At 65.1% G+C, this 52,960-nt stretch carries 51 protein-coding genes and 2 pseudogenes; 28 read left to right on the top strand and 25 right to left on the bottom strand.

Annotated features, from left to right (window positions below):
• From dctP to E4487_RS20400, 6 genes are all read right to left on the bottom strand, one after another.
• On the bottom strand, positions 1-591 hold a 591-nt coding region (gene dctP, locus E4487_RS20425; RefSeq protein ID WP_175254242.1), incomplete at its 3' end, for a TRAP transporter substrate-binding protein DctP.
• A gap of 126 nt (positions 592-717) precedes the next feature.
• The gene (locus E4487_RS20420; protein WP_175254241.1) at positions 718-1,545 is read right to left on the bottom strand and encodes a CoA ester lyase; all 828 of its coding nucleotides are present in this window, start codon (positions 1,543-1,545) and stop codon (positions 718-720) included.
• 100 nt (positions 1,546-1,645) lie between these two features.
• Entirely contained in the window at positions 1,646-2,848 is a 1,203-nt protein-coding gene (locus E4487_RS20415) for a CaiB/BaiF CoA-transferase family protein (RefSeq protein ID WP_175254240.1), read from the bottom strand.
• A 66-nt stretch (positions 2,849-2,914) separates the two neighbouring features.
• Positions 2,915-4,267, bottom strand: a complete 1,353-nt coding sequence (locus tag E4487_RS20410) for an MmgE/PrpD family protein (RefSeq protein ID WP_175254239.1) — start codon at positions 4,265-4,267, stop codon at positions 2,915-2,917.
• Positions 4,268-4,277: 10 nt separating this feature from the next.
• On the bottom strand, positions 4,278-5,441 hold the full coding sequence (locus E4487_RS20405) for an acyl-CoA dehydrogenase family protein (protein WP_037056365.1): 1,164 nt from the start codon (positions 5,439-5,441) through the stop codon (positions 4,278-4,280).
• A 74-nt stretch (positions 5,442-5,515) separates the two neighbouring features.
• Positions 5,516-6,343, bottom strand: coding sequence for a MaoC family dehydratase N-terminal domain-containing protein (locus E4487_RS20400; RefSeq protein WP_150605902.1), 828 nt, complete (start codon positions 6,341-6,343; stop codon positions 5,516-5,518).
• Positions 6,344-6,529: 186 nt separating this feature from the next.
• On the opposite strand from E4487_RS20400, the gene E4487_RS20395 reads away from it, so the two are divergent.
• Positions 6,530-7,417: a LysR substrate-binding domain-containing protein gene (locus E4487_RS20395; RefSeq protein ID WP_037056369.1), complete on the top strand. Its 888-nt coding sequence runs from the start codon at positions 6,530-6,532 to the stop codon at positions 7,415-7,417.
• 244 nt (positions 7,418-7,661) lie between these two features.
• Complete coding sequence (locus E4487_RS20390; RefSeq protein ID WP_175254238.1) at positions 7,662-8,216, top strand: nucleoside deaminase; 555 nt, start codon at positions 7,662-7,664, stop codon at positions 8,214-8,216.
• 7 nt (positions 8,217-8,223) lie between these two features.
• On the opposite strand, the gene E4487_RS20385 is transcribed toward E4487_RS20390, so the two are convergent.
• On the bottom strand, positions 8,224-9,777 hold the full coding sequence (locus E4487_RS20385; RefSeq protein WP_037056373.1) for a sigma-54-dependent phenylalanine hydroxylase transcriptional regulator PhhR: 1,554 nt from the start codon (positions 9,775-9,777) through the stop codon (positions 8,224-8,226).
• A 259-nt stretch (positions 9,778-10,036) separates the two neighbouring features.
• Here E4487_RS20385 and phhA point away from each other — a divergent pair, with 259 nt between their 5' ends.
• The 6 genes from phhA to ggpS all read left to right on the top strand — a co-directional run bounded on the left by phhA (position 10,037) and on the right by ggpS (position 17,703).
• Positions 10,037-10,822, top strand: coding sequence for a phenylalanine 4-monooxygenase (gene phhA, locus E4487_RS20380; RefSeq protein WP_037056375.1), 786 nt, complete (start codon positions 10,037-10,039; stop codon positions 10,820-10,822).
• Between the two features lie 121 nt (positions 10,823-10,943).
• Positions 10,944-11,297, top strand: a complete 354-nt coding sequence (locus E4487_RS20375) for a 4a-hydroxytetrahydrobiopterin dehydratase (protein ID WP_037056381.1) — start codon at positions 10,944-10,946, stop codon at positions 11,295-11,297.
• A complete protein-coding gene (locus E4487_RS20370; protein ID WP_175254237.1) occupies positions 11,294-12,493 on the top strand; it encodes an amino acid aminotransferase in 1,200 nt (399 codons plus the stop codon). Before E4487_RS20375 ends, E4487_RS20370 begins: the two co-directional genes overlap by 4 nt.
• A gap of 85 nt (positions 12,494-12,578) precedes the next feature.
• A complete protein-coding gene (locus tag E4487_RS20365) occupies positions 12,579-13,922 on the top strand; it encodes a DUF2254 domain-containing protein (protein WP_175254236.1) in 1,344 nt (447 codons plus the stop codon).
• A 145-nt stretch (positions 13,923-14,067) separates the two neighbouring features.
• Positions 14,068-15,330 (top strand): MFS transporter, encoded by a 1,263-nt coding sequence (locus tag E4487_RS20360; protein WP_175254235.1) that lies wholly within the window; start codon positions 14,068-14,070, stop codon positions 15,328-15,330.
• Positions 15,331-15,444: 114 nt separating this feature from the next.
• On the top strand, positions 15,445-17,703 hold the full coding sequence (gene ggpS, locus E4487_RS20355) for a glucosylglycerol-phosphate synthase (protein WP_047588528.1): 2,259 nt from the start codon (positions 15,445-15,447) through the stop codon (positions 17,701-17,703).
• Between the two features lie 195 nt (positions 17,704-17,898).
• Here the strand turns inward: ggpS and E4487_RS20350 are convergent, their stop codons facing one another.
• The 7 genes and pseudogenes from E4487_RS20350 to zwf all read right to left on the bottom strand — a co-directional run bounded on the left by E4487_RS20350 (position 17,899) and on the right by zwf (position 24,030).
• Positions 17,899-18,318 carry a VOC family protein gene (locus tag E4487_RS20350; protein WP_037056387.1) on the bottom strand — a complete coding sequence of 140 codons (420 nt, stop codon included), beginning with the start codon at positions 18,316-18,318 and terminating at the stop codon, positions 17,899-17,901.
• 11 nt (positions 18,319-18,329) lie between these two features.
• A complete protein-coding gene (locus E4487_RS20345) occupies positions 18,330-18,755 on the bottom strand; it encodes a YciI family protein (RefSeq protein ID WP_037056390.1) in 426 nt (141 codons plus the stop codon).
• 323 nt (positions 18,756-19,078) lie between these two features.
• Positions 19,079-19,783, bottom strand: coding sequence for a methyl-accepting chemotaxis protein (locus E4487_RS24985; protein ID WP_373921552.1), 705 nt, complete (start codon positions 19,781-19,783; stop codon positions 19,079-19,081).
• A 198-nt stretch (positions 19,784-19,981) separates the two neighbouring features.
• Positions 19,982-21,001: pseudogene (locus E4487_RS24980) on the bottom strand (methyl-accepting chemotaxis protein); the annotation flags it as partial.
• Positions 21,002-21,187: 186 nt separating this feature from the next.
• On the bottom strand, positions 21,188-21,859 hold the full coding sequence (locus E4487_RS20335; RefSeq protein ID WP_037056395.1) for a bifunctional 4-hydroxy-2-oxoglutarate aldolase/2-dehydro-3-deoxy-phosphogluconate aldolase: 672 nt from the start codon (positions 21,857-21,859) through the stop codon (positions 21,188-21,190).
• Position 21,860: 1 nt separating this feature from the next.
• Positions 21,861-22,574 (bottom strand): 6-phosphogluconolactonase, encoded by a 714-nt coding sequence (pgl, locus tag E4487_RS20330; protein WP_175254233.1) that lies wholly within the window; start codon positions 22,572-22,574, stop codon positions 21,861-21,863.
• Positions 22,561-24,030 (bottom strand): glucose-6-phosphate dehydrogenase, encoded by a 1,470-nt coding sequence (gene zwf, locus E4487_RS20325; protein ID WP_134677211.1) that lies wholly within the window; start codon positions 24,028-24,030, stop codon positions 22,561-22,563. The genes pgl and zwf overlap by 14 nt, the downstream gene beginning before the upstream one ends.
• A gap of 212 nt (positions 24,031-24,242) precedes the next feature.
• Between zwf and E4487_RS20320 the strand changes: the two genes are divergently transcribed.
• From E4487_RS20320 to sugE, 3 genes are all read left to right on the top strand, one after another.
• Positions 24,243-25,103, top strand: a complete 861-nt coding sequence (locus tag E4487_RS20320) for a MurR/RpiR family transcriptional regulator (RefSeq protein ID WP_172979226.1) — start codon at positions 24,243-24,245, stop codon at positions 25,101-25,103.
• A 177-nt stretch (positions 25,104-25,280) separates the two neighbouring features.
• Complete coding sequence (locus E4487_RS20315) at positions 25,281-26,228, top strand: bile acid:sodium symporter family protein (RefSeq protein WP_037056404.1); 948 nt, start codon at positions 25,281-25,283, stop codon at positions 26,226-26,228.
• 143 nt (positions 26,229-26,371) lie between these two features.
• On the top strand, positions 26,372-26,686 hold the full coding sequence (gene sugE, locus E4487_RS20310; RefSeq protein ID WP_037056406.1) for a quaternary ammonium compound efflux SMR transporter SugE: 315 nt from the start codon (positions 26,372-26,374) through the stop codon (positions 26,684-26,686).
• A gap of 78 nt (positions 26,687-26,764) precedes the next feature.
• Here the strand turns inward: sugE and E4487_RS20305 are convergent, their stop codons facing one another.
• Entirely contained in the window at positions 26,765-28,639 is a 1,875-nt protein-coding gene (locus tag E4487_RS20305; protein ID WP_150605921.1) for an MFS transporter, read from the bottom strand.
• Between the two features lie 441 nt (positions 28,640-29,080).
• Here E4487_RS20305 and E4487_RS20300 point away from each other — a divergent pair, with 441 nt between their 5' ends.
• Positions 29,081-29,785 carry a 4'-phosphopantetheinyl transferase gene (locus E4487_RS20300; RefSeq protein WP_175254232.1) on the top strand — a complete coding sequence of 235 codons (705 nt, stop codon included), beginning with the start codon at positions 29,081-29,083 and terminating at the stop codon, positions 29,783-29,785.
• Between the two features lie 5 nt (positions 29,786-29,790).
• Here E4487_RS20300 and E4487_RS20295 read toward each other — a convergent pair whose 3' ends face one another.
• A complete protein-coding gene (locus E4487_RS20295; RefSeq protein ID WP_134677206.1) occupies positions 29,791-31,398 on the bottom strand; it encodes an ATP-binding protein in 1,608 nt (535 codons plus the stop codon).
• Positions 31,399-31,408: 10 nt separating this feature from the next.
• A complete protein-coding gene (locus tag E4487_RS20290) occupies positions 31,409-32,164 on the bottom strand; it encodes a response regulator (RefSeq protein WP_175254231.1) in 756 nt (251 codons plus the stop codon).
• 767 nt (positions 32,165-32,931) lie between these two features.
• On the opposite strand from E4487_RS20290, the gene E4487_RS20285 reads away from it, so the two are divergent.
• Together E4487_RS20285 and E4487_RS20280 are read left to right on the top strand one after the other, a co-directional pair.
• Positions 32,932-35,841, top strand: a complete 2,910-nt coding sequence (locus tag E4487_RS20285) for a ribonucleoside-diphosphate reductase subunit alpha (RefSeq protein WP_175254230.1) — start codon at positions 32,932-32,934, stop codon at positions 35,839-35,841.
• Between the two features lie 459 nt (positions 35,842-36,300).
• Complete coding sequence (locus E4487_RS20280) at positions 36,301-37,551, top strand: ribonucleotide-diphosphate reductase subunit beta (RefSeq protein ID WP_037056419.1); 1,251 nt, start codon at positions 36,301-36,303, stop codon at positions 37,549-37,551.
• A gap of 250 nt (positions 37,552-37,801) precedes the next feature.
• Here E4487_RS20280 and E4487_RS20275 read toward each other — a convergent pair whose 3' ends face one another.
• Positions 37,802-38,314, bottom strand: a complete 513-nt coding sequence (locus tag E4487_RS20275; protein ID WP_175254229.1) for a hypothetical protein — start codon at positions 38,312-38,314, stop codon at positions 37,802-37,804.
• A gap of 361 nt (positions 38,315-38,675) precedes the next feature.
• Between E4487_RS20275 and E4487_RS20270 the strand changes: the two genes are divergently transcribed.
• Together E4487_RS20270 and E4487_RS20265 are read left to right on the top strand one after the other, a co-directional pair.
• Positions 38,676-39,242 (top strand): isochorismatase family protein, encoded by a 567-nt coding sequence (locus E4487_RS20270; protein ID WP_134677203.1) that lies wholly within the window; start codon positions 38,676-38,678, stop codon positions 39,240-39,242.
• Positions 39,243-39,395: 153 nt separating this feature from the next.
• A complete protein-coding gene (locus E4487_RS20265; RefSeq protein ID WP_175254228.1) occupies positions 39,396-39,923 on the top strand; it encodes a transposase in 528 nt (175 codons plus the stop codon).
• A 35-nt stretch (positions 39,924-39,958) separates the two neighbouring features.
• Here E4487_RS20265 and E4487_RS20260 read toward each other — a convergent pair whose 3' ends face one another.
• Together E4487_RS20260 and E4487_RS20255 are read right to left on the bottom strand one after the other, a co-directional pair.
• Positions 39,959-40,150, bottom strand: coding sequence for a DUF1289 domain-containing protein (locus E4487_RS20260; RefSeq protein WP_175254227.1), 192 nt, complete (start codon positions 40,148-40,150; stop codon positions 39,959-39,961).
• Positions 40,134-40,469, bottom strand: a complete 336-nt coding sequence (locus E4487_RS20255) for a hypothetical protein (protein WP_150605928.1) — start codon at positions 40,467-40,469, stop codon at positions 40,134-40,136. Before E4487_RS20255 ends, E4487_RS20260 begins: the two co-directional genes overlap by 17 nt.
• 267 nt (positions 40,470-40,736) lie before the next feature.
• On the opposite strand from E4487_RS20255, the gene E4487_RS20250 reads away from it, so the two are divergent.
• On the top strand, positions 40,737-41,132 hold the full coding sequence (locus tag E4487_RS20250; RefSeq protein WP_175254226.1) for an Ig domain-containing protein: 396 nt from the start codon (positions 40,737-40,739) through the stop codon (positions 41,130-41,132).
• A gap of 257 nt (positions 41,133-41,389) precedes the next feature.
• Here the strand turns inward: E4487_RS20250 and E4487_RS20245 are convergent, their stop codons facing one another.
• On the bottom strand, positions 41,390-41,716 hold the full coding sequence (locus E4487_RS20245) for an XRE family transcriptional regulator (RefSeq protein ID WP_175254225.1): 327 nt from the start codon (positions 41,714-41,716) through the stop codon (positions 41,390-41,392).
• Complete coding sequence (locus tag E4487_RS20240; RefSeq protein WP_175254224.1) at positions 41,709-42,074, bottom strand: type II toxin-antitoxin system RelE/ParE family toxin; 366 nt, start codon at positions 42,072-42,074, stop codon at positions 41,709-41,711. Before E4487_RS20240 ends, E4487_RS20245 begins: the two co-directional genes overlap by 8 nt.
• A gap of 348 nt (positions 42,075-42,422) precedes the next feature.
• Between E4487_RS20240 and E4487_RS20235 the strand changes: the two genes are divergently transcribed.
• Together E4487_RS20235 and E4487_RS20230 are read left to right on the top strand one after the other, a co-directional pair.
• The gene (locus E4487_RS20235; protein ID WP_175254223.1) at positions 42,423-42,971 is read left to right on the top strand and encodes a hypothetical protein; all 549 of its coding nucleotides are present in this window, start codon (positions 42,423-42,425) and stop codon (positions 42,969-42,971) included.
• A gap of 106 nt (positions 42,972-43,077) precedes the next feature.
• Positions 43,078-43,773, top strand: coding sequence for a GNAT family N-acetyltransferase (locus E4487_RS20230; RefSeq protein ID WP_175254222.1), 696 nt, complete (start codon positions 43,078-43,080; stop codon positions 43,771-43,773).
• Between the two features lie 61 nt (positions 43,774-43,834).
• Here the strand turns inward: E4487_RS20230 and E4487_RS20225 are convergent, their stop codons facing one another.
• Positions 43,835-44,206, bottom strand: coding sequence for a VOC family protein (locus tag E4487_RS20225; protein WP_175254221.1), 372 nt, complete (start codon positions 44,204-44,206; stop codon positions 43,835-43,837).
• A 69-nt stretch (positions 44,207-44,275) separates the two neighbouring features.
• Here E4487_RS20225 and E4487_RS20220 point away from each other — a divergent pair, with 69 nt between their 5' ends.
• The gene (locus tag E4487_RS20220) at positions 44,276-44,983 is read left to right on the top strand and encodes a YafY family protein (RefSeq protein ID WP_175254220.1); all 708 of its coding nucleotides are present in this window, start codon (positions 44,276-44,278) and stop codon (positions 44,981-44,983) included.
• 194 nt (positions 44,984-45,177) lie between these two features.
• On the top strand, positions 45,178-46,035 hold the full coding sequence (locus tag E4487_RS20215) for a DMT family transporter (protein ID WP_037057333.1): 858 nt from the start codon (positions 45,178-45,180) through the stop codon (positions 46,033-46,035).
• 10 nt (positions 46,036-46,045) lie between these two features.
• Here the strand turns inward: E4487_RS20215 and E4487_RS20210 are convergent, their stop codons facing one another.
• A complete protein-coding gene (locus E4487_RS20210) occupies positions 46,046-46,945 on the bottom strand; it encodes a LysR substrate-binding domain-containing protein (protein WP_037057331.1) in 900 nt (299 codons plus the stop codon).
• Between the two features lie 119 nt (positions 46,946-47,064).
• On the opposite strand from E4487_RS20210, the gene E4487_RS20205 reads away from it, so the two are divergent.
• The 3 genes from E4487_RS20205 to E4487_RS20195 all read left to right on the top strand — a co-directional run bounded on the left by E4487_RS20205 (position 47,065) and on the right by E4487_RS20195 (position 48,582).
• Positions 47,065-47,766, top strand: coding sequence for an FMN-dependent NADH-azoreductase (locus E4487_RS20205; RefSeq protein WP_150605941.1), 702 nt, complete (start codon positions 47,065-47,067; stop codon positions 47,764-47,766).
• A gap of 158 nt (positions 47,767-47,924) precedes the next feature.
• A complete protein-coding gene (locus E4487_RS20200) occupies positions 47,925-48,173 on the top strand; it encodes a hypothetical protein (RefSeq protein WP_037057327.1) in 249 nt (82 codons plus the stop codon).
• A 58-nt stretch (positions 48,174-48,231) separates the two neighbouring features.
• Positions 48,232-48,582 (top strand): hypothetical protein, encoded by a 351-nt coding sequence (locus E4487_RS20195; protein ID WP_150605943.1) that lies wholly within the window; start codon positions 48,232-48,234, stop codon positions 48,580-48,582.
• A gap of 9 nt (positions 48,583-48,591) precedes the next feature.
• On the opposite strand, the gene E4487_RS20190 is transcribed toward E4487_RS20195, so the two are convergent.
• Positions 48,592-49,335, bottom strand: coding sequence for a class I SAM-dependent methyltransferase (locus E4487_RS20190; protein ID WP_175254219.1), 744 nt, complete (start codon positions 49,333-49,335; stop codon positions 48,592-48,594).
• Between the two features lie 222 nt (positions 49,336-49,557).
• Between E4487_RS20190 and E4487_RS24975 the strand changes: the two are divergent.
• From E4487_RS24975 to E4487_RS20175, 4 genes and pseudogenes are all read left to right on the top strand, one after another.
• A pseudogene (locus E4487_RS24975) lies at positions 49,558-50,364 on the top strand (PAS domain-containing protein); the annotation flags it as partial.
• A gap of 96 nt (positions 50,365-50,460) precedes the next feature.
• Positions 50,461-50,898, top strand: a complete 438-nt coding sequence (locus E4487_RS24970) for a methyl-accepting chemotaxis protein (protein ID WP_373921551.1) — start codon at positions 50,461-50,463, stop codon at positions 50,896-50,898.
• A 225-nt stretch (positions 50,899-51,123) separates the two neighbouring features.
• Positions 51,124-52,215, top strand: a complete 1,092-nt coding sequence (locus E4487_RS20180; RefSeq protein WP_175254218.1) for an SMP-30/gluconolactonase/LRE family protein — start codon at positions 51,124-51,126, stop codon at positions 52,213-52,215.
• Between the two features lie 211 nt (positions 52,216-52,426).
• On the top strand, positions 52,427-52,960 hold a 534-nt coding region (locus tag E4487_RS20175), incomplete at its 3' end, for a phage infection protein (protein WP_175254217.1).

Here is a 52,960-nt window from a genome sequence, read left to right as displayed (position 1 = left end):
GTAGACCTCGGCGAAGCTCATCTTGCGCGGGTTGGCGCGCACGGCCTTGAACTGCTCTTCCAGTACGGCGGAAGCCTGCACGCGGAACTTCAGGCCACGGGCGTCGGCCGGGTCACGCAGCGGCTTGTTGGCGGACATCACCTTCAGGCCGTTGTGCCAGTAGGCCAGGCCGGTGATGTTCTTGCTCTCCATGGAGGTCAGCAGTGCACGCCCCTGCGGGCTGGCCTGGAAGCGGTCCACCGCCGCCATGTCATCGAACAGGAACGGCAGGTCGAACAGCTGCACCGGCTTGGCGTACTGCTCGAACTTGGCCAGCGACGGCGCCAGCATCTGCACGTCGCCGAGCAGCAGCGCCTCCATTTCCTTGCCATCGCCGAACAGCGAGGAGTTGGGGTAGACCTCTACCTTCACCCGCCCAGGCAGACGCTCCTCGGCCAGTTTCTTGAACAGCAGCGCACCCTGTCCCTTGGGCGTGTTGTCCGCCACCACGTGGGCGAACTTGATGATGATGGGCTCCTCGGCAGCCTGGACCAGGCCGGCACAGGAAAGGATCGCGGCACAGGCGAGTGCCTTGGCGGTGAATCTGAACATGACGTTACCTCGTTGTTGTTGTTTGCTTGGTACGTGGAAAGAGCCGGCTGCCTCGGGGCAACCGTGCGGTTACATCACTGGAAAACCTCAGGCTCCTCTCAGGGGCAGAGCAACACGGCAGGCCTGTCAGTCGCAGGCCTCCCCTGCCCGTTGCAGCAGGCGCCGGGCGCGGCCGAGCACGGGGGCGTCGACCATCTGCCCGTCGACCACGAACACCCCTGCACCACTGCTGGCAGCGGCCATCACCCGCCGCGCCCAGGCCAGTTCCTCGTCAGCCGGGCACAGCGCGCGGTGCACGATCTCGACCTGGGTGGGGTGGATGCACAGCAGTCCGTCGAAGCCCATGTCGCGTGCATCACGCGCCGTGCGGGCGAGCCCTTCACGGTCTTCGATGGCCGGGAAGACGCTGTCCAGCGGCGCGCCCAGACCGGCCACGCGCGACTGCAGGAGCAAGGCGTAGCGGGCCTGGTCGAGGATGCGTTCGGCGGCGGCAGAACCGCTGCTCAGGCCCAGGTCCAGGCCCAGGTCGAGCGCGCCGAAGGACAGGCGCTCGACACCGTCGGCATGGGCGATGTCCGCCAGCGCCAGCAGCCCCGCCGCGCTCTCGATGATCGGCCAGACCGGCTTGGCGCAGGCCGCGACACGTGAGACATGGGCGGCAGACTCCACCTTGGGCAGCAGCACGCCGACCACCCCGGCATGCCGGGCGCACAGAGCGATGTCGGCCGCATGCCCGGCATGCTCGGGGGCATTGATGCGCACCAGCAGGCGCGCCTCGGGGTTGGCGCTGAGGAAGGCATCGAGATTGGCCCTGGCCTCGACCTTCAGGCTCTCCTGCACGGCGTCTTCCAGGTCGACGATCACGGCATCGGCGCCGACGGCGAGTGCCTTGGGGATACGCTCGGGACGGCTGGCCGGCACGAACAGGGCGCTGCGGATGATTGGCGTGTTCATGCTCGCACCTCTGTGCGGTTGGCAGGCGTGTGCTGGACGCAACGTGCGTCGGCCACCCTGCGCAATGAATGGCGGCACTCGGCCGGGAGGCGCTTGTCGGTCATACGGCCCCCTGCTGGTGCAGGCGCTGGATATCGCCGGTGGCATAGCCCAGCTCGGCGAGCAGCGCGTCGGTGTGCTGGCCCAGCGCGGGGATGGCGTCCATGCGTGGCTCGAAGGCGCTGTTGCGCCCCGGCGGCAGCAGGGCCGGCAGGCTGCCGCTGGGGCTGTCGACCTGACGCCAGCGCTGCCGCGCCTGCAGTTGCGGATGGGCCCAGACGCCGGCCATGTCGTTGACCTGGGCGTTGGCGATCTGCGCCTGCTCCAGGCGCTCGATCACCTGCGCCGCAGTCATGCGTGCAAAGGCCTCGAGGATGATCGCGCGCAGTTCGCTGCGGTTGGCCGAGCGCCGCGAGTTGGCGCTGAAGCGCTCGTCGCCGGCCAGCGCGGGCTGCTCCAGCACCTTGTCGCAGAACGCCGCCCATTCGCGCTCGTTCTGCAGGCCGAGCATCACCGTGCCGCCATCGCCGGCCGGGAACGGGCCATAGGGGTAGATGGTCGAGTGCGCTGCGCCCGCGCGTGGCGGCGGCGTGGCCCCCTCGTAGGCGTAGTACAGCGGGTAGCCCATCCACTCCACCAGGCTCTCCAGCATCGACACGTCGACGCGGCTGCCGACGCCGGTGCGGCCACGCAGCATCAGCGCCGAGAGCACGCCGGTGTAGGCATACATGCCGGCCGCGATGTCGGCGATGGAGCAACCGGCCTTGGCCATCTCCTCCTCGCCCGGCCCGCCGGTGACGGAGAGAAAGCCGCCCTCGCTCTGGATCAGCAGGTCGTAGGCCTTTTTCTGCTCATAGGGGCCGCCCTCGCCGTAACCGGAGATGTCGCAGACGATCAGCCTGGGGAAGCGTTCGTGCAGGGCCTCGAACGACAGGCCCATGCGCGCGGCGGCGCCGGGCGCGAGGTTCTGTACCAGCACGTCGGCCTTGGCCAGCAGGCTGTCGAGCACCTGGGTGGCATCGTCCTGCTTGAGGTCGAGGGTCAGGCTTTCCTTGGAGCGGTTGGTCCAGACGAAGTGCGAGGCCAGGCCGCTGACGCGTTCGTCGTAGCCACGGGCGAAATCGCCACTGCCTGGACGCTCCACCTTGATCACCCGCGCGCCGAGGTCGGCGAGCTGGCGGGTGCAGAACGGCGCGGCGATGGCATGTTCCAGGCTGACCACGGTGATGCCATCCAGTGGCCGGGGTTGTTGTGCGTTGTTCATGTGCGGTTCCCTGATCCGTAGGGTGGATCGCGCTTCGCCGATCCACCGGAAATTCGAAGTGAGCCGTCAGGCCAGGTTGCTCAGGTCAGCGCTGTCGCGCAGGCCCCAGACCCGCTCGATCAGCACGCCGGCCTCATCGCCACTGCGCTTGCCGGCGAAGGCCAGCAGGCGGCGGAACTTGTCTTCCAGCTCGGCGCGGCTGAGGGTGTTGCCGGGGTCGCCCTTGGGCTCGTCGATGGCGCTGAACAGCGTGCGGCCATCGCGGGTGAGCACTTCGACGCGGCCCAGCCAGCGCTGCGGATAGGCGATGTCCACCTCGGGGTCCAGGCGCATCTGCACCTTGTCGCGAAACGCCGCCACGGCCGGGTCCTGCAGCGCCAGCTCGGCGAACTCGGTGAGCTGCGCCTTGCCATGCACGGCGATCAGGCCCAGCACGGTGCCCATGGAGAACTTGGCCTGGTGCACGCTCTGCGGCACCTTCACGCGGCCGAGCACGTCGATCGCGCCCTGGTGCACGCGGGCCGTCACCCGCTGGATGTCCTCGTGACGCAGGCGTTCGCGCTGCATCAGCGCCAGCAGGGCATCGGCAGCCGGATGGGTATGCCGGCAGGAGGCGTGGAACTTGAACGAGGTCTCCACCAGCGCCCAACGCCGCCCGAGGCGATCGGACAGCTTGCGCGGGTCGGCATCGCGGGACATTCCCGCTGCCATGCCCTGCTCGCCTTCGAGGATGTTCTGCGCGCCGGTCAAGCCCTGCTCGGTGAGGTAGGCGGCGAGCAGGCCATCGGCCGCTGCCTTGGCCGTGTGCAGCTGCTTGGAATCGGCAGCGTCGCGCAGGAACTCCCAGAGACCGGCGGCCTGGGTGCCGGCGTTGCCCAGCAGGTGGATGAACTGCTGCTGGTCGAAATCCAGCAGCTTGCCCACGGCCACGGCGGCCGCCAGGGTGCCGACGGTGGCCGTGGTGTGGAAGATGCGGTAGTGCGAACGGCCGAGGAACTCGCCAATGCGGATGCCCGCCTCGTAGCCGGCCACCGAGGCCAGCAGCAATTCGCGGCCGGACCTGCCGAGGTCCTGCGCCGCCGCCAGCGCAGCCGGGAAGACCACGGTGGCCGGATGCAGTACCGAGCTGTTGTGCAGGTCGTCCTGCTCCACCAGGTGCGAGGACGCGGCGTTGACCAGGGCGGCGAAGTACGCCGAGGTGCCCCGGCCGTTGACCAGGATGCGCGCCAGGCCGTCGGCCGGGCCCATCTTCTGCGCGTAGGCCTCGAACAGCGGAATCGGTCGTGCGCCTTCGCTGGCCAGGGCCGAGCCCAGCCAGTCGAGCAGCAGGTCCTCGGTGCGCTCCAGCACATGTTCGGGCAGGTCGTCGTAACGCAGCTCGGCGAGGAAGGCGGCGAGCTTCTGGGTGTCCGTGCTCATGGTCGGCTCCTCAGAAACTGCGTGGCAGCTCGAGCAGGTGCTCGGCCACATAGGACATGATCAGGTTGGTGGAGATCGGCGCCACCTGGTACAGGCGGGTCTCGCGGAACTTGCGCTCGACGTCGTATTCGTTGGCGAAGCCGAAACCGCCGTGGGTCTGCAGGCAGGCGTTGGCCGCCGCCCAGGACGCTTCCGCCGCCAGGTACTTGGCCATGTTGGCGCTGGCCCCGGCGTTCTCGCCACGGTCGTACTGCTCGCAGGCGCGCCAGCGCATCAGGTCGGCCGCCTCCACTTCGATGTGTGCCTTGGCGATGGGGAACTGCACGCCCTGGTTCTGGCCGATGGGGCGACCGAACACCACGCGGTCACGGGCATACTGGCTGGCCTTCTCGATGAACCAGCGGCCATCGCCGATGCACTCGGCGGCGATCAGCGTACGCTCGGCATTGAGGCCGTCGAGGATGTAGCGAAAACCCTTGCCCTCCTCGCCGATCAGACTGCTGGCGGGAATCTCCAGGTTGTCGAAGAACAGCTCGTTGGTCTCGTGGTTGACCATGTTGGCGATCGGCTGCACGGTCAGGCCGTTGCCGATGGCTTCGCGCAGGTCGACGAGGAAGATCGACATGCCTTCGGACTTGCGCTGCACCTCGGCCAGCGGCGTGGTGCGCGCCAGCAGGATCATCAGGTCGGAGTGCTGGATGCGCGAGATCCACACCTTCTGCCCGTTGATCACGTACGTGTCGCCCTTGCGCACGGCGGTGGTCTTGATCTTGGTGGTGTCGGTGCCGGTGGTCGGCTCGGTCACGCCCATCGACTGCAGGCGCAGCTCGCCACTGGCCAGCTTCGGCAGGTAGTAGCGCTTCTGCTCGTCACTGCCGTTACGCAGCAGGGTGAACATGTTGTACATCTGCCCGTGGATGGTCCCGGAGTTGCCGCCGCAGCGGTTGACCTCCTCGAGGATCACCGACGCCTCGGCCAGGCCCAGGCCCGAGCCGCCGTACTCTTCCGGGATCATCGCCGACAGCCAGCCGGCCTCGGTCATGGCGCTGACGAAGGCTTCCGGGAAGCCCTTCTCCTCGTCGATCTTGCGCCAGTATTCGGCGGGAAACTCCGCACACAGGGCGCGCACGCCTTCGCGGATGGCATTGAGTTCTTCGTTGTTGCTGGCGTTCATCACAGTTCCTCAGTGAGCCGTAGCCCGGATGCAATCCGGGGCGATTTCCCGGATTGCATCCGGGCTACGAACAATCAGTCGAATTGCACCTCGGCGCGCTGCGCCAGGCCGGCCTCGTTGCCCGCCCACAGTTCGGCATGGCCGACCTCGCTGATACGCCCGCCGACTTCGAAGGGCTGCGGCGCGATCAGCGGACGCAGGCCGCGGTAGGCGATGCGGCGCAGACGCGCCTGCGGGTTGGCGTGGCAGAAGGCGCGCAGGCTCAGCGTGGCGATCAGCGGGCCGTGCACGACCAGGCCGCTGTAGCCTTCGGTTTCGGTGACATAGGGCCAGTCGTAGTGGATGCGATGGCCGTTGAAGGTCACCGCGCTGTAGCGAAACAGCAGCGTGCTGCTCGGCGTCACCGCCTCGCGCCAGTCCCCGGCGACCAGCGGCTCGCCGCTGCTGGCCTTGGGTGGGCTGGGCTCGCGGTAGACGATGTCCTGTTCTTCGCGGATGGCCAGCTGGCCGTCCTGCAGGTAGTCGTGCTGCACGGTGACGAACAGCAGTGCGCCAGTGCGGCCGTGCTTCTCCTCGATGTGCGTGATGGTCGACACACGACTGGCCTCGCCGCCGACACGCAGCGCCTGGAAGAACTCGATGCGGCCACCGGCCCACATGCGGTTGCGGTCGTCGGCCGGCGGCAGGAAGCCACCGCGCGCCGGATGGCCATCCGTACCCAGGCCGTTCTCGGCCACGGGCTCCTGGAAGAACGCCCAGTGCCAGAGAGGAGGAAGTGCCTCGCCGTGGGCAGGCGTGGCGTCGCCCAGGGTGGCGGCGATGCGCTTGACCAGATTACGGCTGATCTGGTCGTGGACTTCTTCGCTACGACCAATCCAGGCAGAGAAAGCAGAGTCGCTCATGGTGCAGGGTTCCGGCTCGTTCTTGTGTGGAGCAGAGCATGCAACCCGGCCTGCGTTCAGAGAATCTCCATTTATTTAATCCAGCGTTCGGATATGCTTAACGCCTTCACCACGCAGGGGCGACTTCTAGCCGCGATCCCCGGCCGATCGCTCCCAGTGGACCTTTGCGCCGTCACCGAGGCCACCATGCATTTCGACCTAGCCGACCTGCGCCTGTTCATCCATATCGCCGAGTCGCCCAGCCTGACCCAGGGCGCGCGCCGGGCCTTTCTCTCGCCGGCGGCGGCCAGCGCACGGATCAAGGCCCTGGAGGGCCAGCTCGGCAGCCGCCTGCTGTACCGCGACAGCCGTGGCGTCGAGCTGACCCCGGCAGGCCAGCGCCTGCTGCAGCACGCGCGGCTGATCATGCGTCAGGTGGACTACCTGAAAAGCGAGTTCACCGAATATGGCACCGACGCCGCCGGGCACATCCGCATCTTCGCCAACACCACGGCGGTCACCGAATTCCTCCCCGAGGTGCTGGCCGGCTTCCTCGCCGAGCGCCCGGGGGTCACGGTCGATCTGCAGGAGCGCCTGAGCCGCGACATCGTGCGCGGCGTGCTGGATGGCGCCGCCGACCTCGGCATCATCGCCGGCCCGGTGCAGGCAACGGGCTTGCAGGTGCTGCACTTCAGCACCGACCGCCTGGTGCTGGCGGTGCCCCTGGGCCATGCCCTGGCGCAACGGCAGTCGGTCAGTTTCAGCGACACCCTCGCCTATCAGCACATCGGCCTGCACGAGGGCAGCACCCTGCTGAGCTTTCTGCGCGAACAGGTGGAGAAGCTCGGCGGCACGCTCGCCCTGCGCATCCAGGTGTCGAGCTTCGAGGCCATCTGCCGGATGATCGAGGGCGGCGTGGGCATCGGCATCATTCCCGAGTCCGCCGCACGCCGGCACAGCCGCACCATGCAACTGGCCGTCCTGCAGCTGGACGAGGACTGGGCGGTGCGCGAGCGCAGCATGCTGGTGCGCGAGCTGGATGCGCTGCCGGGCAGCGTCCGTGCATTGATCGACAGGCTGACCCAGGGCGTCTGACGCCGGGCGGCGTCAGCAGGAACGGCAGGCAAAAAAAGGGCGACCATCAGGTCGCCCGCCCATTCAAGGCATTCCTGAAAAGGAATGCGGAAACGCTTGCACCCAAATCACGCAGGATGATCGGTACGGGCCCAGTGTCGCCCTCACCCACCCGCCTGCCTATTGCACCATGGTCGTATGCAGGCGAACTCGTGGGCGCGAGCCATACTGTTGGCAATCCGTAGTGGTGGATGAGGACACCTTCATGAGCCCCGAGCATCTCGCCCTCCTGCAACAGGCGCCGGCCAGCAACAACACCGAGGACATCTGGGGCCGGATGTGTTGCGAGCAGGCCCTGCTGGCGCTGGAGGAGGGTTGCTACGCCGTTGGCGCGGTGCTGGTCAACGAGCGCCAGGAGCTGCTGTGCAGCGGCCGCAACCAGGTGTTCGCCAACGGCTTCGACAGCGCCGCCCATGCCGAGATGAAGGTCATCGACCAACTCGAACGCCTGCACCCCGAGGTCGATCGCGACGGCCTGACGCTCTACGTCAGCCTGGAACCCTGCCTGATGTGCTACGGCCGCATCCTGCTTGCCGGCATACCGCGCGTGCGCTACCTGGCGCGTGACCAGGACGGTGGCTTCGCCGTGAGCCACGGCCAGCTGCCGCCTGTCTGGGAAAGCCTGGCCTCACGCCTGTCGGTGGCCCAGGCCGAGGTCGCGCCCTACTGGACCGAGCTGTCCGAACTGGCGATTCATCGCCTGCAGAACCGCCAGGCGCTGCGCCAGCGGGTGGCCCGGGCCTGGCGCGGCCAGCCATGAGCTCTGCCTAGTCCTTGCCCAGGCCATGCTGACGCAGCTTGTTGGCGATGGTGGTGTGGGACACCCCGAGACGCTTGCCCAGTTGCCGACTGCTCGGGTGATCGCGGAACAGACGCTCCAGCACCGCCTTCTCGAAGCGACCGAGAATGTCCTCGAGGCTGCCGTCCACCGAGAACTCGCCCAGCGGCTGCGGCGCGCCATAGTCCGGCAGGCGAATGTGCTCGGCCTTCACCGTGCCACCGTCGCACAGCGATACCGCCTGGAACAGCACGTTCTCCAGCTGCCGCACGTTGCCCGGCCAGTGGTAGTGGGCCATGCGCTCGAGGGCCGGCGGCGCCAGCCTGGGCAGCGCACAACCGATCTGCCGGCTGGCCGAGTCGAGGAAGTGCTCCACCAGCGGCGCCAGGCCGTCGAGGCATTCGCGCAGCGGCGGGATGTGCAGGCTGAGCACGTTGAGGCGGTGGTAGAGGTCCTGGCGAAACTCGCCACGCGCGCACAGCTCGGAGAGATCGACCTGGGTGGCGCAGATCACCCGCACATCCAGGTACACCTCCTCGTCGCTGCCGACCCGGCGGAAACAGCCATCCTGGAGAAAGCGCAGCAACTTGGCCTGCAAGCGCGGGCTCATCTCGCCGACACCATCGAGAAACAGCGTACCGCCGGCCGTCAGTTCCAGCAGACCGAGCTTGCCTTCCGGCCGCGCCCCCTCGAAGGCGCCGGGGCCATAACCGAACAGCTCGGTCTCGGCCATGGATTCGGGCAGGCCGGCGCAGTTGAGGGCCATGAATGGCGACTGGCCGCGCGGGCTGGCCAGGTGGCAGGCGCGCGCCAGCAGTTCCTTGCCGGTGCCGGTCTCGCCCTCGATCAGCAGCGGCGCATCCAGTGGCGCCATGCGCCGCGCCTCCTTGACCACCGCCGCCATCACCTTCGAGCTCTGGAAGATCGAGTCGAACCCGCGCAGCTCCTGCTTGCGCACGTGGTAGATGCGCTCACCGACGCGATCGGCGCGGTGCAGGGTCAGCACGGCGCCGGCCAGCGCCTCGCTGTCGTCATGCTCGTTCTGCAGCGGCGCGATGTCGGCGAGAAACACGTCCCCCCTGATCTTCACGCGCAGGCCGTTGATCCGCGTCTTGTTGGCGCGCACCAGCTCGGGCAGGTCGAAGTCCTCGGCGTAACGCGACAGCGCCATGCCGGGTACCTCGTCCACCCGCACGCCGAGCAACTGCGCGGCACTGCGGTTGGCGGCGACGATGCTGCCGCCCATGTCGATCGACAGCACCGGAAAATCCAGAGCGCCGAGCAGTGCGTTGAGTTCCAGATGACGCCGCTCGCTGGGCATCAGGCCGACGCGCTTGACGCCGAACACGCCGGGAATCGCCTCGAACTTGGGGCGCAGCGACTGGAATTGCAGGTTGATCAGGTTCGGGCAGTGCAGGTAGATGGCGTTGCCCTGCTCGCCGCCGACTTCACCACGGGCGACGTTGATGCCGTAGTCGACCAGCAGGTTGAGGATGTCACGCAGGATGCCGACACGGTTCTGGCAATGGACCTTGATACGCATGGCGCAGGCTCTTGTGGGTCTTGTTATGGGCCGTCACACTTGGAAATTCGCCGCGACGGCATATTTTTCGTCAAGAATATGTGACAGTTTCGCGTGACAGCAAGCTGAAAGCCGGCCACCCCACCAAAGTCGTAATCAAAACTTTACGATTTAACCCCCTGTCCGCACATATCCCGCCTGGACTGCCCCCTGTTCGGCGGAGCGATCGCAGGCATGCTCTGGTCAAGACAAGAACAACAGCCCCCTGAAGGAGGCAGCGATGAAGAGCACGCAGTACCTGGCCCGAGAACCGGACGACAGTGGCTTTATCCACTACCCCGAGGCCGAGCATCAGGTGTGGAACACCCTGATCACCCGCCAACTGAAGGTGATCGAGAACCGTGCCTGCCAGGAATACCTGGACGGCATCGAACAGCTCGGCCTGCCGCTGGAGCGCATCCCGCAGCTGGGCGAGATCAACCGGGTGCTCGAAGCCAGCACCGGCTGGCGCGTGGCACGGGTGCCGGCGCTGATTCCGTTCCAGACCTTCTTCGAGCTGCTGGCCAGCAAGCAGTTTCCCGTCGCCACCTTCATCCGCACGCCCGAAGAACTGGACTACCTGCAGGAGCCGGACATCTTCCACGAGATCTTCGGCCACTGCCCGCTGCTGACCAACCCCTGGTTCGCCGAATTCACCCACACCTACGGCAAGCTCGGCCTGCAGGCCACGAAAGAGCAGCGCGTCTACCTGGCGCGCCTGTACTGGCTGACCATCGAGTTCGGCCTGCTCGACACCCCGGCAGGCCGACGCATCTACGGCGGCGGCATCCTGTCCTCGCCGAAGGAAACCCTCTACGCCCTGTCCGACGTACCCGAGCACCAGGCCTTCGATCCGCTGGAAGCGATGCGCACGCCGTATCGCATCGATATCCTGCAACCGGTGTACTTCGTCCTGCCGGAGCTCAAGCGCCTGTTCGAGCTGGCCCAGCAGGACATCATGGCGCTGGTGCAACAGGCCATGAGCCTGGGCCTGCATGCCCCGAAGTTTCCGCCGAAAGCCGCGTAGGGTGGACATGCCGCCAGGCTTGTCCACCATCGCTATAGCGAGTGGCCCGGATGAAATCCGGGATGGCCCTCAGACATCGCCCCGGATTTCATCCGGGCTACGAACAATCAGGAGAACCCCAATGAGTCTTGCCCAAGCCCAGTGCGAAGCCTGCCGCGCCGATGCGCCGAAAGTGTCCGATGAGGAGCTGGCCGAGCTGATCCGCGAGATTCCCGACTGGAACATCGAGGTGCGCGGCGACCACATGGAGCTGGAGCGCGTCTACCTGTTCAGGAACTTCCGCCACGCCCTGGCCTTCACCAACGCCGTCGGTGCCATCGCCGAGGAAGTCGGTCACCACCCTGCCCTGCTCACCGAATGGGGCAAGGTCACCGTCACCTGGTGGAGCCACGAGATGCGCGGCCTGCACCGCAACGACTTCATCATGGCGGCCCGCACCGATGTACTCGCCGCCAGTGCCGAGGGTCGCAAGTGAGCCATTTCGCCGCTGTCGCCCGCGTGCCCGGCGACCCGATCCTCAGCCTGATGGAGGCGTATCGCCTGGACAGCAACCCGGCGCGCCTGGACCTGGGGGTCGGCGTGTACAAGGATGCCCAGGGCCTGACGCCGATCCCGCGTGCGGTGAAACTGGCCGAGCAGCAGCTGATCGACAGCGAGCGCACCAAGACCTACGTCGGCGGCCACGGTGACGCGGCGTTCGGCGCCCTGCTCAGCGAGCTGGTCCTGGGCGCGGGTTCCGCCCTGCTCGCCGAGCAGCGTGCCGGGGCGACGCAGACCCCCGGCGGCACCGGCGCCCTGCGCCTGGCCGGCGACTTCATCCGCCACTGCCTGCCGGGACGCGGCATCTGGCTGAGCGACCCGACCTGGCCGATCCACGAGACGCTGTTCGCCGAGGCCGGGCTCAAGGTCGGCCACTACCCCTACGTCGGCGCCGACAATCGCCTCGACGTGGAGGCCATGATCGCGGTACTCACCCACCTGCCCAAGGGCGATGTGGTCCTGCTGCATGCCTGCTGCCACAACCCCACCGGCTTCGACCTCGCTCCGCGTGACTGGAAGCGCGTGCTGGAAGTGGTCAAGGCTCGCGAACTGCTGCCGCTGATCGACTTCGCCTACCAGGGCTTCGGCGATGGCCTGGAGGACGATGCCTGGGCAGTGCGCCTGTTCGCCGCCGAGCTGCCCGAACTGCTGATCACCAGCTCCTGCTCGAAGAACTTCGGCCTCTATCGCGAGCGCACCGGTGCCCTGATCGTCTGCGCCGCCGATGCCGAGAAACTGCTCGACATCCGCAGCCAGCTGGCGTCCATCGCGCGCAACCTGTGGTCGACACCACCGGCCCATGGCGCCGCGGTGGTCGCGCAGGTGCTGGGCGACGAGGCGCTCAAGCGCCTGTGGCTGGACGAGCTGGAAGTCATGCGCCAACGCGTCGCCAGCCTGCGCCGCGGCCTGGTCGAAGCCCTGGCACCGCACGGCCTGAGCGAGCGCTTCGCGCACATCGCCGAGCAGCGCGGCATGTTCTCCTACACCGGCCTGACAGCGGTGCAGGTGCAACGCCTGCGCGAGGAGTTCAGTGTGTACATGGTCGGCAGCGGCCGCGCCAACGTCGCCGGACTGGATGCCACGCGCCTGGAGCAACTGGCCAGCGCCATCGCCCGGGTCTGCGTGAACTGAGTCGGCGGGCGGCGGTCACTATGGCCTGCCGCCTGCCCGCTTCACGGCTATAGTGCGGTCAACGCCATCCACGACGGATTCGCCAATGGCCGTACCCAGCAACATCCTCTTTCGCGCCTACCAGCGCATCATCCACAGCCTGGCCTTCTACCCGACGCTGATCGCCATCGGCTTCTTCCTGCTGTGCGTGCTGACCATGGCCATCGAATATCGCCCCTGGATGATGGCGCTCAAGGAGAATTTCGACATCGGCCTGGTGCGCAATGCGGACAACGCCAGGCTGATCCTCGGCACCCTGGTGGCCGGCATCCTCTCGCTGATGGTGTTCAGCTTCTCGATGGTCATGGTGGTGCTCAACAACGCCGCGGCCTCGCTCTCGCCACGGGTGATTCCGGGCCTGATCAGCAGCAAGGGGCACCAGAAGACCCTCGGCGTCTACCTGGGCAGCATCCTCTATGCGCTGCTGCTGATCACCACCATCGAACAGGGCGACAGCGAGCGGGTGCCGAGCCTCGGCGTGCTGATCACCCTGGCCCTGGGTATCACCTGCCTGGGCCTGTTCGTGCACTTCATCCGCTCCATCTCGCAGTCCATCCAGGTCGAGCACATTCTCAGCAATCTCTACGGCGCCAGCCTGGAAAAGCTCGACGCCTGCCAGGCGAACCTGGCCGACCGGGAGCAGCAACCCGACTGGCCGGACGACAGCGCCTGGGTGACGATCAATGCGCAGCGCAACGGCTACTTCAAGGCCCTCAACGTCAGCGAAGCCAACGCCCTGCTGCGCCGCCACCAGGTGCGCATGACGGTCCTCGCCCACCGCGGTTTCTTCGTCACCGAGGGCCATCCATTGCTGCGCCTGGAGCGTCCGCTGGACGAAGACGTCTGCCAGCAACTGCTCGACTGCTTCGACTTCTTCATCGAGGAGTACGCCAGCACCCACTACTTCTTCGGCTGCCGGCAGATGGCGGAGATCGCCGTGAAGGCGCTCAGCCCCGGCATCAACGATCCGGGTACCGCGATCAAGACCGTCGACCTGCTCAGCGTGCTGCTGAGCAGACGCCTGGCACTCGGCGACCGCGACTTCGTGCCGCTGCCCGACGAACCGCCACGGCTGTCCTACCACGAACTCTCGCTGGACCAGTTGCTGCTGCAACTGCTGGGGCCGATTCGGGCCTACGGCGCGGCGGACGTCAGCGTGCTGAGCAGCCTCCTGCAGGCGTTCAAGAACCTGCTGCACCGCCCCTGCAGCCCGGCGCAGCGTGAGGTGCTGCTGCGCCATGCGCGCAGCGTGCGGGACACCGCCGAGCGCCACCTGCTCGAGCGCCGCGAGCGCGAGGAAATCAACGCGTTCGTCGCGCGCCTCAACCGCACGCTGCCTGCGGACCAGCGCCCGCTGCTGCCCCTGCCGGATGCCAGCGACGCCCCATGACGGGGCGCCAGGCACCACCGAAAAATTGATCTACCGTTTATCAGTAAAAATACTTCATATATATCAATAGCTTGGAAACACATCAGGAAAACCATGGCGTGTTTCATGCTTGCCATCGAGGGCACAGTTCCCTAGGGTAGTTCGCATGTGGTCCCTGATTGCCCCCATCAGTTCGTTGCTGAGCGGGGTCGCGTTACTCCTGCTCGGCAATGGCCTGCTCAACACCCTACTGACCCTGCGTGGCGTCGCCGAAGGCTACTCCACCACGATGCTCGGACTGATCATGTCCGGGTACTTCGTCGGGTTCCTCCTCGGCACCTGGCTGGCGACTCCGCTGGTCCGGCGCATCGGGCATATCCGTGCATTCGCCTGTTGCGCGGCGCTGGCCGCCATCGCCGCCCTGCTCCACCTGCTGCTGATCGACCCGTGGATCTGGCTGGGCCTGCGCGTGCTCTACGGCCTGGCCCTGGTGACGCTGTACATGGTCATCGAAAGCTGGCTCAACGCCCAGGCGGCGAACGAGAAACGCGGCCAGGTGTTCGCCGTGTACATGGCGGTCAACCTCGGTGCCCTGGCCCTGGCCCAGCAACTGCTGCACCTGGCTGACCCGGTGCAGTTCACCCTGTTCGCCATCGCCGCGATTCTGATCAGCGCCGCGCTGATGCCCATCACCCTGACCCGCCAGGCGCAACCGAGCCTGCCGGAAACGCCACCGAGCAACCTGCGCCAGCTGTGGAGCATCGCGCCGCTGGCCATCGTCGCCGCCGGCCTGTCCGGCCTGGCCCTCGGTGCCTTCTGGGGCATGGCGCCGGTGTACGCCAGCCTGGCCGGCTTCGACACCCCCGGCGTCGGCCTGCTGATGACCGCGACCATTCTCGGCGGCGCCCTGCTGCAATGGCCGATCGGCATCTACTCGGACCGTCACGACCGCCGCCAGGTGCTGCTCTGGGTCGTGCTGCTGGCCGTCGGCCTGGCGCTGGTCATGAGCCTGCTGCCCGCCGGACCGCTGCTGCTCGGCGCCATCTTCGTCTGGGGCGGCCTGGCCTTCGCCATCTACCCCATCGCCGTGGCGCAGCTGATCGACCAGTTGCACAGCGACGAGATCCTTTCCGGCTCCGCCAGCCTGCTGATGGTCAATGGCATCGGCTCGGTCTGCGGGCCGCTGCTGGCCGGCGTGTTGATGGAGCAGCTGGGCGCCACGGCACTGCCGCTGTACTTCGCCAGCACCCTCGGCCTGCTGGCCGCCTACACCCTCTACCGGCTGCGCCATGTCAGCGATCTGGTCAGCGGCGATGCCGCCCACTTCGTGCCCATGCTGCGCACCAGCCCCACGGTGCTGGAGCTGATGCCCGATGCGCCGCCACATGAACACGAACCCATGGAGGACACCCCGAACCCCGTGTCCTGAAGACGTCAACCGGCTGTTTCGGCAAGGCCCCGAGCCTATCCCAAGCAGCCAGAACCCGGCCTGCCGGCCGCTCGCACGAGCCGCGCCGCACCGGCCACTTCTGGAGAAACAACGATGCTATTAGCCACCGACCTGGATGGAACCTTTCTCGCCGGCGATCCCGAGGATCGCCTGAGCCTCTATCAGACCATCGCCGCTCACCCCGAGATCAAGCTCGCCTACGTCACCGGGCGCAGCCTGGAGGCGGTGCTGCCGCTGCTGGCCGACCCGACGCTACCGCAGCCGGACTACATCATCGCCGACGTCGGGGCGACCCTGGTGCATGGTGACAGCCTGCAGCCGATCCAGCCGTTGCAGAGCCTGGTCGATGCCCACTGGCCCGGTGAGAGCCAGGTCGCCAGCGCCATCGAATCCTTCGGCCTGGAACGCCAGGACGTGCCGCAGGCGCGCCGCTGTTCCTACTTCTGCACGCCCGAGCAGGCGGCCAACCCGGCGCTGCGCGAAGCAGCGGAGCAGCTGGGCTGCGACCTGCTGTACTCCGCCGAGCTGTACCTGGACTTCCTGCCCCGGGGCGTGAACAAGGGCAGCAGCCTCAAGGCCCTGGCCGACTGGCTGGAGCTGAACCATGACCAGGTGCTGGCGGCGGGCGACACGCTCAACGACCTGTCCATGCTCAGCGCCAGCTTCCATGGCGTGTGCGTCGGCCAGTCCGAGGGCGCGCTGCTGGAAGCCACCCGTCATCATTCGCGAACCCTGCACGCCAACCGCCCCGGCTGTGGCGGCATCCTCGAGGCCTTCGCCCACTTCGGTTTCCTCGGCGAGCACGGCATCGCCGCCGAACGTCGCCAGGCGGCACAACCTGGCAAGTCCGAACTGGTGATGGTCTATCACCGCCTGCCCTACGAGGAATACCGCAACGCCGCCGGCAAGCTGCAGCGTCGCCGTCCCACCTCGCCCAACGGCATCATCCCGACCCTGCTGAGCTTCTTCGGCGACGGCCGCCCCGGCTCCTGGGTCGCCTGGGCCGTGCACGAGGACGACGACGAGCCGTTCGACAGCCACACCACGGTGGATGCCGAGCGCTATCCCAAGCTCACCGCGGCGCGGGTCAAGCTGAGCAAGGAAGAGGTCGACATCTTCTACAAGCGCTTCTCCAAGGAGGCCTTCTGGCCGACCCTGCACACCTTCTGGGAACGCGCCACCTTCAACGAGGACGACTGGCAGATCTTCCTCAAGGTCAACCGCGCCTTCGCCGAGCGCACCGCACTGGAAGCCGCCGAAGGCGCCATCGTCTGGCTGCACGACTACAACCTGTGGATGGTCCCGGCCTACCTGCGCGAGCTGCGCCCGGACCTGCGCATCGCCTTCTTCCACCACACCTACTTCCCCTCGGCGGACGTATTCAACGTGCTGCCCTGGCGCCGGCAGATCGTCGGCAGCCTGCTGCAGTGCGACTACATCGGTTTCCACATTCCGCGCCAGGTGGAGAACTTCGTCGACGTCGCCCGTGGCGTGTTCCCGCTCAAGACCCTGGAACGGCAGAACTGCGCGCCGCGCTTCATCACCTACGGCTGTGCCGTGGGCCTGGAGCGCATGACCACCGCCCTCGACACCGGCACCCGCCAGGTCAAGCTCGGCGCCCATCCGGTCGGGCTGGACATCGACCGCGTGCGCAGCGCCCTGGAGGCGCCGAAGATCAAGGAGCTGATGGGCCAGCTGCGTGAGGAGATGAAGGGCGTCAAGCTGATCCTCTCGGTGGAACGCCTCGACTACACCAAGGGCATCCTGGAAAAGCTCAATGCCTACGAGCGCCTGCTTGCGGACAATCCCGAGCTGATCGGCAAGGTCACCCTGGTCACCGTGTGCGTACCGGCAGCCAAGGAAATGACCATCTACGACGAGCTGCAGACGCAGATCGAACAGGCCGTGGGGCGCATCAACGGCCGCTTCGCACGGATCGGCTGGACGCCGCTGCAGTTCTTCTTCCGCAGCCTGCCGTTCGAGGAAGTCAGTGCCTGGTACGCCATGGCCGACGTGATGTGGATCACCCCGCTGCGTGACGGCCTCAACCTGGTGGCCAAGGAGTTCGTCGCCGCCCAGGGCCTGCTCGACGGACGTGGCGTGCTGGTGCTGTCGGAGTTCGCCGGCGCGGCAGCCGAACTCAAGGGGGCGCTGCTGACCAACCCGCATGACCCGGCCGACCTGGCGCAGACCTGCTACCTGGCCCTCAACCTGCCGAAGAGCGAGGCGCAGGCGCGCCTGCGCGAGCTGTTCGATATCGTCTGCTACAACGACATCCGCCGCTGGGGCGAGGAATTCCTCGCTGGCGTGCAGCTCCAGCAGGAGCCCGAGCCGCTGACGCTGGTGAGCTAGCAGCACCAACGGGTGGAGGCTGCGCCTTGCGGCAGGCGCTTCAGCGGCGAGCTTCTCGACTGATCGCGGTTGAAGCCCCTCCCACCGAGCACCGTCGGACAGCTGCTCGTGCAGGAGCCGCCTCAGTTTTTCGCGGCTAACGCGCAATGCCGCGCAGGGTGCAATCCCGCTTTCCCGGATTGCACCCTGCCGCCGTCAGCCCTGCTGGCTATCGACCACGCAGTTGATCATCCACGGCACACCGAAACGGTCGGTGAGCATGGCGAAGCGGGTCGCCCAGAAGGTGGCCTGCAGTGCCATCTGCACCTCGCCCCCCTCCGAGAGTGCCGCGTACAGGCGCTCGGCCTCGGGCACGTTGTCCACCTGCAGGGAAATCGAGCAGCCCTTGATGCCCTCGTGCGGGTACTGCGGAATGGTGTCGGATGCCATCAGCACCTGGTCGCCCGCCGTCAGGCACACGTGCATCACCCGGTCATGGAACTGTGCCGGCACCTCGCCGGCCTCCGGGCTGTCAGCGAAGCGCATCAGCTCCAGCTTGCCGCCCAGCAGCTCGGCGTAGAAGTTGAAGGCCGCTTCGCACTGGCCGTCGAAGATCAGATAGGCATGGATTTTCATCGATTCTCTCCTCAGTCTTCAGCGCACATGCGTGCGCGAATGCGTTCTTCCTGCTCACGCAATTCGGGGGTGAACTCGGCGCCGAAATCCTCGGCATCGAAGATCTGCCGAATCTCGATGTCGGACTCGCCAGGCATGGGATTGGGGCAACGCTTGACCCAATCGATGCAGGCCTGCAGCGACTCGACCTGGAAGATCCAGAAACCGGCCACCAGCTCCTTGGTTTCCATGAACGGGCCATCGATCACCGTGCGCTGCGCGCCGGAAAAGCGTACCCGCGCGCCCTTCGAGCTGGGGTGCAGGCCTTCGGCGGCCTGGATCACACCGGCCGCCGCCAGTTCCTCGTTGTACTGACCCATGGCCGTCAGCAGCTCCTCGCTGGGCATCATGCCGGCCTCGGAATCTGCGGTTGCTTTGACAATCACCATGAAACGCATCGCCTTTCTCCTTGTTCGAGTCGAATCGCGCGCAGGGCGTCTCCCTACGGCTGACAGTGAACCCTGGGCGGGGTTCTATGCAGTAGTCGAACGGGCAACGGAAGAATCGACAGGCGCCGGAAAAAAATTTCTGCGCACGTTCGACGCTGCGAACCGGCGTCGCCGCTCACCCCACTGAATGAACGCCCGGCGACAGCACGCGCTGCACACCGGACCCAGGCCACTCTAGTACAGGGTTGAGCGATTGGGCGCCCAATTGCCGGGCGCCGCACGGGAGGGATCGATGAACGAGGGTGCGCCTGGCGCACCGACACCGGCTCGGCTCAGACGCGGAAGCGACTGACCAGCACCTGCAGATGGTTGCCCAGTCGCGCCAGTTCCACCGAGCTGGCGGCCGTTTCCTCGCTGGCTGCTGCGGTCTGTTCGGCGACGTCGCGCACGTTGAGCACGCTGCGGCCGATCTCCTCGGCAACCGCGCCCTGCTGCTCGGCAGCCGCAGCGATCTGCTGGTTCATCGACTGGATGTTGGAGACCTTCTGGTTGATCACCCCCAGCGCCGAGCCGGCCTTGCGCGCCAGCTCGACACTGCCTTCGGTCAGGCCACGGCTTTCCGCCAGCACGCCCGCCACCTGCTGGGTACCACGCTGCAAGGCCCCGATCAGCGCCTCGATTTCCTCGGTGGACTGCTGCGTGCGCCGCGCCAGGCCGCGCACCTCGTCGGCCACCACGGCAAAACCGCGCCCGGCCTCGCCGGCGCGGGCGGCTTCGATGGCAGCGTTGAGCGCCAGCAGGTTGGTCTGATCGGCAACGGCCTTGATCACGTCCATCACGCTGCCGATCTTCTCGCTTTCCTTCTGCAGCAGGTTCATCGCATCGGTAGAGCGCACCATCTCGCCGGCCAGCACCTCGATCTGCTCGATCGCCTCGTTCACCACCTGGTCGCCCTGGTGCGCCTCGGCGTCGGCATCGGCGGCCGCGAGCGACGCCTGCTCGGCATTGCGCGCCACCTCGTTCACCGTCGCGGACATCTCCTGCATGGCGGTCGCGACCTGATCGGTCTCCTGCTTCTGGCTGTTGACCCCGGCGCTGGTCTGCTCGGTCACCGCCGACAGTTCTTCGGCGGCACTGGCGATCTGGCTCACGCTGTCACGAATGCCACCGATGAGCTCGCGCAGGGATTGGCCCATGCGCTGGACGCCTTGTTGCAACACGCCGATCTCGTCGCGGCGCGTGCTCGGCGGCAGATCGGTGAGGTCGCCGGAGGCGATGCGCTCCACCACCGCCAGCGTGTCGCCCAGCGGCCGGGTGATCTGCCGGGTGATCAGGATCGCCGAACCGATGCCGATGGCCAGTGCCACCAGCGTGGTGATCAGCTGCATGGACTTGGCGGCGGCCGTGTCGCTGTCACGCTGCAGCACCTGGTTGTGGATGAGCTGATCGCTCAGTTTGACGATTTCGTTGCCGGTCCGGTCCAATTCGTCACGCGCCGCGATCGCCGCCGTGTTGGCCTGCTGGAAGGCCGTCACCACCGCCCGGTAGCTGTCGAAGCCACGCTGAATGGCCTCGACCTGCGCCGCACTCTCGCTGCCCATCGACACCTCGAGCTGAGCCAGGCTGTCGGCGGTTCGCTGCACCTGGCGAACCACCGCGGCTTCGCTGTCGGCATTGACCTTGGCGGTGTAGCCACGCACCTCGTAGCGCATCAGCTGGATGCCTTCCTTGGCATCACGCATGGCCCGGTAGCGCACCTGCCGCTGCGGGTCGTACTCCGGCATGCGCGCAATCACCGCGTCGAGGGCCTCGATCTCGGCGAAGACGTCACGGGCCAGGCGGCCCATCTCCTGGCGCGTCGCAGCGGCGTCGGCGAAGGCGCTGCGCATGGTCGTCAGGGCCTCCTGATAATGGGCGATCTGGCCGTTCTGCTGCTTGAGCAGGCGAATGTTATCGGCCGACCTGAAGTTGCCCATGATGCGCTCGTGCGAGGCGCGGTAGAGGTCGAGCGCACGCTGCATCTCGTCCCCCAGCGCCTTGTCGCCGTTGCTCATGACGTAGCGCACGCGGTTGACTCTCAGGTCATCGAGCAGGTTGTTGACCTCATTGATCTCGATGACCCGCTGGCCGCGCTCGATGAGGCGGCCGATACCGTCCCAGCCGGTGATCGCCAGAAGCAGGGTAAGCAGAAGCACGAGGCCGAAACTGATAGCGAGCTTGAGGGTGACACTGACATTGCCGAGCCATTTGCTCATGAAATTCTCCGTCCAAGGAATGGGGATTGGATATCCGCTGGAGAATTGTTCTTGTTGCCAGCACGCTAACCACGGCACTCGGAAGTGACTGATCGGTCGACGATATCATGGCGCCACTATTAAGTCATCATTCAACTAGATGACCATATAAGTGACCTTGGACGGAAATTGATCGGGCGCCCCGCCTCAGCCCAACAGCTGCAAGGCCTCGGCGCTGCACTGCTGGATCCGCGCCCAGTCGCCGTTCTCCACCCACTCGCGCTGGAACATCCAGGTACCGCCCACGCACATGACGTTGGGCTGCTCCATGTAGCGCTGCAGGTTGTCCGGATTGACGCCGCCGGTAGGACAGAAGCGCACGCCGCCGAAAGGCCCGGACAGCGCCTTGAGCGCCGCGACGCCGCCGCACAGTTCCGCCGGGAACAGCTTGAAGCGGCGGTAGCCGAGGGCGTAGCCGACCATCAGCTCCGAGGCGCTGCTCACCCCCGGCAGCAAGGGCAAGGGATTGTCCAGCGCCGCCAGCAGCAGCTCGCGCGTGCTCCCCGGCGTGACGATGAACTGCGCACCAGCGGCGGTGGCCGCTTCCAGCATCTGCTCGTCCAGCACGGTGCCGGCACCGACGCAGAGCTCGGGCCGCTCGGCGCGCAGACGACGGATCGCCTCCAGGCCGTGCTCCGAGCGCAGGGTCACTTCCAGCACGCGCAGACCACCCGCCGCCAGGGCATCGGCCAGCGGCAGGATGTCCGCCTCGCGGGCGATGGTGATCACCGGCATGATTCGCGCCTGGGCACAGATGCGGTCGATCTCGGCGATCTTTTCGGCCATGCGCGCGCGCTGGTCTTGGTCGAGGCTGGTCATGTCAGGGGCACCAATGAATTTCGAGAGGGGAATGCAGGAAAGCGCGGATCGGCAGCTCGGCGATCTCACCCGGCAGCAGCGCCGCGCTCAGTGTGTTCAGTTTCGCCTGGCCCTGGATCGCCAGCAGCGGCAGGCGCGCACGGGCCAGTACCGGCAGGGTCAGGGTCAGGCGCTGCGTCGGCTCGCTCGGCGCGAGCATCGCCAGGACGCGACGCGGGCAATCCGCCTGCAGCGCCTGCCGCAGGTGGGCGCTGCCGGGGAACAGCGAGGCGGTATGACCATCGTCGCCCATGCCCAGCACCAGCACATCGATGTCTGCCAGCTCGGCGACGGCGGCATCGGCCAGCTCGGCGGCCTGCTCATGGCTGCCGGCGACCTGATAGAGGCTGAGAAAGCGCGCCTCGGCAGCCGCCCCGCGCAACAGATGACGGCGCACCAGGGCTTCGTTGCTGGCGGCATGATTGACCGGCACCCAGCGCTCGTCGGCCAGGCTCACCAGCACCTGCGCCCAGGGCAGCACCTGCTGCGCCAGCGCCTCGAAGAACGCCACCGGGCTGCGCCCGCCGGACACCACCAGGGTCGCCTGGCCACGCTCGGCAAGCGCCTGGCGCAGTGCAGCGGCAACGCGCTGCGCCAGTGCCTCGGCCAGTTGCCCGGCATCGCCGTGCGCGCAGCCGTTGACGCCCGGCGGCAACGGCAGCTCAGAGATCGCCATACCAGCTCCTCCCGTCGCGAGTGATCAGCGCCACCGCGGCCATCGGCCCCCAGCTGCCTGCCGTGTAGGGTTTCGGCGCTTCGCCCAGCCGCTGCCAGCCGTCGATCAGCTGATCGCACCACTGCCAGGCATACTCGATCTCGTCCTTGCGCACGAACAGATTCTGGTTGCCGCGCATCACCTCCAGCAGCAACCGCTCGTAGGCGTCGGGGATGCGGGCGCTGCGATAGGTATCGGAGAAGCTCAGCTGCAGCGGCCCGCTGCGCAGCTGCATGCCCTTGTCCAGGCCCTGGTCCTTGGTCAGCACCTGCAGGGCGATGCCCTCGTCCGGCTGCAGGCGGATGATCAGCTTGTTGCCGATCAGCTGGCGCTGCTCCGGGGCGAAGATGTAGTGCGGCGGCGCCTTGAAGTGAATGACGATCTGCGACAGCTTCTGCGGCATGCGCTTGCCGGTGCGCAGGTAGAACGGCACGCCGGCCCAGCGCCAGTTGCGAATGTCCGCACGCAGGGCGACGAAGGTCTCGGTGTCGCTCTGCGTGTTGGAGTTCTCTTCCTCCAGGTAGCCAGGCACCGGCCGCCCGTCGCTGCTGCCGGCGACGTACTGGCCACGCACCACGCGCTGGCCGAGCTGCTCGACGCTGATCGGCTCCAGCGCCTTGAGCACCTTGACCTTCTCGTCACGGATGCTGTCGGCGGAGAGGTCGCTGGGCGGGTCCATGGCGATCAGGCAGAGCAGCTGCAGCAGGTGATTCTGGATCATGTCGCGCAACTGCCCGGCCTGATCGAAGTAGCCCCAGCGCCCTTCGATCCCCACCTTCTCGGCCACGGTGATTTCCACGTGGGAGATATGGTTCTGGTTCCACTGGGTCTCGAACAGGCTGTTGGCGAAGCGCAGGGCGATCAGGTTCTGCACCGTCTCCTTGCCCAGGTAATGGTCGATGCGATAGACGCGGTTCTCGGGGAACACCCGGGCCACCGCATCGTTGACCGCGCGCGAGGACGCCAGGTCGTGACCGATGGGCTTCTCCAGCACCACCCGCGTGCCCTCGGCCAGGCCGACGGCCGCCAGGTTGCTGCAGATGCCGCCATAGACGGAGGCCGGCGTGGCGAAGTAGGCGATCAGCTGATCCTGCGGGCTGACGTGCTCGAGCAGCGCCGCGTAGTCCTCGGCCTTGAGAAAATCCATGCTCAGGTAGTTCAGCCGCGCCAGGAAACGCGAGAGATCGACGTCCGTCAGTTCCTTGGCCGGCACGTGCAGGCGCAGCGCCTGCTCGATGGCACCCAGGTGGCTGTCCGGCGTCCCGGCCTCGCGGGCCAGCGCCAGGATGCGCGTGCCATCGTGCAGCAAACCGGCACGATCGAGTTGATAAAGCGCGGGAAACAGCTTGCGCAAGGCGAGATCACCCAGGGCACCGAACAGGGCGAAGGTACAGGATTCAAGCTTGATTGCGGCCATGAGATTGTTCTTTTATCAAGATGCGTTAGAAATACCGGTTGATAAGGGTTTTATCAAGGGGAAATATTGTTATAGCAACAACATTATTTTCTAGAACAGAGAAGTCGGTGGAGACCATCGAGCGTCATCAGTAGGATAGGCCGGCTGTCTTACCGCCCGTCGCGATACCGCCACCCCCGTTCAACCGCCTGTTAGGAGCCCCTATGGACCGCGTGCGCAACCTGCTGGAAAAGATCCAGAGCCGCCTGGACGACCTGAACAAGGCTGAACGCAAGGTCGCCGAGGTGATCCTCTACGACCCCCAGCAGGCCACCCGCTTCAGCATTGCCGCTCTCGCCCAGGCTGCCGGGGTCAGCGAGCCGACGGTCAACCGCTTCTGCCGCTCCTTCGGCGCCAACGGCTACCCGGAACTGAAGATGCAGCTGGCGCAGAGCCTGGCCAGTGGCGCCGCCTACGTCAGCCGTGCGGTGTCCGCCGACGACGGCCCCGAGGCCTACACCCGGAAGATCTTCGGCAGCACCATCGCCTCGCTCGACGCCGCCTGCCAGAGCCTCGACGCACAGCACGTCAGCCGCGCCGTCGACCTACTGATCCAGGCGCGGCAGATCCACTTCTTCGGCCTCGGCGCCTCGTCCTCGGTGGCGCTGGACGCACAGCACAAGTTCTTCCGCTTCAACCTGGCTGTCTCCGCCCACTCCGACGTGCTGATGCAACGCATGATCGCCTCGGTGGCGCACACCGGCGACCTGTTCGTGATCATTTCCTACACCGGGCGCACCCGCGAGCTGGTGGAGGTCGCCCGCCTGGCGCGCGAGAACGGTGCCTCGGTGCTCGGCCTCACCGCCGCCGGCTCGCCACTGGCCAAGGCCAGCACCCTGAGCCTGGACATCCCGCTGCCGGAAGACACCGACATCTACATGCCGATGACCTCGCGCATCATCCAGCTCACCGTGCTCGACGTGCTCGCCACCGGCGTCACCCTGCGCCGTGGCGTGGACTTCCAGCCACACCTGCGCAAGATCAAGGAGAGCCTCAGCGCCAGCCGCTACCCGGCGGACGAGGAACCGCTGTAAGGCGTTTGCAGGAGCGGGCCGGCATGCGATCCGTGCCCTCCTGGAAAAAGCATCGCCGGCAAGCCGGCTCCTACGACCCGGGTACGCAGCGCTACACGCAGCGGCTGCGCACCCGACCCGGCCAGCGGCGCTTCTGCTAGGCTGGCCGACTTTTCCGAACCTGCCAGGAAACACACCATGCAAGCCCTGATCACCCTCAGCCGCTTCATCGGCAACACCTTCGCCGTCTGGGTGCTGCTGTTCGCCATCGCGGCCTTCTTCCAGCCCAGCTGGTTCCTGCCGCTGACCGCCTGGATCGTCCCGCTGCTCGGGCTGATCATGTTCGGCATGGGCCTGACCCTCAAGGCTGCCGACTTCCAGGAAGTCGCGCGCCGGCCACTGGCGGTGCTGCTCGGCGTGGTGGCGCAATTCAGCATCATGCCGCTGCTGGCCTGGGCGCTGTGCCAGGCCTTCGCCCTGCCGGCGGAAATCGCCGTCGGCGTGATACTGGTGGGCTGCTGCCCGGGCGGTACGGCCTCCAACGTCATCACCTGGTTCGCCCGTGGCGACCTGGCGCTGTCGGTCTCGATCACCGCCGTGACCACCCTGCTCGCCCCGCTGGTGACGCCCGCGCTGATCTGGCTGCTGGCCTCGGAATGGCTGCCGGTGTCCTTCAGCGCCATGTTCATTTCCATCCTCAAGATGGTGCTGCTGCCCATCGTGCTCGGCCTGGTCGCCCAGCGCCTGCTGGGTGAGCGGGTGAAGACCGCCGTCGAGGTGCTGCCGCTGATATCGGTGGTGAGCATCGTCGCCATCGTCGCGGCGGTGGTGGCCGCCAGCCAGGGCAAGATCGCCGAATCCGGCCTGCTGATCATGGCCGTGGTGATCCTGCACAACGGCATCGGCCTGGGCCTGGGCTACCTGGCCGGACGCCTGTTCGGCATGTCGCTGGCGCAACGCAAGACCCTGTCCATCGAGGTCGGCATGCAGAACTCCGGCCTCGGCGCCGCCCTGGCCAGCGCCCACTTCAGCCCGCTGGCCGCCGTGCCCAGCGCCCTGTTCAGCGTCTGGCACAACCTCTCCGGGCCACTGCTGGCAACCCTCTACCGGCGCATGGGCCAGGGCACAGGCACGCACAGCGACTGAGCCCAGCACTCGCACCAATCCGGGGCGCCTTGCCCCGGACGCGCCGATATGCACAATAATGGCGCACGCGAGGACGACCTCCACACCCTGAGCCCAGGGTGGCTCATCCGGGGACGGCCCCTTCAGTCACCCCTGGAGGCTATATGTCCTGGATCATCCTGCTGCTCGCCGGCCTGTTCGAAGTCGGCTGGGCCATCGGCCTGAAATACACCGACGGCTTCACCCGCCCCCTGCCCACCGCCCTGACCGTCTGCGCGATGCTGATCAGCCTCGGCCTGCTCGGCCTGGCCATGAAGGAACTGCCGCTGGGCACGGCCTACGCCATCTGGACCGGTGTCGGCGCCGTGGGCACGGTGATCGCCGGCATCATCCTGTTCGGTGAGTCGATGGCCCTGCTGCGCCTGGCCAGCGTGGCGCTGATCGTCTGCGGGCTGATCGGGCTCAAGTTGAGCCATTGAGCCCGATCAGCCCGGCGGGAGGTGCTTCAGCAGCGCGGCGCCGCCTGCATGACTGCAGCCCTCCCCCCTGAATTCAGATCAACGCCAGTCCCCGCGCAGCTCCGCCACCTGCGCCTGCAGCACCTCGCGCCTGGCGTCCTGCGCGGCGACGGGCTGGCCCGCCACCAGGCACACCCGCGACCACAGACGCTTGAACAAGCCCTTGTGCGGGTCACGGCTGAAGAAGCTGCCCCACAGGCCCTGCAAGGCCATGGGGATCACCGGCACCGGGTTCTCGTCGAGAATGCGCTCGACCCCGGCCTTGAACTCGTCGATCTCGCCATCGGTGGTCAGCTTGCCCTCGGGGAAGATGCACACCAGCTCGCCATTGCGCAGGTACTCGGCGATCTTCTTGAACGCCGCGTCGTAGATCAGCAGGTCCTCGTTGCGCCCGGCGATCGGCACGGTGCCGGCCGTGCGGAAGACGAAGTTGAGCACCGGCAGGTCGTAGATCCGGTAGTACATGACGAACCGAATCGGCCGCCGCACCGCACCACCGATCAGCAGTGCATCGACGAAGGACACGTGGTTGCACACCAGCACCGCAGCGCCTTCGTCAGGGATCGCCTCGAGCCCCTTGTGCTCGACCCGGTACATCGAATGCCCGAGCAGCCAGATGAGAAAGCGCATGCTGAACTCGGGGACGATCTTGAAGATGTAGCTGTTGACCGCGATGTTCATCAGCGACACCACCAGGAACAGCTGCGGAATCGACAGCCCGGCGACGCTGAGGAAGAGAATCGCGACGATGGCCGAGACCACCATGAACAGCGCATTGAGGATGTTGTTGGCAGCGATCACCCGCGCCCGCTCGTGCTCCGCCGTGCGCGACTGGATCAGCGCATACAGCGGCACGATGTAGAAGCCGCCGAACAGGCCGATGCCGAGGATGCAGCCGAGGATCCACCAGGCCTGGCCATGCCCCAGCAGCGCCAGCCAGTCATGCGGCGCGGCGCCCTGCGGAAAGCCGCCGGAGAACCACCAGAGCAGGATGCCGAACAGGGTCAGGCCGATGGAGCCGAACGGCACCAGGCCGATCTCCACCTTGTGCCCGCTCATCCGCTCGCACAGCATCGACCCCAGGCCGATGCCCAGCGAGAACACGGTGAGGATCAGCGTCACCACGCTCTCGTCGCCGTACAGCCACTCCTTGGAGTAGGCCGGAATCTGCGTCAGGTAGATCGCGCCGAGAAACCAGAACCAGGAGTTGCCCACCAGCGAGCGCGACACCGCCGGGCGCTGGCCCAGGCCGAGTTTCATGATCACCCAGGACTGGCGGAAGATATTCCAGTCCAGCTGCAACTCCGGCATGGCCGCCGAGGCCTTGGGAATGCCCTGACTGGCCAGGTAGCCGAGCAACGCCACCCCCACCACCGAAGCGGCGACGATGGGCGCGTAACTGCTGCTGGCCATCATCACCCCGGCACCGATGGTGCCCGCGAGGATCGCCAGGAAGGTGCCCATTTCCACCAGCGCGTTGCCCCCCACCAGCTCCTGCTCCTGCAGGTGCTGCGGCAGGATCGAATACTTCACCGGACCGAACAGCGCCGACTGCGTGCCCATGGCGAACAGCACGCCGAGCATCAGCGGCAGGCTGTCGAGCAGCACCCCGGCAGCCCCGGCGAGCATGATGAAGATCTCGGCGAGCTTGATCTTGCGGATCAGCGCGTCCTTGGCGAACTTCTCGCCGAACTGGCCGCCCAGCGCGGAAAACAGAAAGAACGGCAGGATGAACAGCAGCGCGCAGAGATTGACCAGCAGATCGCGGTCGACGCCTGTGTTGAGCTTGAAGAGGATGGCGAGAATCAGCGACTGCTTGAAGATGTTGTCGTTGAAGGCGCCGAGCAATTGCGTCATGAAGAACGGCAGGAAGCGCTTCTTGCCGAGCAGGGCGAATTGCGATTGTTGGGTCATCGTCCATGGTCCTCGCGGGGGTTGGTTTGCCCGCACAGGCATTTGACTGCAAATACCCTCCAGAAAGCCACAGCGCAAATGCGAACGCCTTGGCGATCACGCGGAGCCGCAGGGCGAATGTCGCCTCTCACATCCACCAGCACCGTAGGGTGGATGTCGCCCTTTACATCCACCAGAGCGATGGATCGCTGAAGCGCGCCCCATCCGTGCACGGCCCGAAAAACGCGCAAAAAAAACGGCAGCCCAATCGGGCTACCGTTCTCGAACTCGGAGAAAACGTCAGCGCCTCGCACTGACTACAACCTCACCTGCATTCCCTGAGGAATGCAGGCGCAGTCTGACAAAAGCCCGGGGCAACGTCCGTTTAGCTTTGTTAACTGCCTGCAAAGAAATGTAAACGATGGATGACTGGACAGTCCGTCGCGCGGCACAATCGCGGCCATGAATGCCTACCACCCCGCCTGCTGCAGCCCGCTCGACGACCACGACCCACTGCCCCGCCCGCTGGCCGGTGCGCAGCTGATCAGCACGCGCTTCGACCCCACGCAGCTGGCCGCCGACGACTTCCCCCGCTGCGCCATCGCGCCGGTGCGCGGCGTGGCCAAGCGCCAGGCCGAATACCTGGCCGGGCGTCTCTGCGCCCGCGAAGCCCTGCGCCGCGTGACCGGCAACGCCCAGGTACCGGCCGTCGGTGACGATCGTGCGCCGCAGTGGCCGTCAGGCGTCGCCGGCTCGATCACCCACGGTGACAACTGGGCCGCCGCGCTGGTCGCCCCGCGCAATCGCTGGTGCGCCCTGGGCCTGGACGTGGAACGCCTGCTGCCGACGGAGCGCGCCCTGCGTCTGCAGGGAGAGATTCTCACCGAGGCCGAGCTGCAGCGCCTGCAGCCTCTGGACGACGCGGCCCGCGCCCTGCGTATAAGCCTGACCTTCTCGCTGAAGGAAAGCCTGTTCAAGGCGCTCTACCCGCTGACCCTGACGCGCTTCTATTTCCACGACGCCGAGCTGCTCGAGGCCGATCACGACAGCGCCCGCCTGCGCCTGCTGATCGACCTGCACCCGGACTGGCGCACGGGCGCCGAGCTGGAGGGCCAGTTCGCCCGGTTCGACGACAGGCTGCTGAGCCTGGTCGCCGTGGCGGCCTGAGCGCCCTACTCCCCCTGACGCCGTGGCCACACCAGGCTGAAGCGCGCGCCGCCGAGGCTGTCGCTGCAACCGATCTGCGCCCGACCGCCATGCCAGTAGATGATCCGCCGCACGATGGACAGGCCGAGGCCGTGCCCGCCGGAGGCCCGCGTGCGACTGTCGTCGAGACGCAGGAAGGGGCTGAACAGGCGCTCCCAGGCCTCTTCCGGCACGCCCGGACCATCGTCCTCGACATCGATCCGGCAGCGTTTGTAGCCCACCTGGCAACTGATCAGCACACGCCCCTCGGCATGACGCATGGCGTTGCTCACCAGGTTCTGCAGGGCACGGTGCAGGTAGCGCGGTTCGGCTTCGACCCAGCACACCCCGCCCGCCTGCACACTGAGCACCGCGCCGCACTCCACGCGCACCCGATTGCTCAGCGGCGCCAGCTCGTCGATCACCTGGTCGATCAGCGCCTTGAGCTCCACCTGCTGGAAGTTCAGCGCCGGCGAGCCCTGCTCCAGGCGCGCGTAGGTGAGCATCTCGTCGACCAGCTTGTCGAGGTCCTGGATGTCGCTGTCCATGCCCTCCATGTACGTGCTGCGCGCCGCCTCGTTCGGCGCATCGGCGATCATCTCCAGGCCGAAGCGCAGGCGCGCCACCGGCGTGCGCAGCTCGTGGGACACCGCCCGCACCAGCTCGCGCTGGGTACTCAGCGAGGTCTGCAGGTGCTCGGCCATGGCGTTGAAGCTGCTCGCCAGGCGCCCCACCGAGTCGGCGCCACGCGCCGGCACACGGGCATCCAGGCGGCCACTGGCAATCCGCGTGGCGGCGCCCTCGAGCCCGCGCAGGCGCTGCTCCAGGGAGCGCACCAGCAGGTAGACGATCAGGCCGATCAGGCTCAGCCCCAGCGCGCCGATCAGCACCAGCAGCTGCGGCGGATAGGGATTCATCTGGTACAGCGGGCCGATCTCCAGCACCCAGGGCGTGTCGACGATGCCGGAGAAGACATAGATCGAGTCACCGCCCTTGCCCAGCGCCATCACCGTGTCGCCCTCGTCGATCCGCCGACGCTGATCGAGGTCGATGCTGGCATCCTCCAGCTGCACCAGTTGCAGGTCGAAGCCGAACTGCTTGTCCTCCTTCAGCTCGGCCAGGCGGCGCGGCTGTTCGTCCACCGGATAGCGCACCAGTTCGTCGATCAGCAGGTAGTTGGTGGCCCGCGCCAGCTGCTCGCTGACCTGCTGGATCTCGCCGGTCAGCAGCAACGGCTGCTTGCCGTCGAGCAGACCATAGACCCTGGCCGAGTGCGGCCCGGTCTGCTGCACCAGCACGTGGCCGCGCTGCAGGCGATTGCGCTCGCGGCTCTCCAGCGCCACGTCGCTCATCGCCTGCAGCTCCAGGGGAATGCCGAGCAGCCGTGACCACACGACCAGGGCGCGCCGGCGCTCCACCTCGTTCATCGGCAGCAGGTTGTCCGCCATCAGGCGAAAGGTGCCGCGTGCCAGGCTTTCACGGTACTGGTCGGCGCGCACCTCGTTGACCAGGTGCAGCGCGCCGACGCCGAGCAGCGCCACCAGCACCAGCGCGGCGAGCATGCCGCCGTAGATACGCAGGAAGATCGAATTCATGGGCGCCCGGTCAGTTGCGCACGACGGGCGCCACGTCGCCGTGCGGCAGCGCCTCGGCGGCTTCGGCGACGAACAGGTAGCCCTTGCTGCGCACCGTCTTGATCAGGCGCGGGTGCATGGGGTCGTCGCCGATCTTCGGGCGGATGCGCGAGATGCGCACGTCGATGGAACGGTCCTGGCCGTCGTACTCGATGCCGCGCAGGGCGTTGAAGATCTCCTCGCGCGAGAGGATGCGCCCGGCGTTGACCGCCAGCAGCCAGAGCAGGTCGAACTCGGCGCTGGTCAGCTCGATGCCCTGTTCGCCGAGCCAGGCCTCGCGCATGGCGCTGTCGATGGCCAGCGGGCCGAACTGCAGGCGTCGTGGCTGGCCTTCGTCGCGCTCGCCCTCCGCGCCTTCGCGCCTTCGCAGCAGCGCCCGGATGCGCGCCAGCAACACACGCGGGCGCACCGGCTTGCACACATAGTCGTCGGCGCCCATCTCCAGGCCCAGCACCTGGTCCATGTCGTCGGTGCGAGCGGTGAGCATCAGGATCGGTCCCTTGTAGCCCGCACGCACCTTGCGGCAGATGCTCAGGCCGTCTTCGCCCGGCAGCATCAGGTCGAGGATCACCAGGTCCGGCTGCTCGGCGAGAATGCGCGCGGCGGCACGGGCGCCATCGGCCTCGATGGCCACGCGCAAGCCGTTGCCTTCCAGATACTCGCGGGTCAACTGCGCCAGGCGTTGGTCATCCTCGACGATCAGAATCTGCCACGCTTCTTGTTCCACACCCTATCCCCTTTCGCATGCCGGCCAGTGCCGCAACCACAGCGGCCATTCTAGGGGTTGTCAGCACCTCGGTGCGAGCGGCAAACCAGGCTCCTGCGCCGCACGCCAGGCGCTAGCACAGCACATGCCAGGATCACTACATATAGTGTTAGTCTGTGCGGCACCGGGCAGCTTCGCCAACGCGTGCAAATCCTTCCGTCAGGAGCGACGAACGGTCATCGGCAGCCAGAGCCAGAGAACACGGGCGCTTGGCCCGGCACACCCACAAGGCACTCACATCTTATCCACAGGTTGTTCTTTTCCCGGCGCCTTGCAATGCCTCAAACAGCGCACTATCTTGTATCCCTATCGCGCGACACCCACCAGATGTTGGGTCACAACGAAAAACTGGACACTACAAGAACGCATCGCGCAAGCCCTTTTCACAGGGTTTTCCAGGTATTTCGTTCAAACGTTTTGCACGACCCGGGCCTGGCCCGAGTCATGGCCACGCCGCATCGCTCGACGATACGCGTGAGCAGGCCGGACAGTGAACAGATTCAGCTGTCGACCACTATATGTAGTAGGTGAGGTGCCGTAATGCCTCGCCAGACTTATGCGCCAGGACGGCACTTCAAGTCGTGCCCACCCTGCCAGTTCTTGCGACACCCCGTGCCCGGCCTCGCCTGCCGCGTGCGGAACAGTTGTTAATGGAATGAACGGCGGACAAGGCGCGGCATCTACTGTCGTGACGTCCAACCAGAAAATTACAGAACACGGAGATCTCCATGCATACCGACACCACTCGCGAGAACCCGCAGGCCGTGGCGCCGCAGGCCGCCGACTCCTCCCAGGATCTGGCAGCCACCGCGCCCGGCCAACTGCGCGTGATCAAGCGCAACGGCACCGTCGTCCCCTACACCGATGACAAGATCACCGTTGCCATCACCAAGGCGTTCCTCGCTGTGGAAGGTGGCACCGCCGCCGCCTCGTCGCGTATCCATGACACCGTCGCGCGCCTGACCGAGCAGGTCACCGCCACCTTCAAGCGCCGCATGCCGTCCGGCGGCACCATCCACATCGAAGAGATCCAGGACCAGGTCGAACTGGCCCTGATGCGCGCCGGCGAGCAGAAGGTCGCCCGCGACTACGTGATCTACCGCGAAGCCCAGGCCAACAAGCGCAAGAGCGCCAACGCCGGCAGCGACATCGCACAGCCGCACCCGAGCATCCGCATCACCACCGCCAGCGGTGAACTGCAGCCGCTGGACATGGGCCGCCTGCAGACCATCATCCGCGAGGCCTGCGAAGGCCTGGCCGAGGTCGACGGTTCGCTGATCGAGCGCGAAACCCTGAAGAACCTGTACGACGGCGTGGCCGAGAAGGACGTCAACACCGCCCTGGTGATGACCGCCCGTACCCTGGTCGAGCGTGAGCCGAACTACAGCTACGTCACCGCCCGCCTGCTGATGGACAACATCCGCGCCGAGGCCCTGAGCTTCCTCGACATCACCAGCAGCGCCACTCACCACGAGATGGCCGACCTGTACGCCAAGGCCCTGCCGGCCTACGTCGACAAAGGCGCCGAGTTCGAGCTGCTCGACCCGAAACTGAAAGAGTACGACCTGGAGAAACTGGGCCGCGCGCTGAACCACGAGCGTGACCAGCAGTTCACCTACCTCGGCCTGCAGACCCTGTACGACCGCTACTTCATCCACAAGGACGGCATCCGCTTCGAACTGCCGCAGGTGTTCTTCATGCGCGTGGCCATGGGCCTGGCCATCGAAGAGCCGAAGAACCGCGAAGAGCGTGCCATCGAGTTCTACAACCTGCTGTCCTCGTTCGACTACATGGCGTCGACCCCGACCCTGTTCAACGCCGGCACCCTGCGTCCGCAGCTGTCCTCGTGCTACCTGACCACCGTGCCGGACGACCTGTCGGGCATCTACGGCGCCATCCACGACAACGCCATGCTGTCCAAATTCGCCGGCGGCCTGGGCAACGACTGGACCCCGGTGCGCGCGCTGGGCTCCTACATCAAGGGCACCAACGGCAAGTCCCAGGGAGTCGTGCCCTTCCTCAAGGTGGTCAACGACACCGCCGTCGCCGTCAACCAGGGTGGCAAGCGCAAGGGCGCGGTCTGCGCCTACCTGGAAACCTGGCACATGGACATCGAGGAATTCCTCGAGCTGCGCAAGAACACCGGTGACGACCGTCGTCGTACCCACGACATGAACACCGCCAACTGGATTCCGGACCTGTTCATGAAGCGCGTCTTCGAAGACGGCAAGTGGACCCTGTTCTCCCCGAGCGAAGTACCGGACCTGCACGACCTGACCGGCAAGGCCTTCGAAGAGCGCTACGAGTACTACGAAGCCCTGATCGAGTACGGCAAGATCAAGCTGTACAAGACCATCCAGGCCAAGGACCTGTGGCGCAAGATGCTCTCGATGCTGTTCGAGACCGGCCACCCGTGGCTGACCTTCAAGGACCCGTGCAACCTGCGCAGCCCGCAGCAGCACGTCGGCGTGGTACACAGCTCCAACCTGTGCACCGAGATCACCCTGAACACCAACAAGGACGAGATCGCCGTCTGCAACCTGGGTTCGGTCAACCTGGTCAACCACATCGTCGACGGCAAGCTGGACATCGAGAAACTCGGCCGCACCGTCAAGACCGCTGTACGCATGCTCGATAACGTCATCGACATCAACTACTACAGCGTCGACCAGGCGCGTAACTCCAACTTCAAGCACCGTCCGGTCGGCCTCGGCCTGATGGGCTTCCAGGACGCCCTGTACCTGCAGCACATCGCCTACGGTTCCGATGCCGCCATCGACTTCGCCGACAAGTCGATGGAAGCCATCAGCTACTACGCCATCCAGGCCTCCTGTGACCTGGCCGACGAGCGCGGCAGCTACAGCAGCTTCGAAGGTTCGCTGTGGAGCAAGGGCATCCTGCCGCTGGACTCCCAGCAACTGCTGATCGAAGCCCGTGGCCAGAAGTACATCGACGTCGACCTCTCCGAGTCGCTGGACTGGGCGCCGGTGCGCGAGCGCGTGAAGAAAGGCATTCGCAACTCGAACATCATGGCCATCGCGCCGACCGCGACCATCTCCAACATCATTGGCGTGTCGCAGTCCATCGAGCCGACCTACCAGAACCTGTACGTGAAATCGAACCTCTCCGGCGAATTCACCGTGATCAACCCCTACCTGGTACGCGACCTGAAGAACCGCGGCCTGTGGGACCCGGTCATGGTCAACGACCTGAAGTACTACGACGGCTCCGTGCAGCAGATCGAGCGCATCCCGCAGGACCTCAAGGACCTGTACGCCACCGCGTTCGAAGTGGAAACCAAGTGGATCGTCGACGCCGCCAGCCGCCGCCAGAAGTGGATCGACCAGGCGCAGTCGCTGAACCTGTACATCGCCGGCGCTTCGGGCAAGAAGCTGGACGTGACCTACCGCATGGCCTGGTACCGTGGTCTGAAAACCACCTACTACCTCCGTGCCCTGGCTGCCACCAGCACCGAGAAGTCCACCATCAACACCGGCAAGCTCAACGCGGTATCCGCCGGTGGTGACGATGGCTTCTCGGCCAAGGCCCAGGCCCCTGCCCAGCAGGCCGCCCCGGCCCCGGCGCCAGTACCGAAAGCCTGTGCCATCGACGAACCCGACTGCGAAGCTTGTCAGTAAGGCTGACGCGTGGATCTGAGCGGCATTCGCGGCGTTACCTGCTAGAGCGGCCCCCATCACGTACATGCGTACGCTCAGGGGCTCCACTCCAGCAGGTGCCTTGCGACTACTCGCTCAGCTGCACGCTCGAAGGTCTGCTGCAGTTCTAGAGCAAAGCATCATTAAGTCCCCTCTCCCGCTTGCGGGAGAGGGTCAGGGAGAGGGCAAGGCTCTTCCGTAGGAGCGGCTTCAGCCGCGAAAATCGCGGATAAATCCGCTCCTACCCAAACCTTGCCCCTCTCACAATTTCCCGCCCCTCCTCCTCCGGGACGAGCGGCAACGGTCAGCCAGCAATCCACCGCCTGCTGACCAGCGGTACCCGATCACCCTTGCGCGCACCACGCAACGGAACATAATTCAAATTATCTGTATATCCATACAGGCCGGTACATTCGCCGGCCCTCACGCAGGAGCCAAGCCATGCTGAGCTGGGATGAATTCGACAAGGAAGACGGCGCCGAAGCAGTCGCCGCAAGCAAAGCCACCGCACAGAGCGCCAGCACCAACTTCGACAAGCTCGACAGCGAAGCTGCCGGCTCGGTCGAAGAAGCGCGCGCCGTTGACGCCAACGACTCCGACGCCGTCGCCCGCGCCAAGAAGGCCCTGAACGACCTCGACATCCAGGAAGGCCTGGACGACCTCGAAGGCGCCGCCGCGCGCGTACAGGTCGGCGACAAGCAGATGATCAACGCCCGCGCCGACCTCAACCAGCTCGTACCCTTCAAGTACGACTGGGCCTGGCAGAAGTATCTGGATGGTTGCGCCAACCACTGGATGCCGCAGGAAGTGAACATGAACGCCGACATCGCGCTGTGGAAATCCACGGACGGTCTCAGCGAAGACGAGCGCCGCATCGTCATGCGCAACCTCGGTTTCTTCTCCACCGCCGACAGCCTGGTTGCCAACAACCTGGTCCTGGCCGTGTACCGCCTGATAACCAACCCCGAGTGCCGCCAGTACATCCTGCGCCAGGCCTTCGAGGAAGCGATCCACACCCACGCCTACCAGTACTGCATCGAGTCGCTGGGCATGGATGAAGGCGAAATCTTCAACATGTACCACGAGATCCCGAGCGTCGCGAAGAAAGCCTCCTGGGGCCTCAAGTACACCCGCTCGATCTCCGATCCCAAGTTCCAGACCGGCACCCCGGAAACCGACCGCCAGTTCCTGCGCAACCTGATCGCTTACTACTGCGTACTGGAAGGCATCTTCTTCTACTGCGGCTTCACCCAGATCCTGTCCATGGGCCGCCGCAACAAGATGACCGGCACCGCCGAGCAGTTCCAGTACATCCTGCGCGACGAATCCATGCACCTGAACTTCGGCATCGACGTGATCAACCAGATCAAGATCGAGAACCCGCACCTGTGGGATGCCCAGATGAAGGACGAAGCGACCCAGATGATCCTGCAGGGCACCCAGCTGGAGATCGAATACGCGCGTGACACCATGCCGCGCGGCGTGCTGGGCATGAACGCAGCGATGATGGAGGACTACCTCAAATTCATCGCCAACCGCCGCCTGACCCAGATCGGCCTGAAGGAAGAGTACCCGGGCACCACCAACCCCTTCCCGTGGATGAGCGAGATCATGGATCTGAAGAAGGAGAAGAACTTCTTCGAGACCCGAGTGATCGAGTATCAGACTGGTGGGGCGTTGAGCTGGGATTGATTCCTGGGTCTGGACCGTTAGGAACACTCAAAAGCGCTTTGCCTGGATATGGATGTTCAGCCTAGCGAGAGAAAATGAAAGCCCCGCCTCGTGCGGGGCTTTTCTATTTCACGATCCAGCCAATCAAGGATATTTCGATATGACGAGTATCAAAAGGCATGCAGTGCACAACAGGTGACAGATCAAACCGATGATTGAAAAGGGGCCATGCCTCAGGTACGAAAGACCGCTGAAACACGCCCTGCTCAAGCTACTCATTCAGCCCATACAGAATGTCTGCAGTGGGAATCTGCAGGACGCCTGAACGGTACGATTTGAAGCCATAAGCCGTAGCTGTATACACGCAGGGAACGAACTGCTTGCCCTGTAGAACAAGCCGCAACTCATCACCCTTCAGCGCACGCATACTTCGCCCGCCATTGAGGCTTTCATAGAAACTCAATGCCGACCTGTATACCCAGGTATCGCCATGCCGCACCGCTTGAGTGACCGGAACCAAACCGCTGGCTGAATATTGATCGGCTTCATGGTCCATGGAAACTTCACCACCCTCGAGCGAACAGCGAAGCATGCTGCTTATAGGGCGTTTGTTTTGTTCAAAGACATTCAAAAAATTGACAGTCGATGAAAAGCTCACTTCATACAATGATGTATTCCCCTCACGACTACCCTTAAAATAACCAAGCTCCGCAGGAGGTGAATCGTAATTTCTTGCACACCCTAGAAAGAGCAGCGCAACAACCAGCCAAAGACATTTAGACACGACAGCCACCGTCTATATAACTAATGATGGACTCGAATAGGATATCAGCGAGTAGCCGGACAATTCCTAACTGCGGATGAAAAGAGCTTCATCCACCCGACGCAGGAATACCTGCTCGCGTAATTTGTAGGGTGGACAACGCGAAGCTTGTCCACCAAGGTTCATGCCATCGTCAAAGCGAGTAGCCCGAACCATCGCTGATGGTGGATGAAAAGAGCGTCATCCACCCTACGCCAGCAGACTACGCAGAGCGTCACAGCCGGGCCACCACACCGCAGCCCTGAAAGCTATCGGGCGGCCATGGTTGTTGATGGAGAAACACTGCAGCACACTAAACACTCATCGTAAGGAGACGACGAAAGTGCAGGACACGCCCGGCCAAATCCCCTTGATCATCCTCGACGTTCAGGACGCCATCGATCAGCCCGTCTGGAATGACAAAAGTCACCCCGATTACCTGTCCGTCATCCAACGCCTCCTGCAATTCTGGCGCTCGAACGGCTGGCCAGTTCTTCACGTAAAGCACGATGAAAAGACGCCCACCTCCAGCTATTACCTTCATGGCCCCTGGAATGGCATCAAAAAGGAAGTCGCGCCGACAGAGGGCGAAGCCGTCATCATCAAGAATGAAAACTGCGCATTCATCGGCACCCGGCTGGATGCTGTTTTAAAAGGAATGCAAGCAAAACGTATCGTTCTAACTGGCGTTGTGATCCATAACAGCATGGATGCCACGGTCCGCGCCGGAAAAGCACTCGGGTACACCATCATCCTCCCTTCGGATGCCACGACCGCGGTACCTGTCATTGGACCAGATGGGACCGGCTGGGATGCCTCGACCGTTCATGCGCTGACGCTGGCCATACTGGGCGCCGAATATGCCGAGGTCATGTCATCAGACACGTTGATCACACAACTCAGCCAATGACGTGGCAGCGAGTAGCCCGGACAACCGCTGCTGGTGGATGAAAAGAGCGTCATCCACCCTACGGTCTGAACGCGGGGTTCGACCTGTAGGGTGGACAACGCGCAGCTTGTCCACCATGGTTCTGGCATCACCCGCGCTCAAGGATGAGCCGCCATGCCCAATTACCGACGCGCCCGCGTTCCCGGTGCCACTTACTTTTTCACCGTCAACCTGCACGATCGTGGCAGCGATCTGCTGATCCGCAAAATCGACCTGCTGCGCGAAACGGTACGCGCCACCAAAGCGCGCCATCCCTTTCATATCGATGCCTGGGTGGTGCTACCCGAGCACATGCATTGCCTGTGGACACTCCCGCCAGGCGATGCCGACTTCGCCCGGCGCTGGAGGGTGATCATCGCCTTCAGCAGGCGCTTGCCCAGCACTGAAACACTCAACGCCAGCCAGCAAAATCGTCGCGAACGGGGCATCTGGCAACGACGTTACTGGGAGCATCTGATTCGGGACGAGCGCGACTACCAGCACCACTTCGATTACATCCACTACAACCCGCTCAAGCACGGCCATGTGCAACGGCTGGTGGACTGGCCCTATTCGAGTTTCCATCGGGCAGTGGCGGAAGGTATTTACCCTGCAGATTGGTGCGCTGTGCCGGAGCAGGTCGAGGAGAACTATGGTGAATGAGCTACCCGCTGATGGATTAGAAGACCTCATCCACCCTACTGACTTTTGCCCTTCTTCCTGGCAATCACCTTCATCCGCGTCGCGGCCTTCTGCACGCAGGCCATCTTCTCGGGCCGTTTCATGCCCCGCCATTTGCGGATTTCTTCGCGCGTGCGCCCACAGCTGACGCACAATTCGCTGTTGAGCTGGCACAGCGACACGCAGGGGTTGTCAATGTCCTTGGCCACGCTTGCCCCTTGCCGTTCGCTCGACCGAGAACGCGACGTGATCGTCGATGCGGGATACGCTGATGCCCACCTCGTCGAAAGCCGCCAGCGTCAGCGCCTGCATTCTCGCCTTGTCCGCACTGGCCAGCGCCCGTGCCCGGCTCGCCTCGCTATCGAACACCCAGGTCACCACAAGGCTCTGCGGAAACTGCGCGTAGTCCACATCATGGGTCAACCACTGGAAACCGAGGATCTCGCTTTTCGCCGTTTCGCAGGCGTCGGTCAGGGTGCGGATCAGCTCGCGCTCCACAGCTGAGTATTTTCGTTTCGGCGATGGCATAAGGCTCTTCTGCAGACGGGCTCGGTGCGTCGCAATCTTACCCGAGCGGCCTGCCCGCAAAGGGAACGGATTCATGTTCACCCAGGCGCTTTCGACTTATGCTCGCGCCTCGGCGGCTCGATGTCGTAGCGGCAGGCAGCCACACCCCAGGCGAATTGCAGGGTGCGCCGACGATACAGGAGGGAATGAGCAGCCCCTTCGGCAGCGTTGCCGTCCATCTGCTCGGGCCGCAGTAGCGACTCGCCGAATCTGGCTGAAAGGACTCCCATGCTGCGAAAGTCATTGCTGATTGCATCCATCCCGCTGCTGCTCACAGGCTGCGAAACGCTGCTGCAAGGTGCCATGAGCATGGGCTGCGCGCTGAATGCCAGGCCGGTGTTGCACCCTGAAAGCCTGCCGGCAGGTCGAATGGGCGAGGCCTACAGCGTCAGACTAGAGGTCAGCGACGCTCCGGCGCCGGTGCTTGGCATCTACGTGAACGATTCGCAGCCCCTGCCGCCGGGCCTGCGAATCGAGCACCAGGAACGTGACGACCATGGCCGGATCAGCGGTACGCCGACCCGGCCGGGCAGCTACGAGGTTCATCTCGTCGCCCTCACCTATGGCACGCAGTGCGCCGGCCGACGCGCCGAGCGCACCTACAGGCTGCAGATCGCCGAGTAACGCCGCTCACCGCCACGTGAGCGGCCGCATGACCGTAGCCGGGGACGATTGGCGCAACCCGCCTGCACGGACTCTTTTCAAGGAAGCACGCCAGGTTCGGCCTCATACGCCTCGTGCAACAACGCCATGACACGTGCAACGTTCTCTATAATGCTCTGCGCTTGCTCGCGGTGTGGGACATGCCGAAGGGCTTTCAGCGCAAAAATGAATCGATCCAGAGCTGGCTGGTCTTGCGGCCAAACCGCGAAGCGTTGAGCCTACTGGTGGATATCGCTTTCGATGTCTGAAAAATTGCTGATCTTCACTGAGCCATCGGGAAACCGGGCAACGACATCCAGTTGACCGCCCATGGCTTCGATATGGCTACGCAACGTGGAAATGTACATGTCGGTGCGCTTTTCCATCTTGGCGATGGCAGGTTGCTGCACATGCAGTACCTCAGCCAGCGCCTTCTGTGACAGCCCGCGGGCCTGGCGCAGCTCATTGAGTGGCATCTCGGCAAGCAGCTCCTGGGCTTTGGCCTCTACCCTGGCCTGAGACTCAGGCGCCATTTTTGCGCGCAGCTCGGCAAATTTCTTAGCCATCTATCAAGCCCTCCTTTCGAAGCTGTTCCAGATGTTCGTCATAGAGTCGATCAGACAGCGGAACGTTGATGTCATACCAGCGGCCATCGCCCGTCTTGTCGCCACCGATCAGCAAAATCGCTGAACGCCTGGGATCGAATGCGTACAGGGTTCTGTATGGCCGGCCCTCGTGCTGCGTCCTCAGCTCCCGCATATGGCTGTGACGAGAGCCGTTGATTCCGCTGCTATGGGGAAAACCAAGTGACGGGCCGCGCTCCTCGAGAAGCCGGACCGACACCGCGACCGACTCCTGCTCCTCAACAGACAGGCTTTCCCACCACTCACCGAACTCGTCGGTGTACTCGATATCCCAGGTCATGTCGAAAATATAACCCTCAAGGAATATTCCATCAATGGAATGTACAGCTCGTACAGACGAGAGCAGGCCAAAGCGTACCGCATCCTGCAGATGATCCAGCGCATGGTCATGGCCAGGCAGGAGTGACCGGGGATTTTCCGCAGGGTGGTGATGCTGCCGCCGTTCTGGATGAAGTCGCTGGCGAAGTTGTCATGACGCAGAGCGTCACAGGATGGATGCCCTGGCGTAGCGGGGGAGCGATCAAGCTCCCCAGTTGAACGGGTAGTTGCCTCGTCGCTGAGGCACAGGGCACCATGCGCCCTCCGCGCACATGGCCATTAGCCATATCGCATACAGTGAAGGGAACTCATGAAAAAACCGCAAAATGACTTCGACTACATCGCTGAACTGCTGGAAGAGTTCTTCAAACAGCGCAGCCTTCGAAAGTCGTTCCGAATCATCTTCGATGGAGATATCACGGGCTGGGAAATCTGGCTTCAGATTGAGTTCGCCCGTTTTCTGGCCGAGCATCCCTCTACACCGGAATGGGAACGAGAGCGTGCATTCCAATTCGACTACAGACGGGAAAACGTAAAGTGGTTCCTCAAACCGGACTTCATCCTGCGCAAGAAAGGCTGGGCAATCGAGCGTTACGTCGCGCTTGAGATCAAGCAACATGCCAACCTTGGCAATTGTGTGTCGAACATGATCGACGACCTTGCGAAAGTGGCAAAAATACGCAAATCCGAAATAGATCTGCGCTCCTATTGGGCGCTTGGCATTTTTCGAACGGATCCTGATTCGGACGTTGAAGAGATCGTTGCATCGAAATTGCAGGATAGTGGCTTGGAGTATTACCCCAGCGTCTCGTCAGTGAACAAAATCCCTCGCACGCCATACAGCTATGTGCTGTTCTGACAAGCACGCAACTCTCACTCTCTCGGACCGGCCTAATAACCGGCTCACTCTGTAGCCGGGCGGGCGCTACAATAGCGCCTGCCATTTGCCGAGAGCCGATCTGCCGATGTTCACCCTCTCCCACCTCAGCAGCCCGCCGCCCGAGTCCCTGAAGAGCCAGGTGCTGCAGATGGTGGTGGACTGCTTCGGCGACGTCAGCGCGGTGCCGCTGTTGCCGAGCAACCCGCTGTATCAGCTGTACCAGTACGTGATCGGCTACGAGGTGCACCTGCACCTGCAGACCATGAACGGCGAGGCCGAAGGCCCGGTGCAGTTGCTGCTGGCGCTGGACGATGAAGACCCGGCCCGCGTGCTGGGTTTTGCCCTGTACCTGCCCAGCCCCGATGATGCTGCCGCCTGCACCCTCGCCTACCTGGCGGTGCAGGCCGAGTACCGTCGCCAGGGTATCGGCCGGGCGCTGCTGCAGCGTGTGCTGGCGCACCGTCCGCACCTGGAGCTGGCCTGCGTGGCGGACAAGGTGCCGCTGTTCGAAACCCTGGGCCTCCAGGTGCTGGCCGCCCAGGGCGCACAGGTGCTGATGAACAGCCGCGACTACCGCTCCGGCGGCATGGTGGCGGTCGCGGACCTGGCGCCGGTGTTCGCCTCCACGGAGGTCAGGCAGATTCACGCCTACCTGCTCAAGCAGCACGGCCAGCGCGCCATGCAGCAGGCGGAAAAACAACGCGATGCGCATCTCGACAGCCTTGCCCTGCAAGCACAACGACTGGTCGACGAGCGCCTGCCTTCACGCGCGCTGCATTGAGGCGCTGCCCCACGCCGGGCGCGGGGCTGCATCAGGCGCCGAACGTCATCGACAGCGGCGCTCAGCTGGCATCGCGCATGCACACGCGCAGCCGGTGGCCGTCCGGGTCGAGCGCGACGAAGGTCGGCCCGAACACCGCACGTGCCAATGGCTGCTCGATCTCCACGCCCAGCGCCCGCCAGCGCGCGTAGAGCATTTCGACATCCGCCTCCCGCTCGACCAGGTAGCCGAACTCGCTGCGATGGCCGCTGCCGGAGGACTGGAAATTGTCCGCCTGCTCCGACCACAGCCCAAGGTGCAGTTGCTCGTTCAGCGCGAAGGACACGTAACTGGGAAACTCGCTGCTGGGCGCCTGCTGCAGCAGTTGCCGGTAGAAGGCGCTGCTGCGCAGTGGGTCGGCGACGTAGAGGACAAGCAGATTGGGACGGTTCATGGTGGACCTCCTGACAATGGGAGGGTCACGTTAGTCGACCCTACTGACAGTTCCTGTCAGCATGGCGCGATGACACGCACCGAACGATTGTTGAAACTCCTGCAGATCCTGCGCAGCCACCGCCTGCCCGTCAGCGGCCAGACGCTCGCCGCTGAGCTGGGCGTGAGCCTGCGCACGCTGTACCGGGACATCGCCACCCTGCAGGGCCAGGGCGCCGATATTCACGGCGAGCCGGGCATCGGCTACCTGCTGAAGCCGGGTTATCTGCTGCCAACGCTGATGTTCACCCAGGAAGAGCTGGCGGCGTTGCTGCTCGGCCTGCGCTGGGTCGAGCGCCGGACGGACCCGGCGCTGCGCCAGGCGGCGCAGAACGTGCAGGGCAAGCTGCGTGCGGTGCTTGGCGCCGAGGCGCAGGCACAGCTGGAGAAGACCCCGCTGTTTGCCGGGCCCGCCCCTTCCACGAGCGATGACGGCGCCACGGCACGCGCCCTGCGTGAGGCCATTGGCGATGAATGCAAGGTGCTGATCGACTACACGGACGAAGCGGGCACGCTGAGCCGACGCACCTTGCGGCCGATTGCCCTGGGCTATTTCGACGGTTTTCAGATGCTCGCCGCCTGGTGCGAGCTGCGCAACGACTTCCGGCACTTCCGCCTGGAGCGGATCAGCGCCTGCACACGTTCGAGCGAGCGTTTCAGCGGTCAGGGCGGCTGGTTGCTAGCGCAGTGGCAGGCGTACAACCGCCAGCGCGGCATCGTCGTCCAGCCCACGCAGTAGCCGAGCAAGCAGCGTGGACGAATGTCCGTCTCCGTTGCTGCCGCCAGGTCGCTAAGCGCAGCACCCGAGACGCTTCTGGACAGGTCCTGACGGCGCACCGAGGCCATCATCGGCGCAGCGTCTGGCGTGCACCTCATCGAGGCCGCGCCAGGCAAGAACGGAATGCCCGCCAGCGACACATCGAGGACATACGGATGAAGGATTCAGCACGCGGCCTGCTGCTCGTCACCAGCGGCATCGCCCTGCTCAGTTTCGATGGCCTACTGGTGCGCCTGGCCCAGGCCGATGGCTGGAGCATCGCGTTCTGGCGCGGGCTGCTGATGTGCCTGGCGCTGGGGGTGTTCTCGCTGTCGGCCAGAAAGCGCAGCAGCGTGCTGGCGCAACCACTGGCGAGCGCCGGCTCGGCCCTGCTGCTGGCGTTGACCTCGATCTTCTTCGTCCTGGCGATCGTCCACACCCAGGTCGCCAACGTGGTGGTCATCCTCTGCACCGCGCCCCTGTTCGCGGCACTGCTCAGCCGTTGCTTTCTGGGTGAACGGGTGGCGCTGCGCACCTGGCTGGCGATCGGCGTGGCGGCACTGGGGATCGTCCTGGTATTTGCCGGCGCCTTCAGCACCAGCGACCTGGCCGGCAATGGCTATGCCCTGCTGTCGTCGGCGGCCGTGGGCGCCAACCTGACGCTGCTGCGCCGCTACCCGGCGCTGGAGCGCATGCCGCTAATCGCCCTGGGCGGGCTGCTGGCCGCGCTGATCGCCTGGCCCAACGCCAGGCCCTTCGAACTGGAAACCCAGAGCTACTGGGCGCTGGCGCTGATGGGACTGCTGCAGATGCCGCTCGCCACGCTGCTGATCAACAACGCGACACGCTATCTGCCTTCCGCCGAGGTGGCGCTGTTCTATCTGCTGGAAAGCGTGCTGGGCACGCTGTGGGTCTGGTACTTCCTGCAGGAAACGCCAGCCAGCGCGACGCTCTACGGCGGCGCGCTGGTGCTCGTCACGCTGCTGCTGCATGCCGGCCTGACCTTGCGCACCCGCCCGCCACTGCCGGCCTGAAGCGCCGTCGCTACAGCGAACACAACCCGCCAGGCACCGCCATGATCCAGTCCCGCACCGCGAGGATGGCCGGGTCGTGGCGGCGGCTTTCCGGGTAGACCAGAAAGAACGGCTTGCCCTCCAGCACCGGGCCGAAGGGCTGCACCAGGCGCCCTTCGCGCAGCTCGTCCTCGATCAGTTGCCTACTCATCAGCGCCACGCCCTGGGCGCCGACGGCAGCGGAGACGGCATGAGTCTCGTCGGAGAAGACCAGCCCGGCGCTGACATCCAGGCCGGGAACCTGCGCCTGCTTCTGCCACACCACCCAGTCGACGGGCGATGACACGGCCAGCTGGTTGCGAAAGTGGATCAGCGAATGCCGCGGCAGTTCGGCGGCATCGTGCAGGTTGAGCAAGGGGCTGCAGGCCGGGACGAAGGTGTTGTCGAACAGCTTCTCGGCCACCAGCCCCGGCCAGCGCCCGTCGCCATAGCGAATGGCGATATCCGCCGTGACGCCGTCCAGCGCCACCGGCTCATGCGATGCATGGATGCGCAGGTCGATGTCCGGATGGGCGTCACGCAGCATGCACACCCAGGACAGCAGCCAGCGCACCGCCACGGCGGGCGTGGTGCTGAGGGTGATGGCCTGGCGGCTCGGCACGGCGCTGAGCCGCTCGACTGCGGCGCCGATGCTGTCGAAGGCGCTTTCCAGCACCTGCTGCAGCTCCCGTCCGGCGGCCGTCAGCTCCAGCTGGCGCGGCTTGCGCAGGAACAGGGCGACACCGAGGGTCTCCTCCAGCGCCCGAATCTGGTGGCTGATCGCCGTCGCGGTGACGGACAGCTCTTCGGCCGCCTGCTTGGCGCTCTCGTGACGGGCAGCGGCCTCGAACGCCCGCAGGGCAGAGAGCGAAGGCAGTCGGCGTCGACTCATGGCTGAATTTTCCTCATCCGTAGCGCAAAACAATGATCGTTTGTCGCCAACCAGGGCTGAAATTAGCCTGAGTCTGCGGTTAATCACAGATGAATTCAAATTCGATCAGGAGACTCGACATGACATCCATCCTGCACCTCGACGCCAGTGCCCGCCCCGGCCTTGCCGGCAAGGACGAGCACGGTTCGCACAGCCGTAACCTCAGCCAGCGCTTCGTCAGCCAGTGGCGTGCGCGCCGCCCGCAGGACCCGATCACCTACCGTGACATCGGCCAGACCCCGCCGTCGATCATCAGCCACGACTGGATCGCCTCCTCCTTCACCCCGGAGGCCAGGCGCGAGCCCTGGATGCGCGACACCCTGGCCGAAAGCGATCGCCTGGTCGACGAACTGATCGCGGCGGACGTGCTGGTAATCGGCACGCCGCTGTACAACTTCGGCATGCCGGCAGCGCTCAAGGCGTGGATCGATCAGGTGGTGCGCCCCGGCCGCACCGTGGACATCGACGAGAGCAACCTGCTCGATCCCTACATCCCCAGGCTGGCCGACCGGCCGCGCCATCTGGTGATCCTCACCGCCAGGGGCGGCATCGGTTTCGATGCGGGCGGCGAGATGGCGCACATGAACCACCTGGAGCCCAACCTGATCACCGCACTGGGTTTCATCGGCATCACCCGCGTGCACCAGATCGCCATCGAGGGCCAGGAATTCGGCGGTGAACTGCTGGCCGCATCGGTCGCGCAGGCGCTGGACAAGGTCGACGCGCTAGTGAGCGAGCTGCAGCATTCACTGCAGGCCGAGCGCGCTGCAGAGCCGGCCTGAACACCCTCCCGGTGGATGATCAGCGCGCCTCCACCCGCGAGGAGACGTTACGACATCAATAGGAAATCCATCACACGGCCCGGACGTCAGCTCGGGCTATCATCCAGCCCCGAAGCGCGAGCCACCGTTTTGCTCGCGCCCCTGCCTGGAACAACGATATGGATATCAACCGCTTCGAACGAACCCGCATGAGCTATGAAAACGTACCGGTGTACCGCAAGCGCTGGTTCGTCTTCCTCTCGCTGCTGTTCTTCATCCCCGCCACCCTCCTCATCGCTCTGACGGGTGATCTGTACGCCCAGAAGGACGGGGTCGTGTACAAATTCAAGAACAATGCCGTCCATCAGCTGATCGTCACGGCAGTGGTGTTCATGATGGTCGGCCTGTTCCTGGCAGCAGGCCGCTGACACACGCCCGGCACTTGCCAGCAACCGCCCCTTCGGCAATGGATTACCTGGAGCTGCAATGCATAAATGGATGTTCTTTCTCGCCGCCCTGTCGCTGGCCGGCTGTACCAGCCCTGAAGAGCTGCTGATCAGGGTTCAACTGGAGAAGGCCGTCGCCCACGCGGAGCGAGAAGCCGTCGAGGATGCGCTCAGCATGAGCGCCGAGTGCCAGGAGAAGGAGCAGACCTGGCGCGCTCCCATCCACTCCCTGACCCAGGATATCCGCGTGCAGCGCTGTGACATCGTCTACTACTACCTGGCGCGCTACGCTCTGGTCGAAGGCGATGAGTTGCCCATCGACTTCATTCCCTCGATCAGTTTTCTGGGCACCGAGAACCTGCTGACGGGCGAAAAGATCAGCCTGTACTGACCGCCCTCTTCAGCGCTTGCTGCAGGCGAACAGCGCGTTGCCGGCGTGGCCATCCCAGGGCAGCAGCCGCTGGTAGTCATGCTCCAGCACCTGCACGTCGAAGTAAGGCGCCAGCAGGGCCTGCAGCTCGGCGAAGCTCACCGCGACCATGGGGTGCTCGTCGTCCCAGACCTCGCGCTGCTCGCCCAGCTGGCGTTCGATGCGCAAGCGCAGCAGCTGCTGTTCGCCTTCGCCGCGGTACTGCCAGCCGGAGCTGAAGCGGAACCGACCATCGGCCTGGCAGACGCTGTGGGAAACGAACGATGCGTTGTCGATGCGTTGCTTGTCCACGGCGTTGAAACAGAACACCCCGCCCTCGGCCAGGGCCGCATGCACGCTGGCGATGCAGGCTTCGAGACGCGCGAGGCTGGCACTGTAGTGGATGGAGTAGAGAAAGCAGGTGATCAGGTCCTGCGGTTCGTCGACCTGGAACGCGCACATGTCCTGCTGGACGAAGCGCGCCTCGGGACAGCGCAGGGCCGCACGGTCGAGCATCGGCTGGTTGATGTCCAGGCCGCCGCTGGCGTAGCCGGCATCGAGAAAATGGCGCACGTGCGGACCGGTGCCACAGGCCAGGTCGAGATGGCGCCGGCCACCGTTGCCGAACAGTTGCTGCAGGCGCTGCACGCAATGACTCTGCGCCGCGTAATCGATATCCGCGCACATCAGGTCGTAATAACCCGACAGGTCGGTGTAGAGGGCATTGCCGGACATGATGACCTGAAGGGAGCGGGATGTCGGGGGCGCGCATCATATCCCAAGCGTCGCCGCCGCAGCCGTCGCAGCGACGAAAATATCGCCCCGTTCGCGCCAGGGCCGAGCAACGTGCCGGGCGCCCGCCAACGGCGGCCTGCAGCCCACGGACAGGGCAATCCCCGTGCTCGCCTTCACACCCGCGCAACTCTGGCTAAACTCCCGTGATTCGCAGCCGAAACAATGGCGTCAACGTTCAGCGGGATGGCTCTCATGTTCAACGGTCGATTGAAGCAAGAGTTGCAGGCACTGCGTGAAGACTTCTCTTCCGTGGAACAGGTACGCGCCAGCCTGGAAGAGGAGATGCTGGTACTGATCCTCGACCCCCAGGGGCGTATCGAACGTGCCAACGAGAATTTCCTCAAGGAAATGGGCTACACGGCGGATCGGTTGCGCGGCGAGCAGTTGCTGAAGCTGATTCCCGAACACGTGCGCAATCTCGACTTTCACCACCGTGTGCGCCAGGCGCTGGAACGTGGCGAGCACCTGGCCGGGGTCATCCGCCTGCTGCGCGGCAGTGGCGAGGAAGCCTGGCTGCGCTCCATCCTGCAGCCGGTGCGCGACAGTGCCGGGCGCATCCGTTTCTTTTCCATCCACGCCAGCGACCTGACCCGCACCATCGAGAGTTCGCGCGAGCACGAGAACCTGATCAAGGCCCTGCAGCGCTCCACGGCGGTGATCGAATTCAACCTCGACGGCGAAGTCCTGACGGCCAACCAGCGCTTCCTCGACGCCATGGGCTACAGCCTGCAGCAGATCCAGGGCAAGCATCACCGCATCTTCTGTGATCCGAGCGAGGTCAATTCGCCTGCGTACGCGCAGTTCTGGGACAAGCTGCGCCGTGGCGACTTCGTCGTCGATCGTTTCAAGCGCCTGGACAGTCACGGGCGTGACGTGTGGCTGGAGGCCTCCTACAACCCCATTACCGACGCCCACGACCGGCTGTACAAGGTGGTCAAGTTCGCCACGGTGATCACCGACCAGGTACAGCGCGAGGAAGCCGTGGCCCAGGCGGCCGGCATCGCCTTCGAGACCTCCAAGGGCACCGACAGCAGCGCACGCAATGGCGCCGAAGTGGTGCAGCAGATGCTCGACGCGATGAACGACCTGGCCGAGCGCATGCAGGAGGCCGTTCAGGGCATCGAGGCGCTGGACAAGCAATCCCAGCTGATCGGCTCCATCGTCAAGAACATCAGCAGCATTGCCGACCAGACCAACCTGCTGGCCCTGAACGCGGCCATCGAGGCGGCGCGGGCGGGCGACCAGGGGCGTGGTTTCGCCGTGGTGGCCGACGAAGTTCGGCAACTGGCCTCGCGCACCAGCGCCGCCACCGTGGAGATCACCTCGGTGGTCGGGCAGAACCAGCAACTGGCCGAACGCGCCGTGGAGATCATCGACCGCGGCAAGGCCCAGGCCGAGCGCGGCCTCGAACTGTCCAGCCAGGCCGGGCAGGTGATCGAGGAAATCCAGGATGCCGCACAGCGTGTGGTCAAGGCGGTGGAGAGCTTCGCCACCCAGTTGTGAGGCACGGGCACGCCGGTGAACGGGCTCGGCACCGGCATCTCACCCAAGTCATCACACAACCTCATTCGACCACCCCATTCCCCTGACGGGACAATCCCCTTTCAGCACTTGAATTACGCGGAATGACCGCGCAAATCGAGTGACAGGATTTTCAAAGTCGTCATACATCGTATAAGTTTGCCGATGTCGCATCCGCGATCAACAAGAACAACAAGGACCCTGACGATGAATGACGAACAACGCCCGGACGGCTCGCGCCGCCACTTTCTCAAACAGTCCCTCGCCTACTCGGTCGCCGCCGCCGGCGTGGGCACGCTCCTGCCGCAACTGGCCCGTGCGGGGGAACCGCTAAACCCGCGCTATCCCGATCCGGCGGTCGAGATCCTCGACGACAGCTTCCTCGACCTGCGCCTGTTCAATGCCAGCGTGGAAAAGGTCGCCACCGGCCTGCGCTGGGCCGAAGGCCCGGTGTGGGTGGGCGATGGCCGCTACCTGCTGGTCAGTGACATTCCCAACAACCGCATCATGCGCTGGGACGAGATCAGCCAGTCCCTGGGCATCTATCGCGCATCCTCGAACTACTCCAACGGCCTGACCCGCGACAACCAGGGCCGCCTGATCGCCTGCGAAGGCTCGACCAACGAAGGCCTGGGCCGGCGCATCACCCGGACCGAGCACGACGGCAGCATCACCGTGCTGGCCGACAACTTCGAGGGCAAGCGCTTCAACTCGCCCAACGACATCGTGGTCAAGCGCGACGGCTCCGTCTGGTTCAGCGACCCGCCCTTCCAGGCTGGCAACGAATACGAAGGGCACAAGGTGCAGATCGAGCTGCCGCACGGCGTGTACCGCATCGACGGGCAGACGCTGAAGGTCACCCGGGTGCTCGACGAGCTCGCCGGCCCCAACGGCCTGTGCTTCTCCCCGGACGAGAAGACCCTCTACGTGGTCGAGGGCCGCGCCAAGCCCAATCGCCTGGTCTGGGCCTATGCGGTGAACGCCGACGGCAGCCTAGGCGCGCGCCGCAAGCACATCGACGGCGGGGCCACGGGCGCACTGGACGGCATCAAATGCGACGAGGCCGGCAACCTCTGGTGTGGCTGGGGCAGCAACGGCTCACCGAAGGGCAAGCCGGAAGAGCTGGACGGCGTGCGCGTGTTCAATACCGAGGGCAAGGCCATCGGCCACGTCTACCTGCCGGAACGCTGCGCCAACCTGTGCTTCGGCGGCGCCCAGGGCAACCGCCTGTTCATGGCCAGCAGCCACTCCATCTACTCGCTGTACGTGAACACTCGCGGCGCCACCTTCAGCAAATGAGGCATGGGCCACGGCCGCCAGAGCCGTGGCCTGGCCCGCCACACAAGCTCGCCAGACGGCGCCAGCAACACCTCCAACCGCTCTGGGACGGGCATTGCGGCAAGCATCAGTGGCATCGATGTTCACCATCATGCCAATGAAGTTCTCTGAAAAATTTCAATGCGTACCATCTGCTCCATACCCAACCACAACACCCCTGGAGCACCACATCATGAAACGCCAACTCATCCTCAGCTTCGCTCTCTCCGTACTGGCCGCCAACGTATTCGCCGCCTCTTCCGTGCAACCCACCGTCGCTGAAGGGGGTTCCGACCGCCTGATCGAGAACCGCGTCGCCGAAGGTGGCTCCGATCGCCTGATCGAAAGCCGCATCGCCGAAGGTGGCTCCGATCGTCTGATCGAGAACCGCGTTGCCGAAGGTGGTTCCGACCGTCTGATCGAGAACCGCGTTGCCGAAGGTGGTTCCGATCGCCTGATCCAGAATCGCGTCGCCGAAGGTGGCTCCGACCGTCTGATCGAGAACCGCGTCGCCGAAGGTGGCTCCGACCGTCTGATCGAGAACCGCGTTGCCGAAGGTGGCTCCGACCGCCTGATCGAGAACCGCGTCGCCGAAGGTGGCTCCGACCGCCTGATCGAGAACCGCGTCGCCGAAGGTGGCTCCGACCGTCTGATCCAGAACCGCGTCGCCGAAGGTGGCTCCGATCGTCTGATCGAGAACCGCGTCGCTGAAGGTGGCTCCGACCGT

The sequence above is a fragment of the Pseudomonas sp. BMW13 genome, assembly GCF_013357275.1.
GTDB classification, from domain to species: Bacteria; Pseudomonadota; Gammaproteobacteria; order Pseudomonadales; family Pseudomonadaceae; genus Aquipseudomonas; species Aquipseudomonas khazarica.
This window is presented reverse-complemented; position numbering and strand designations above follow the sequence as displayed.

What these genes read in the sequence shown, in the direction of transcription:
- E4487_RS20420 (WP_175254241.1), bottom strand. Translation starts at nt 1,545, where the DNA reads ATGAACACGCCAATCATCCGCAGCGCCCTGTTCGTGCCGGCCAGCCGT.
- E4487_RS20415 (WP_175254240.1), bottom strand. Translation starts at nt 2,848, where the DNA reads ATGAACAACGCACAACAACCCCGGCCACTGGATGGCATCACCGTGGTC.
- E4487_RS20410 (WP_175254239.1), bottom strand. Translation starts at nt 4,267, where the DNA reads ATGAGCACGGACACCCAGAAGCTCGCCGCCTTCCTCGCCGAGCTGCGT.
- E4487_RS20405 (WP_037056365.1), bottom strand. Translation starts at nt 5,441, where the DNA reads ATGAACGCCAGCAACAACGAAGAACTCAATGCCATCCGCGAAGGCGTG.
- E4487_RS20400 (WP_150605902.1), bottom strand. Translation starts at nt 6,343, where the DNA reads ATGAGCGACTCTGCTTTCTCTGCCTGGATTGGTCGTAGCGAAGAAGTC.
- E4487_RS20395 (WP_037056369.1), top strand. Translation starts at nt 6,530, where the DNA reads ATGCATTTCGACCTAGCCGACCTGCGCCTGTTCATCCATATCGCCGAG.
- E4487_RS20390 (WP_175254238.1), top strand. Translation starts at nt 7,662, where the DNA reads ATGAGCCCCGAGCATCTCGCCCTCCTGCAACAGGCGCCGGCCAGCAAC.
- E4487_RS20385 (WP_037056373.1), bottom strand. Translation starts at nt 9,777, where the DNA reads ATGCGTATCAAGGTCCATTGCCAGAACCGTGTCGGCATCCTGCGTGAC.
- phhA (WP_037056375.1), top strand. Translation starts at nt 10,037, where the DNA reads ATGAAGAGCACGCAGTACCTGGCCCGAGAACCGGACGACAGTGGCTTT.
- E4487_RS20375 (WP_037056381.1), top strand. Translation starts at nt 10,944, where the DNA reads ATGAGTCTTGCCCAAGCCCAGTGCGAAGCCTGCCGCGCCGATGCGCCG.
- E4487_RS20365 (WP_175254236.1), top strand. Translation starts at nt 12,579, where the DNA reads ATGGCCGTACCCAGCAACATCCTCTTTCGCGCCTACCAGCGCATCATC.
- E4487_RS20360 (WP_175254235.1), top strand. Translation starts at nt 14,068, where the DNA reads ATGTGGTCCCTGATTGCCCCCATCAGTTCGTTGCTGAGCGGGGTCGCG.
- ggpS (WP_047588528.1), top strand. Translation starts at nt 15,445, where the DNA reads ATGCTATTAGCCACCGACCTGGATGGAACCTTTCTCGCCGGCGATCCC.
- E4487_RS20350 (WP_037056387.1), bottom strand. Translation starts at nt 18,318, where the DNA reads ATGAAAATCCATGCCTATCTGATCTTCGACGGCCAGTGCGAAGCGGCC.
- E4487_RS20345 (WP_037056390.1), bottom strand. Translation starts at nt 18,755, where the DNA reads ATGCGTTTCATGGTGATTGTCAAAGCAACCGCAGATTCCGAGGCCGGC.
- E4487_RS24985 (WP_373921552.1), bottom strand. Translation starts at nt 19,783, where the DNA reads ATGTCCGCGACGGTGAACGAGGTGGCGCGCAATGCCGAGCAGGCGTCG.
- E4487_RS20335 (WP_037056395.1), bottom strand. Translation starts at nt 21,859, where the DNA reads ATGACCAGCCTCGACCAAGACCAGCGCGCGCGCATGGCCGAAAAGATC.
- pgl (WP_175254233.1), bottom strand. Translation starts at nt 22,574, where the DNA reads ATGGCGATCTCTGAGCTGCCGTTGCCGCCGGGCGTCAACGGCTGCGCG.
- zwf (WP_134677211.1), bottom strand. Translation starts at nt 24,030, where the DNA reads ATGGCCGCAATCAAGCTTGAATCCTGTACCTTCGCCCTGTTCGGTGCC.
- E4487_RS20315 (WP_037056404.1), top strand. Translation starts at nt 25,281, where the DNA reads ATGCAAGCCCTGATCACCCTCAGCCGCTTCATCGGCAACACCTTCGCC.
- sugE (WP_037056406.1), top strand. Translation starts at nt 26,372, where the DNA reads ATGTCCTGGATCATCCTGCTGCTCGCCGGCCTGTTCGAAGTCGGCTGG.
- E4487_RS20305 (WP_150605921.1), bottom strand. Translation starts at nt 28,639, where the DNA reads ATGACCCAACAATCGCAATTCGCCCTGCTCGGCAAGAAGCGCTTCCTG.
- E4487_RS20300 (WP_175254232.1), top strand. Translation starts at nt 29,081, where the DNA reads ATGAATGCCTACCACCCCGCCTGCTGCAGCCCGCTCGACGACCACGAC.
- E4487_RS20295 (WP_134677206.1), bottom strand. Translation starts at nt 31,398, where the DNA reads ATGAATTCGATCTTCCTGCGTATCTACGGCGGCATGCTCGCCGCGCTG.
- E4487_RS20285 (WP_175254230.1), top strand. Translation starts at nt 32,932, where the DNA reads ATGCATACCGACACCACTCGCGAGAACCCGCAGGCCGTGGCGCCGCAG.
- E4487_RS20280 (WP_037056419.1), top strand. Translation starts at nt 36,301, where the DNA reads ATGCTGAGCTGGGATGAATTCGACAAGGAAGACGGCGCCGAAGCAGTC.
- E4487_RS20265 (WP_175254228.1), top strand. Translation starts at nt 39,396, where the DNA reads ATGCCCAATTACCGACGCGCCCGCGTTCCCGGTGCCACTTACTTTTTC.
- E4487_RS20255 (WP_150605928.1), bottom strand. Translation starts at nt 40,469, where the DNA reads ATGCCATCGCCGAAACGAAAATACTCAGCTGTGGAGCGCGAGCTGATC.
- E4487_RS20250 (WP_175254226.1), top strand. Translation starts at nt 40,737, where the DNA reads ATGCTGCGAAAGTCATTGCTGATTGCATCCATCCCGCTGCTGCTCACA.
- E4487_RS20245 (WP_175254225.1), bottom strand. Translation starts at nt 41,716, where the DNA reads ATGGCTAAGAAATTTGCCGAGCTGCGCGCAAAAATGGCGCCTGAGTCT.
- E4487_RS20240 (WP_175254224.1), bottom strand. Translation starts at nt 42,074, where the DNA reads ATGACCTGGGATATCGAGTACACCGACGAGTTCGGTGAGTGGTGGGAA.
- E4487_RS20235 (WP_175254223.1), top strand. Translation starts at nt 42,423, where the DNA reads ATGAAAAAACCGCAAAATGACTTCGACTACATCGCTGAACTGCTGGAA.
- E4487_RS20230 (WP_175254222.1), top strand. Translation starts at nt 43,078, where the DNA reads ATGTTCACCCTCTCCCACCTCAGCAGCCCGCCGCCCGAGTCCCTGAAG.
- E4487_RS20225 (WP_175254221.1), bottom strand. Translation starts at nt 44,206, where the DNA reads ATGAACCGTCCCAATCTGCTTGTCCTCTACGTCGCCGACCCACTGCGC.
- E4487_RS20220 (WP_175254220.1), top strand. Translation starts at nt 44,276, where the DNA reads ATGACACGCACCGAACGATTGTTGAAACTCCTGCAGATCCTGCGCAGC.
- E4487_RS20215 (WP_037057333.1), top strand. Translation starts at nt 45,178, where the DNA reads ATGAAGGATTCAGCACGCGGCCTGCTGCTCGTCACCAGCGGCATCGCC.
- E4487_RS20210 (WP_037057331.1), bottom strand. Translation starts at nt 46,945, where the DNA reads ATGAGTCGACGCCGACTGCCTTCGCTCTCTGCCCTGCGGGCGTTCGAG.
- E4487_RS20205 (WP_150605941.1), top strand. Translation starts at nt 47,065, where the DNA reads ATGACATCCATCCTGCACCTCGACGCCAGTGCCCGCCCCGGCCTTGCC.
- E4487_RS20200 (WP_037057327.1), top strand. Translation starts at nt 47,925, where the DNA reads ATGGATATCAACCGCTTCGAACGAACCCGCATGAGCTATGAAAACGTA.
- E4487_RS20195 (WP_150605943.1), top strand. Translation starts at nt 48,232, where the DNA reads ATGCATAAATGGATGTTCTTTCTCGCCGCCCTGTCGCTGGCCGGCTGT.
- E4487_RS20190 (WP_175254219.1), bottom strand. Translation starts at nt 49,335, where the DNA reads ATGTCCGGCAATGCCCTCTACACCGACCTGTCGGGTTATTACGACCTG.
- E4487_RS24970 (WP_373921551.1), top strand. Translation starts at nt 50,461, where the DNA reads ATGCTCGACGCGATGAACGACCTGGCCGAGCGCATGCAGGAGGCCGTT.
- E4487_RS20180 (WP_175254218.1), top strand. Translation starts at nt 51,124, where the DNA reads ATGAATGACGAACAACGCCCGGACGGCTCGCGCCGCCACTTTCTCAAA.